Source organism: Streptomyces phyllanthi (assembly GCF_009377205.1).
Taxonomy (GTDB): Bacteria; Actinomycetota; Actinomycetes; order Streptomycetales; family Streptomycetaceae; genus Streptomyces; species Streptomyces phyllanthi.
In genome coordinates this window covers 1-43931 of record NZ_VJZE01000021.1, presented here as the reverse complement: position 1 = coordinate 43931, position 43931 = coordinate 1, and the positions used below count along the sequence as shown (strand labels likewise).

General features: G+C 70.8%; 38 protein-coding genes and 1 pseudogene. 11 read left to right on the top strand and 28 right to left on the bottom strand.

Features of this window, described 5'->3' with window-relative positions; translation table 11 throughout:
* The first annotated feature begins 120 nt into the window (after nt 1-120).
* Complete coding sequence (locus FNH04_RS05760; protein ID WP_152780958.1) at nt 121-1812, top strand: DUF885 domain-containing protein; 1692 nt, start codon at nt 121-123, stop codon at nt 1810-1812.
* A gap of 197 nt (nt 1813-2009) precedes the next feature.
* Here FNH04_RS05760 and FNH04_RS05755 read toward each other — a convergent pair whose 3' ends face one another.
* The 3 genes from FNH04_RS05755 to FNH04_RS05745 form a co-directional block, all read right to left on the bottom strand.
* Nucleotides 2010-2855 carry an SDR family oxidoreductase gene (locus tag FNH04_RS05755; protein WP_152780956.1) on the bottom strand — a complete coding sequence of 282 codons (846 nt, stop codon included), beginning with the start codon at nt 2853-2855 and terminating at the stop codon, nt 2010-2012.
* A 72-nt stretch (nt 2856-2927) separates the two neighbouring features.
* Complete coding sequence (locus tag FNH04_RS05750; RefSeq protein ID WP_152780954.1) at nt 2928-3443, bottom strand: immunity 21 family protein; 516 nt, start codon at nt 3441-3443, stop codon at nt 2928-2930.
* A 91-nt stretch (nt 3444-3534) separates the two neighbouring features.
* Nucleotides 3535-4059 (bottom strand): rhodanese-like domain-containing protein, encoded by a 525-nt coding sequence (locus FNH04_RS05745; RefSeq protein WP_152780952.1) that lies wholly within the window; start codon nt 4057-4059, stop codon nt 3535-3537.
* A gap of 94 nt (nt 4060-4153) precedes the next feature.
* On the opposite strand from FNH04_RS05745, the gene FNH04_RS05740 reads away from it, so the two are divergent.
* Nucleotides 4154-4600, top strand: coding sequence for an Lrp/AsnC family transcriptional regulator (locus FNH04_RS05740; protein WP_152780950.1), 447 nt, complete (start codon nt 4154-4156; stop codon nt 4598-4600).
* A 33-nt stretch (nt 4601-4633) separates the two neighbouring features.
* On the opposite strand, the gene FNH04_RS05735 is transcribed toward FNH04_RS05740, so the two are convergent.
* From FNH04_RS05735 to FNH04_RS05625, 23 genes and pseudogenes are all read right to left on the bottom strand, one after another.
* Nucleotides 4634-7630, bottom strand: a complete 2997-nt coding sequence (locus tag FNH04_RS05735) for an AAA family ATPase (RefSeq protein WP_152780948.1) — start codon at nt 7628-7630, stop codon at nt 4634-4636.
* A 244-nt stretch (nt 7631-7874) separates the two neighbouring features.
* A complete protein-coding gene (locus FNH04_RS05730) occupies nt 7875-9038 on the bottom strand; it encodes an exonuclease SbcCD subunit D (protein WP_152780946.1) in 1164 nt (387 codons plus the stop codon).
* A gap of 809 nt (nt 9039-9847) precedes the next feature.
* A pseudogene (locus tag FNH04_RS05725) lies at nt 9848-10486 on the bottom strand (DUF5655 domain-containing protein); the annotation flags it as partial.
* Nucleotides 10435-11451 (bottom strand): carotenoid oxygenase family protein, encoded by a 1017-nt coding sequence (locus FNH04_RS05720; RefSeq protein ID WP_228031169.1) that lies wholly within the window; start codon nt 11449-11451, stop codon nt 10435-10437. The gene FNH04_RS05720 and the pseudogene FNH04_RS05725, both read right to left, overlap by 52 nt.
* A 7-nt stretch (nt 11452-11458) precedes the next feature.
* Entirely contained in the window at nt 11459-12007 is a 549-nt protein-coding gene (locus tag FNH04_RS05715; RefSeq protein WP_228031168.1) for a hypothetical protein, read from the bottom strand.
* Nucleotides 12008-12106: 99 nt separating this feature from the next.
* Entirely contained in the window at nt 12107-12397 is a 291-nt protein-coding gene (gene catC, locus FNH04_RS05710) for a muconolactone Delta-isomerase (RefSeq protein ID WP_152780942.1), read from the bottom strand.
* Nucleotides 12398-12426: 29 nt separating this feature from the next.
* Nucleotides 12427-13293, bottom strand: coding sequence for a catechol 1,2-dioxygenase (gene catA, locus FNH04_RS05705; protein ID WP_152780940.1), 867 nt, complete (start codon nt 13291-13293; stop codon nt 12427-12429).
* 68 nt (nt 13294-13361) lie between these two features.
* A complete protein-coding gene (locus FNH04_RS05700; protein ID WP_322722633.1) occupies nt 13362-14465 on the bottom strand; it encodes a mandelate racemase/muconate lactonizing enzyme family protein in 1104 nt (367 codons plus the stop codon).
* Complete coding sequence (locus tag FNH04_RS05695) at nt 14462-15661, bottom strand: amidase (RefSeq protein ID WP_152780938.1); 1200 nt, start codon at nt 15659-15661, stop codon at nt 14462-14464. Before FNH04_RS05695 ends, FNH04_RS05700 begins: the two co-directional genes overlap by 4 nt.
* Nucleotides 15658-16173 (bottom strand): flavin reductase, encoded by a 516-nt coding sequence (locus tag FNH04_RS05690; RefSeq protein WP_322722632.1) that lies wholly within the window; start codon nt 16171-16173, stop codon nt 15658-15660. Before FNH04_RS05690 ends, FNH04_RS05695 begins: the two co-directional genes overlap by 4 nt.
* Nucleotides 16174-16211: 38 nt before the next feature.
* The gene (locus tag FNH04_RS05685) at nt 16212-17168 is read right to left on the bottom strand and encodes a PDR/VanB family oxidoreductase (RefSeq protein WP_152780936.1); all 957 of its coding nucleotides are present in this window, start codon (nt 17166-17168) and stop codon (nt 16212-16214) included.
* Nucleotides 17169-17211: 43 nt separating this feature from the next.
* Entirely contained in the window at nt 17212-17943 is a 732-nt protein-coding gene (locus tag FNH04_RS05680) for an SDR family NAD(P)-dependent oxidoreductase (RefSeq protein ID WP_322722631.1), read from the bottom strand.
* Between the two features lie 29 nt (nt 17944-17972).
* Nucleotides 17973-18491 carry an aromatic-ring-hydroxylating dioxygenase subunit beta gene (locus tag FNH04_RS05675; protein ID WP_152780934.1) on the bottom strand — a complete coding sequence of 173 codons (519 nt, stop codon included), beginning with the start codon at nt 18489-18491 and terminating at the stop codon, nt 17973-17975.
* Entirely contained in the window at nt 18481-19746 is a 1266-nt protein-coding gene (locus tag FNH04_RS05670; protein ID WP_152780932.1) for an aromatic ring-hydroxylating oxygenase subunit alpha, read from the bottom strand. Before FNH04_RS05670 ends, FNH04_RS05675 begins: the two co-directional genes overlap by 11 nt.
* Nucleotides 19743-20102, bottom strand: coding sequence for a hypothetical protein (locus tag FNH04_RS05665; protein WP_152780930.1), 360 nt, complete (start codon nt 20100-20102; stop codon nt 19743-19745). The genes FNH04_RS05670 and FNH04_RS05665 overlap by 4 nt, the downstream gene beginning before the upstream one ends.
* A 14-nt stretch (nt 20103-20116) precedes the next feature.
* Nucleotides 20117-21226: an acyl-CoA dehydrogenase family protein gene (locus FNH04_RS05660; protein ID WP_152780928.1), complete on the bottom strand. Its 1110-nt coding sequence runs from the start codon at nt 21224-21226 to the stop codon at nt 20117-20119.
* Nucleotides 21227-21340: 114 nt separating this feature from the next.
* The gene (locus tag FNH04_RS05655) at nt 21341-22195 is read right to left on the bottom strand and encodes an alpha/beta fold hydrolase (protein ID WP_194236567.1); all 855 of its coding nucleotides are present in this window, start codon (nt 22193-22195) and stop codon (nt 21341-21343) included.
* Nucleotides 22196-22226: 31 nt separating this feature from the next.
* Nucleotides 22227-23741 carry a solute symporter family protein gene (locus FNH04_RS05650; RefSeq protein WP_152780923.1) on the bottom strand — a complete coding sequence of 505 codons (1515 nt, stop codon included), beginning with the start codon at nt 23739-23741 and terminating at the stop codon, nt 22227-22229.
* Nucleotides 23742-23747: 6 nt separating this feature from the next.
* On the bottom strand, nt 23748-24071 hold the full coding sequence (locus FNH04_RS05645; protein WP_228031167.1) for a DUF485 domain-containing protein: 324 nt from the start codon (nt 24069-24071) through the stop codon (nt 23748-23750).
* A 127-nt stretch (nt 24072-24198) separates the two neighbouring features.
* Nucleotides 24199-24828: a response regulator transcription factor gene (locus FNH04_RS05640; RefSeq protein WP_152780921.1), complete on the bottom strand. Its 630-nt coding sequence runs from the start codon at nt 24826-24828 to the stop codon at nt 24199-24201.
* Between the two features lie 5 nt (nt 24829-24833).
* Nucleotides 24834-25097, bottom strand: coding sequence for a hypothetical protein (locus FNH04_RS05635; protein ID WP_322722630.1), 264 nt, complete (start codon nt 25095-25097; stop codon nt 24834-24836).
* Complete coding sequence (locus FNH04_RS05630; protein ID WP_152780919.1) at nt 25094-25561, bottom strand: nuclear transport factor 2 family protein; 468 nt, start codon at nt 25559-25561, stop codon at nt 25094-25096. The genes FNH04_RS05635 and FNH04_RS05630 overlap by 4 nt, the downstream gene beginning before the upstream one ends.
* Nucleotides 25562-25692: 131 nt before the next feature.
* On the bottom strand, nt 25693-27144 hold the full coding sequence (locus FNH04_RS05625; protein WP_152780917.1) for a PAS domain S-box protein: 1452 nt from the start codon (nt 27142-27144) through the stop codon (nt 25693-25695).
* 306 nt (nt 27145-27450) lie between these two features.
* On the opposite strand from FNH04_RS05625, the gene FNH04_RS05620 reads away from it, so the two are divergent.
* Nucleotides 27451-29898 carry a SpoIIE family protein phosphatase gene (locus FNH04_RS05620; RefSeq protein ID WP_152780915.1) on the top strand — a complete coding sequence of 816 codons (2448 nt, stop codon included), beginning with the start codon at nt 27451-27453 and terminating at the stop codon, nt 29896-29898.
* Between the two features lie 259 nt (nt 29899-30157).
* On the opposite strand, the gene FNH04_RS05615 is transcribed toward FNH04_RS05620, so the two are convergent.
* Complete coding sequence (locus FNH04_RS05615; RefSeq protein WP_152780913.1) at nt 30158-31117, bottom strand: Lrp/AsnC family transcriptional regulator; 960 nt, start codon at nt 31115-31117, stop codon at nt 30158-30160.
* Nucleotides 31118-31261: 144 nt separating this feature from the next.
* Here FNH04_RS05615 and FNH04_RS05610 point away from each other — a divergent pair, with 144 nt between their 5' ends.
* Together FNH04_RS05610 and FNH04_RS05605 are read left to right on the top strand one after the other, a co-directional pair.
* The gene (locus FNH04_RS05610) at nt 31262-32878 is read left to right on the top strand and encodes an amidohydrolase (RefSeq protein ID WP_152780911.1); all 1617 of its coding nucleotides are present in this window, start codon (nt 31262-31264) and stop codon (nt 32876-32878) included.
* A 149-nt stretch (nt 32879-33027) separates the two neighbouring features.
* Nucleotides 33028-33870 carry a PhzF family phenazine biosynthesis protein gene (locus FNH04_RS05605; protein ID WP_152780909.1) on the top strand — a complete coding sequence of 281 codons (843 nt, stop codon included), beginning with the start codon at nt 33028-33030 and terminating at the stop codon, nt 33868-33870.
* A gap of 20 nt (nt 33871-33890) precedes the next feature.
* On the opposite strand, the gene FNH04_RS05600 is transcribed toward FNH04_RS05605, so the two are convergent.
* A complete protein-coding gene (locus FNH04_RS05600) occupies nt 33891-34343 on the bottom strand; it encodes an Lrp/AsnC family transcriptional regulator (RefSeq protein ID WP_152780907.1) in 453 nt (150 codons plus the stop codon).
* Between the two features lie 152 nt (nt 34344-34495).
* Between FNH04_RS05600 and FNH04_RS05595 the strand changes: the two genes are divergently transcribed.
* The 6 genes from FNH04_RS05595 to FNH04_RS05570 all read left to right on the top strand — a co-directional run bounded on the left by FNH04_RS05595 (nt 34496) and on the right by FNH04_RS05570 (nt 43814).
* Nucleotides 34496-35680 (top strand): trans-sulfuration enzyme family protein, encoded by a 1185-nt coding sequence (locus FNH04_RS05595; protein ID WP_152780905.1) that lies wholly within the window; start codon nt 34496-34498, stop codon nt 35678-35680.
* 244 nt (nt 35681-35924) lie between these two features.
* The gene (locus FNH04_RS05590) at nt 35925-37241 is read left to right on the top strand and encodes an amino acid permease (protein WP_228031170.1); all 1317 of its coding nucleotides are present in this window, start codon (nt 35925-35927) and stop codon (nt 37239-37241) included.
* A 79-nt stretch (nt 37242-37320) separates the two neighbouring features.
* A complete protein-coding gene (locus FNH04_RS05585) occupies nt 37321-38616 on the top strand; it encodes an amidohydrolase family protein (RefSeq protein ID WP_152780901.1) in 1296 nt (431 codons plus the stop codon).
* Nucleotides 38617-39570: 954 nt separating this feature from the next.
* On the top strand, nt 39571-39969 hold the full coding sequence (locus tag FNH04_RS05580) for a hypothetical protein (RefSeq protein WP_152780899.1): 399 nt from the start codon (nt 39571-39573) through the stop codon (nt 39967-39969).
* 64 nt (nt 39970-40033) lie between these two features.
* Complete coding sequence (locus FNH04_RS05575) at nt 40034-42418, top strand: hypothetical protein (protein ID WP_194236566.1); 2385 nt, start codon at nt 40034-40036, stop codon at nt 42416-42418.
* Between the two features lie 70 nt (nt 42419-42488).
* Entirely contained in the window at nt 42489-43814 is a 1326-nt protein-coding gene (locus FNH04_RS05570) for a hypothetical protein (protein ID WP_152780897.1), read from the top strand.
* Nucleotides 43815-43931: the final 117 nt, after the last annotated feature.

Genomic DNA, 43931 nt, shown 5'->3' with positions numbered 1-43931 from the left:
CCCCTCAGCAGCCCACGCCCTCCGAGAGGCCGGGCTGACAGCGGCCCGGAACGCGGAGAACGCGGAAAACGCGGAAAACGCGGCTGACGCGCACCGGGTACCCGTATGAGGATGGTCCGCATGTCATCGACCAAGAGCCCGCTGCCCCGCGAGGTCGCCGACGCCTATGTCGACGAGCTCATCGCCCTCGACCCGATCACCGGTACGTACCTCGGTGACAAGGAGAGTTCGAGCAGGCTGCCCGACTTCTCACCCGCGGGCCAGGAGGCGCTCGCCGAACTGGCACGGGCGACACTGGCCCGGCTCGACGACGCCGAACGGCAGCCCGGCGCGGACCGTGACATCGAGCGCCGCTGTGCCCGGCTGCTGCGGGAGCGGCTGACCGCGGAGCTCGCCGTGCACGAGGCCGACGAGGGCCTGCGGGCCGTCGGCAACCTGAGCTCGCCCGCGCACGCCATGCGCCACGCCTTCACCCTCACCCCTACCGGGACGGACGAGGACTGGGCGGCGATCGCCGAACGGCTGCGCGCGGTGCCGACCACGGTCGAGGGATACCGGCAGTCCCTCGCCCTCGGCCTGGAACGCGAGCTGTACGCCGGCCCGCGGGCCACCGCGACGTTCGTCGGGCAGCTCGGCGAGTGGTCGGACCCGGACGGGAAGGGCCACGGCTGGTTCGAGGACTTCGTGGCACCGGGGCCGGACGCGCTGCGCGCCGAGCTGGACGCGGCGGCCCGCACGGCGACGGAGGCACTGGTCTCCCTGCGCGACTGGATGCGCGACGTGTACGCGCCCGCCATCGAGGGCGCGCCGGACACGGTGGGCCGGGAGCGGTACGCCCGCTGGGCGCGCTACTACAACGGCACGGATCTCGACCTCGACGAGGCGTACGCGTACGGCTGGTCCGAGTTCCACCGGATCCTCGGCGAGATGAGACAGGAGGCCGAGAAGATCCTGCCCGGCGCCGGGTCGCCGTGGGAGGCGTTCGCGCACCTGGACGAGCACGGCACGCACATCGAGGGCGTGGACGAGGTCCGGGCGTGGCTGCAGAACCTGATGGACGAGGCGGTCGAGGCGCTGGACGGCACGCACTTCGAACTGGCCGAGCGGGTGCGGAGGGTGGAGTCCCGTATCGCGCCCCCGGGCAGCGCCGCAGCCCCCTACTACACCTCCCCGTCCGAGGACTTCTCGCGCCCCGGCCGTACCTGGCTGCCCACGCTGGGCAGGACCCGCTTCCCGGTGTACGACCTCGTCTCGACCTGGTACCACGAGGGCGTCCCCGGCCACCACCTCCAGCTGGCGCAGTGGGTGCACGTCGCGCAGGACCTCTCCCGCTACCAGGCCACCGTGGGCTCCGTCAGCGCCAACGTCGAGGGCTGGGCACTGTACGCGGAGCGCCTCATGGACGAGCTGGGCTTCCTCACGGACCCCGAGCGGCGGCTGGGCTATCTGGACGCGCAGATGATGCGCGCGGCCCGTGTCATCGTCGACATCGGCATGCATCTGGAGCTGGAGATCCCGGCGCACTCCCCCTTCCGTCCCGGCGAGCGCTGGACGCCGGAGCTGGCGCAGGAGTTCTTCGCCGCGCACAACAGCCTTCCGGCGGAGTTCCAGGAGAGCGAGCTCACCCGCTACCTCTCCATGCCGGGACAGGCCATCGGCTACAAGCTCGGCGAGCGGGCGTGGCTGCTGGGCCGTGAGAACGCCAGGAAGCGGCTCGGCGACGCCTTCGACGCCAAGGCCTGGCACATGGCGGCGCTGTCGCAGGGGTCGCTGGGCCTGGACGACCTGGTGGACGAGCTGTCCCGGCTCTGACGGCCGGGCGCACGCGTTCGGCCGTTCGCACGCCCGGCTCTGGCCGGTTGTGCCAGGTTGTACGCCCGGCTGCGGCCGGTTGTGCCACGTGTACGGCCGGTCGCGGCCGGTTCGCCGTACGGGCCCGCCCGTCTCCTACGGTTCCTGCCGCGCGCGCCCGCCGGTCCCCTACGGTTCCTCCCGCGTGCCCGCCCGTCTCACCGGCGGAATCCGCCCTCCGAGTCGATGACCTGCCCGGTGATCCACGCGGCCTCGTCCGTGGCGAGCCAGGAGATGAGGCGGGCGGGGTCGTCGGGCACGCCCCAGCGGCCGGCGGGGAACATCGCGGCGACGGCCGCGTGGTCGTCGCCGGTCATGTAGCCGGTGTCCACCGGACCGGGGTTGACGGTGTTCACGGTCACGGCGAGATCGGCGAGCGCGGTCGACAGGGAGCGGGTGACCGAGGCGAGGGCGCCCTTCTGGAGGGCGTACGCGATCTCGCCCGGCATACCGGCGGCGATGTCCTGACCGGAGGTCATCATCACCACGCGCCCACCCGGGGTACGGGGCGGGAGGGCGGCCCTGAGCCGGGCGTACGCCTGGACGAGCAGGAGCACCGAGCGGGTGTCGACCGCCCAGTGGGCGTCGAGCATCCCGGCGTCGATGGCGTCGAGGGTGCCGTCCGAACCGGAGAGGGCGTGGTTGGCGACGAGGATGTCGAGGCGTCCGCCGAGCGCGTCCGCCGCCGCCCGGACGAGTCGGGCCGGGACCGCGGGGTCGGACAGGTCGCCCGGACCGTCGGCCACCCGCGCGTCCGGGTCACCGAGCGCCTCGCGCACACCCGCGGCCACCTCCTCGGGACGGTCGGCGCCCCAGGGCATCGCGGTGTCGTGCGGCACGTGGTGGTGCAGGTACACGCTCGCCCCGTACGCGGCGAGGCGGCGCGCCACGGCGTAGCCGATGCCGCCGCGTCTGCTCGCCCCCGTGACGAGGGCGGTACGGCCGCGCAGCGGCAGTGGTTCGCGGCGCAGTTCCTCGGATGTGGGATGGGGGAGTCTGGGCATGGGCACCCATGGTCCACGGAGGGGGCGTGCGGCGCACCTGGTTTCGGTACGGCCCTCACGGGCGCCCCGGGCTCAGGGCGCGAGCCGCCGCAGTTGGACGAGGCCCAGCCAGGTCTCCGGCCCGGCCGACACGTACGCGGCGCGCACCCCGTACCGTCCGGGCTCCAGTTCGACGCGCAGGCGGTCCGTGCGCCCCGAGCCGTCCCCGGGCCAGGCGGCGTCGAACAGGACGACCGCGCCCGGCACACGCCACTCGACCTCCGTCCCCCACAGCGCGCTCTCGAGCGCCCCGGGCATCTCGGCGAGGAGTTCGTCCTCGGAGTTCGCGGCGCACCATCGAACGAAGGTGCCGTACTCGGGGAGGTACGCGGTCGAGGCCGGCTCGTCCCCGAGGACCAGGGCTCTGGTGTCGCCCACGGGCAGCAGCCCGATGGAGCCGTCGATGTCACAGGCCCGGTCGTAGTCGGACGACACCTCGTCGCCGTCCGCCCCCGTCCAGAACGGCAACACCGCCTCCGGTACCGCGATGAGCGGTCCTCCGCCCGACTCCACCCACTCCGTCACACCTGGATCCGCGTATCGAGCCATGCCGGAGAAGCTACACGGGGCGTGCCGGACGGAGACCGGTGCCTGACACATCGAACACATCCAGCACACCGAGCATTGGGGAGGAGTGCGCTCAGCAGCCGCAGTTCCCCGCGTCCACGGGCGCCGTCAAGGGATCGGGGCCTCGTTGCTCACGGCCCTCCCAGGTCTCGTACGCGAAGCCCTCCCGCACCCAGTACTCGAAGCCGCCGAGCATCTCCTTGACCTGGAAGCCGAGTTCGGCGAGGGCGAGTGCGGCCCGGGTGGCGCCGTCGCAGCCCGGGCCCCAGCAGTACGTGACGACGGGCACCGACCTGTCGAGGAGTTGCCCGGCCTGTTCGGGGACGAGAGCGGTGGGCAGGTGGACCGCGCCCGGGATGTGGCCCTGGTCCCAGGCCTGTGCGGAGCGGGAGTCGAGCAGGACGAAGCCGGGGTCACCGTCGGTGGCCAGGGCGGCGGCGACATCGGACACGTCGGTGTGGAAGGTGAGGCTCGCCCGGAAGTACGCGGCCGCGGTGGCGGGGGACGCGGGCGCGACGCGCAGGACGGGGTTCGCGGGAGCGGTCACGGGACGTGGGGAGGCGGTGGTCGCGGGACGTGGGGAGGCAGTGGTCGTCATGGCCGGAAATCTACGGCGGTCGGACCGGCTCGCTGAAGGGATCATCCATGGCGAAGGGCTTGATCGACCGGGGATTCCCCTGTTGTCTGTCGTCATGACCGCGTATTCCCCGGACGCCACCGACTGGCGCATCCTCGACGTCCTCCAACGAGAGGGACGGGCCGGCTTCGCCGAGCTGGCGCGTGCCGTCTCGATGTCCGCGAGCGCGGTCACGGAACGGGTGCGGAGGATGGAGGAGGCGGGCGTCATCCAGGGATACACAGCCGTCGTGGACCCGGAGCGGCTGGGGCTGCCGATCCTCGCGTTCGTACGGCTGCGGTACCCGACCGGCAACTACAAGCCGTTCCACGATCTCATCGCCGCGACGCCCGAGATCCTGGAGGCGCACCATGTCACGGGCGACGACTGCTTCGTCATCAAGGTCGCGGCCCGCTCGATGCGCCACCTGGAGGAGGTGTCGGGCAGGATCGGCGCGCTGGGCTCGGTGACCACGAGCGTCGTCTACTCGTCGCCGCTGCCGCGCCGGCCTCTCGGCCGCTGATCTCTCGGCCGCTGACAAGGACTTCCCTGTGCGTCAGCGCGCTCCCCGCTGCCGTACGACCGACCCCGACCGGTCCTTCACTATCTCCAGTTGTGCGTGGATACGGCGGCGGAGGTCCGCCACGTGGCTGACGATGCCGACGCTGCGGTCGCGCTCCCGGAGGGAGTCGAGGACGTCCAGGACCTCGTCGAGGGTCTGGTCGTCGAGGCTGCCGAACCCCTCGTCGATGAAGAGGGTGTCGAGGCGCACGCCGCCCGCCTCGTCCGTGACGACGTCCGCGAGGCCGAGGGCCAGCGCGAGGGAGGCGAAGAACGTCTCGCCGCCGGAGAGCGTGGCCGTGTCCCGTTCGCGCCCGGTCCAGGCGTCGACGACATGGAGTCCCAGTCCGCTGCGGCCGCGTCCGGCGCGGTCGTCGGAGTGGACGAGGGTGTAGCGCCCTGCCGACATGCGCCGCAGCCGCACGGTCGCCGCTGCGGCCACCTGCTCCAGCCGGGCGGCGAGCACGTACGCCTCCAGGCGCATCTTGCGCTCGTTGTCCGCGGAGGTGCCCGCGGCGAGGCCGGCCATACGGGCCACGCGGTCGTATTCCTCGCGCAGCGGGGCGAGCCCGCGTATGGAGGCCGCGGCCCGGGCGGACAGACGGTCCAGTTCCCTGCAGCGGCCCGCGGCCGCGTCCCATGCGGAGACGGCGTCCTGGAGTCGCCGTCCGGCGGCCTCGGCGGCCCGCTCGGCGGCGGGCAGGTCGGCGGCCGGCTGGCGGCCGGCCGCCGCGGTGTCGGACTCCGCGAGGACGGCACGTACGGCCGCCTCCTCGGACTGCCAGGCGTCGAGCCGCCGTTGGAGCTCGCGGTGGGCCGCGTCGTCGAGGAGTGCGGCGGCCGCCGCGCGCGGGGTGTCGAACCCGGCGCGGAAGGCCGCGTCGGCGAGCCGCGCGTCGGCGTCCTTGAGCCGCTGTGCGGAGTCCTCGGCCGCGCGGGCCGCGTCGGCGGCGTCGGTGAGCCGCGAGGCCAGGCGCTCCAGATGGGCGGCCCGTGCGGCCACGGAGTCGGCGGTGCCGCGCGCCTGGGCCAGTTCCTCCTCCAGTGAGGCCTTCTCGCGGTCCAGTGTGTCCCGGCGGGTGGTCCGGGACGCGGCCCTGACCGCCGCCTCCTGCTGTGCGGCGAGCCGGAGCTCCCGCTCGTGCTCGGCTCTGCGCAGCTCTTCCTGTGCGGCGTGCAGTCCGGAGGCTCCTCGGCGGGTTTCCGCGCAGGACTCCTCCAACTCGGCCAGCTGTCGTTCGAGTTGGTCGGTCGGTGTGTCACCGGCCTCGGCGGTGGCGGCGGCCAGAGCCTCGCGCACGACACCGAGGCGCCGCTCGGCCTCGGCTCGTTCCTCGTCGGCGAGCTGGTAGGCGGCGAGGGCCCGCTCCTCCGCGTCCCGGTCGACATGACCGTCGATCTTCCGGGCGGGCGCGGGGTGTTCGGTGGCCCCGCAGACCGCGCAGGGTTCACCGTCGGTCAGCTTCGCGGCCAGTTCGGCGGCGATGCCCTGCAGGCGCTGCTCCTTGAGGTCGAGCCAGTGAGCGCGCGACGTCAACGCGCGCTCCCCCAGGGCCAGTACGCGCGCTTGGGCGTCATCCGTGTCACCGGCGAGCTGGTCGCGCAGCCGGGCGGCGTCGAGCCGTTTCCGCGCGGGGTCGCGCCGCTCGGCGAGCTGTTCGGCCCGGGTGGCGGCCTCCTGTGCGGAGTCGATACGGCCCTGGAGGCCGGCGCGGGCCGTGTTCCACCCGGCGAGCCAGCTCTCGGCCTCCTGGAGCACGTCGTCGTCGGCCCGCTCCTGGCGGTCCAGGTCGGCGCGCTCGGCGACGAGGCCCGTAAGCCGGCGCTCGGCGCGCCGGGCCGACTCCAGTCCGCCCAGTTCCTCGGCGGCCCTGCGCGCGGCGGCGGCGAGTCCGCCCGCACCGGCGTCGGCGTACTCCTGCGGGAGCAGCGCACGTGTGCGGGTCTCGGCCTCGGCGGCGCGACGGTGCTCGGTCTCGGCCTCGTCCCGGAGGTCCAGGGCCGGGGCGACGGCCTCGGCCTTGCGAGCGCGCTCCATCCGCGCCTGCGCCTCCCGGTGGGCGTCGGCACGCTCCTCCAGACGGGCGGCCCGCTCCCGCGCCTCCGTCGACCTCCTTTGCAGTCGCGCCAGTTCGCGTACGTCGTCGAGGGCGCGCTCGGCGGCGGACCGTGCCGACTCGGCGGCGGACCGCGCGCAGTGCGCGATGGTGAGCCGCTCGCGGGCCGTACTGCGGGCCACGGCCGCCCAGGCCAGAACCTCCTCGGCGAGTCCCGGGTCGCCCGGTGCGAGGTCGGGCAGGGCCGTGCCGTCCCCGGCTGCCTGGTGCATCCGGTGCGCGTCGGCGAGCAACTCGGTGTCACCCGCGCGCACTTCGGCCTCGGTCGTACGCCTCCGCTCGGCGAGCCGCTTCTCGACGTCGGCGAAGCGGTGCGTGTCGAAGAGCCGTCCGAGCAGCCGTCCGCGGGCCTCGGCGTCGGCGCGCAGGAATCGTGCGAAGTCCCCCTGGGGCAGCAGCACCACCTGGCAGAACTGCTCACGGCTCATCCCGAGGAGCTGGGTGATCTCCTCGCCGATCTCCTGGTGGGAGCGGCTGAGGTCCTTCCAGGAGCCCGCCACCGGGTCGTACTCGCGCAGCCAGGTCTGTGCCTTGTCGACGGTCGTGCCCGGCCTGTTGCCCTTCTTGGGGCGCTCCCAGGGCGGCTGCCGGGTGATCTCCAGCCGGCGCCCGGCGACGGTGAGGTCGAGCCGGACCTCGGTGCGGGTGGCGGGAGCCGCGTGGTGGCTGCGCAGGGTCAGGCCCTGGCTGTTCTGCCGGGCGCCCGGTACCGCGCCGTACAGCGCGTAGCAGACGGCGTCGAGGACGGAGGTCTTGCCCGCGCCGGTCGGGCCGTGCAGCAGGAACAGACCGGCGGCCGACAGCTCGTCGAAGTCGACCTTCTGGGAGCCGCCGAAGGGCCCGAAGGCCGTGATGTCGAGCCGGTGCAGCCTCATCGGTCCCCTCCCGTGCCGAGTCGGCGCGTCCTCACCGAGTCCCCACCCGTGCCGAGCCGGCGCGTCCTCACCGGGTTCCCTCCGTGACGGGCCGGCGCGTCCTCACGGGGTTCCCTCCCGTGGCGGGCCGGCGCGTCCTCATCGAGTCCCCGCCATGGCGAGTCGGCGCGTCCACGCCCGTCCCCCTCCCGTGACGAGCCGGAGCGTCCGCGCCGGGACCCCTCCCCTGTCCGGTCGTCCGCGGTCACCGGGCGACCTCCCGTACCGCCTCGTCGGCCCGCACCGCGTCGAACGCGTCGCGCAGCACGGCCTGTTCGTGCTCGTCGGGTCCGGTGCCGCGTACATGGGCCACGAAGTCCTCCGCGATCTGCTGGTCGCTCCGCCCCGCGAGGCGCCTGGCGTAGGAGACGTCCGGGTCCCCGGAGGACCGCTCGGGTGCGAAGACGAGGTTCAGCGTGTGCGGGAAGCGCTCCTCGATCCGGGCCATGGGGTCGGCGGGGCGCACCGGGTCGGTGAGTGTCGCCTCCACCCACGCGTCCTCGTACCGCGCCAGCTCCGGGTCGGCCAGCAGGTCCTCCAGCTGCCCCCGGACGCGGGCGAGCGGGCGCGGCACCGGGCAGTCGATCCGCTCGGCCCCGACCGAGCCGTCGCCTCCCAGGTCGACGAGCCACATGCTCTTGCGGTGTCCTGCCTCCGAGAACGAGTACGCCAGCGGGGAGCCCGAGTAGCGCACGCGCTCGGTGATGGTCTGGCTGCCGTGCAGATGGCCCAGCGCGACGTAGTCGACACCGTCGAAGATCCCGGCGGGCACCGAGGCCACTCCTCCCACGGAGATGTCCCGCTCGCTGTCGCTGGGCTCGCCGCCGGTGACGAAGGCGTGGGCGAGGACGACGGACCGCGTGCCGGGCGCGCGCGTGGCGAGATCGGCGCGGACCCGGTCCATGGCGGCGGCGAGCACGGTCTCGTGGCCGGCCTTGTCGACCCCGAACTGGTCCCTGACCAGGGCGGGTTCGAGATACGGCAGCCCGTAGAAGGCCACGTCGCCGTGGGCGTCGGCGAGGACGACGGGCGTGCCGCACGCCGTGGCGTCGGTCCGCAGGTGGATGCCCGCGCGGCCGATGAGCCCGGCGCCGACGCCGAGCCTGCGCGCCGAGTCGTGGTTCCCGGAGATCATCACCGTGGGCACGCCCAGCTCCGCCAGCCGGTGCAGGGCGTCGTCGAACAGCTGGACCGCGGCCAGCGGGGGCACCGCCCGGTCGTACACGTCCCCCGACACGACCAGCGCGTCCACGTCGCGCTCGCGCACGGTGGTGACGAGATGCCCGATGAACGCGGTCTGGGCATCGAGCATGTTCACCCGGTGGAACGCCCTGCCGAGATGCCAGTCGGACGTGTGCAGCAGTCTCATGCAATCACTCTGACCTGCACGTTTGCCCCCACTGCGCCTCTGTAACCAGCACGAACCAGCACGGGGCTCGCCGTCAACACCTGCCACGCTAACGCATGCCGCCGTCCGGTCCGGTATCGCGAGCTGGACGGCGGGAGGGAAAGGCGCCAGAAATGGACTCTCATTTATTGCTGCCGCCCCGAAAGTACTCGCCTCGCGAGACCGCTCGCGAGTTCCTGCTTGGTTGGACGTCCTGGTCCGTAGAGCAGGCGGGGTCAGACGCCCGCCGCGTCGTCCACGCCGATCGCGCATCCACCCGGGGAATCGAAGGGCCGCACCAGACCTGGTGCGCCGAGTCCTCGAATCTGGCGTGCCCGCATGGGGGCTTTCCCAGGGAAAGGCCCGTCCGGCCAGCTCGCTAGTTGCGTCATGGCACGCGAGGCCGTCGTCATGACCCCATCATGAGGCGCTCACCATGAAGCCACCAGGACTTGAGGAAGCCGTAACCATGCAGTAGCACCGCAATCCGCATTGCGGATGCCGATAGCTACAGGGGAGCCGACTGGGCCGGCGTGGTGCGCCGTCGGTGCCGGTGCTGCCGTAGACGGCCTGGTGCTGGCTGGAGCGGTGCCGTACCGACCCAATCCGGCAGCCCGTCAGTACGCCCAGCACGCGGCTCCGGTGCATGCCGACGCCACCCGGCGGCAGTGGCTCGCAGGGTGGTGAGCTATGAGGTTGATCGTCGGTGTCTACCCGTCGCTGTCGATCGCGGCGATACCGCCATCGCAGGTTGGCTTGAGTCGGGCCGTTACAGACGTACCAGACGGCCACGCCGCCGCGTAGCTGGCCCGGAAGAGGTCCACAGCCCGCTCGGACCGCCAGGTCGCCCGTGCCGTGGTGGCCGAGCCCCATCACGTCCCGGGTGAAACTGGGGACGAGGTCGTCGACCTCCTTCGGGTCGGCCCTGAGGTAGACGAGGAGCTTGGTCTTCTGGGGCGGGCAGACGCAGGCAAAGTTCCACAGGCGCTGATACGCCCGGTACTGCTTGCGCTGCACCCGGCTCACGCCGTCTCCAAGGCCAAGCAGAACCTCATCGACCGCCTCCGCCAGCTCCGCCAGAGCACCGCCCTGCCCGCGGACATGCGGCAGCCCGGCCGCGCCCCGGCGCACGGGCCTCGCAGCCGACGCCCGCCGGGTGGCCGAAGCCACGGTCTCAAGTCCAAGAAAGTCCGTGCCGAAGAATCGGTAGCGGACCAGGTCGATGCTGCGCCGGTGCTCGCGTACCACGTGAGCGTCGTAGCGGGTGAAGTCACCGGCGACGCAGATCAGCCGGGGGGGGCGCTCCACAGGACCTGGGACGCGACCGAAACCCCGAGCCGGTCACGGACCAGGTGCCGGAAGGCGTCCTTGTGGGACGTCAGCCATGCCATGTAGGAGAGGCCCTGGGGCCGGTGGCCGGGTCCAGTACCCAGCGGTGCAGTACGGAAAGGGCCGGGTAACGGTCCCGTTCCCTCGCCGGAGCCGGACCGCTCGGCCCCACAGTGCCGCCGATGTCCGACCAGCTCCGCAGGAAGCCGACGCGGTCGTAGCGCACCACGTCCGGCAGGATGCCTCCCCCTGGGTCCTCGTAGGCGTTGCCAACGTGGAAGACATAGCAGGGGTCGATCTCGTACCACCGGACATCGCTGCTGCCCTCCGCGCGTGACATCACCCCGAGCCGTGCTCCGTACGCCTCGTCCCACCGGTAGGGCATGCCGCCGCGCCCGGCCAGGGCGGGATCGAGGACGACCGGCAGGTCCATCCAGACGATGTGGTGCTCGGTGATGGCGAAGTCGTGCATCATCGTCGGGCCAGGCACCTCGATCGGCCGGCTGTCGAGGAGGCCCCCGTCGGCAGTGACCCGGTGATAGGTGAGGTACGGCGGGGTGAACCCGGTGCCGAACAGGTGGAGTTCGCCGGTGACCGGGTCCTCTTTGGGATGGGCGGTCATCGCGCTGCGGAGCCGGCCGCCGAAGTCGTACGGTCCGACGGTCTCCAGGTCGAGGGTGACCCAGTAGGGGGGACCGGCCTCGCACAGGGCCAGCACGGTGCCGGCGTGCCGGATCACATGGGTGTTCGCGGGCGTCGCGGCGAGGTCGAGGGTGAGGTCGTCACGCATGAACGAATGTCCCGCCAACTCCCGTATGCGCACCCACCGGTTGCGGTACCACTCGGCGCGTCCGCCGCGCAGCCGGACGCCGTGGAGCATGCCGGGGCCGGTGAACCAGTGCCCGGTGTCCTCGCCGGGCAGCGGGTTGGGGCCGTTGCGCAGATAGCGGCCGTCCAACTCAGGCGGCAGCGAGCCCCGCACGGTGAGACCGGCCGCGTCACACTCCTCGGGGACCGGGGCGAAGCGGCCCCGCAGATACCGGGGAAGAGCCGTCTCGCCGGTCATGCGGACCTCACCGGCGGCTGCGCCTGCATGCGGCCTGGACACGGGCGGGGTAGAACTTCGTGAAGACGATGGGGCCGACGAGTCCGGCGACGTGGGCGGTGATGCCCACCCAGGCCGGGGCGTCCACCCCGCCGCAGACGAGCAGGCTGACGCCGATAAAGGTGAAGCCGAGGCCCCATGCGCTGGTGATGTGGTTGTTGACCTGGACGAACTCCGGCATGTCCCAGTACTCGCGCGGTGTCTGCCGCTTGGCGATGCCCAGGGTGAACGGGCGACGCAGCGCCAGGCTCCCCCAGGCGGTGGCGGCCAGCCAGCCGAAGGAGACGACGTCGGAGTGGTCCGCCAGGGCCGAGCCTTCGTCGACGACGGCCACGCCACCGACCACGACGAAGTACGCGACGGTGGCGATGTCCAGGACCAGGGCGTCGAGGGCCACGCCCCGCCGGCGGTCCTGCAGAAGCAGCAGAAGGCCCGAGACGAGACCCCCGATCGCACCCCAGCGCCAGTCGAAGGACGACACTACGCCCGAGACGATCCAGGGGATGAAGCCGCGCAAGTATCCCAGGTGTTTGTTCCTCGGTGATGGTTCAGAGGTTCTGACATGGACTGGATGCGCGGCAGGCCCGGAAGTTCGAAACGGTGAGAGTGATGCCGGTCATACTCGCTGTTGTCGGATGTCCGACGGGTGCCGGGCCAGCGGTGTGACCGTGACATCCATGTACGGGAAGAGCGGCAGGCCCCACAGGATGTCGTTGAGGCGGTCGTTGTCGGTGACGTCGAAGATGCTGAGGTTCGCGTACCGACCCGCGCAGCGCCACAGGTGCAGCCACTCGCCGGAACGCTGGAGCTTCTGCGCGTACTCCTTCTCCGCAGCGAGGGTCGCCGTCCGGACGTCGGTGTCCATGTCGGGTGGCAGGTGCACGGTCATCCGGACGGCGAAGAGCATGGTGACTCCCGGTGGTCGGGGGGCGGGGTTCAGAGGGCTTCGGGGGCGAGGGTGAAGTCGTAGGTGACCTCGTTGCCGCCCGCGGGGTTCGGCCGTGGGGCGAGGACGAGTTCGGGCTTCACGGCGGACGCCACGTCGGCGTCGAGGTACGCGCCGTCCTTGAAGTAGAGCTGGGTGGTGAGGATCTGGTGTCCGAGGGCCGACACCTTCAGGTGTAGATGGGCCGGGCGCCAGGCGTGCCAGCCCGCGGCGGCTATCAGCCGGCCGCAGGAGCCGTCGGTGGGGATCTGGTACGGGGCGGGCTGGACGGTGGTCACCGCGAACCGGCCCTCCTCGTCGGTGACGATCCGGCCCCGCAGGTTCCACTCCGGGATGCCGGGCGCGAACTGCGCGTACAGCCCGTCGTCGTCGGCCTGCCACATCTCCAGTACGGCGCCGGGAAGCGGGTCGCCCGCCGGGCCTGTGACCTGGCCCTGGAAGAGGAACGGGGTGCCGGCCTCGTCGTCGCGCATCGGCAGGGTGGCGACGGAGTCCAGGGTCGGGGCGCCGGGTACGTAGTACGGGCCCTCGATGGTGCCCTTGCTGCCCTCGCGGGACGCGGTGGCGACCTCCTCGACGACGTGCTCGATCCAGACGTCGAGGAAGAGCGGCCACTCGCCGTCCTGGCCGACGGAGATCAGCCAGGACTTCAGGGCGTTGTACTCGTCATACGTCACCTGGTGGCGGCGGACGACGTCGTGGGCGGCGGTGATCACGGCGGTGGCGAGGGTGTCGACGCGGGCGGTGTCGACGTCCTTGGCGGGCGCGCCGCTTCCGCCGGTCTTGTCGGTCAGGAAGCGTTCCGTGGCGGAGGCTCCGGAGGCGGCGGCGGTGGCTTTGAGGGTGGTTTCGGACATGGCGGTGCGGCTCCTTCGTGAGTGGGTGCAGGAGGTGCGAGGGGTCCAAGGTGTGCAGGTGGTGTGTTTCAGCGGTCCTGGCGGTAGCGGTCGAGTTTCTCCGGGTCGATCGCCACGCCCAGGCCGGGGCCGTCGGGCACGGTGAGCGTGCCGTCGGTGAGGGTGATCGGGTCGGTGAGCAGGTCGTCGCTCATGTCCAGGAAGTTGGAGAGTTCGCCGGCGCGGCGGGAGGAGGAGGCGTGGGCGGCGCCGAAGGCGACGGTGCAGACGGTGCCGAGCTGTCCGTCGATCTGGTTGCCCATCACCACCTCGGCGCCCATCCCCTCGCACTGGAAGAGGACGCGCTGGGAGCCGGTGAATCCGGTGCGAGCGGTCTTGACGCTGATCGCGGTGGCGGCGCCGTCGAGCAGAGAACGGGTCACTTCGGCCGGGGTGGTGGCTGACTCGTCGGCGACGAACGGGACGGGGCTGTTCCGGACCAGCCACCGGCGGCCGAGCACGTCGTCGGCGGGGCACAGCTCCTCGGCCAGGGTGATGCCGATTCCGTCGAGTTCGCGAAGTGCAGCGGCTGACTCGGAGGCGGTCCAGCCGCGGTTGCCGTCCACGTACAGCTCGGCTCCGTCGCCCAGCACTTCACGCAGTCTCCGGCAGACGTCGAGGTCGAGGCGGGCGGGGCGGCGGCCTACCTTCACCTTGAAGACGGTGACGCCGTGCATGTCCCGCATCCGTTCGGCCTCGGCCGCCATCCGATCCGGGGTGGCGAAGCCGAGCATGTGCGCCACCCGCATCCGGTCGGTCCAGCCGCCGAGCAGGCGGGACACGTTCAGGTCGAGTGCCTGCCCCGCGAGGTCCCAGAGCGCCATGTCGATCGCGGACTTGGCGGCCGGGTTGCCGACCGTGCGGTGCAGCAGGGCGTGGATCTGTTCGCGGGCGAAGACGTCCATGCCGGTGAGCTGGGGGCCGAAGATCGTCCCGATCACACCGATCACGGATGCCTGGGTCTCGCCGTAGGTGAAGGGCCGCGGCGGCGCGTCGGCGACTCCGGTCAGCCCCTCGTCGGTGTGCACGCGCACCAGGACGTGTTCGGCGGAGTGCACCTTGCCGCTCGCGAAGCGCAGGGGCTTGGTGTACGGGATGGCGTACGGGACGGTCTCGATCGCGGTGATCTTCACCGTGCGGCCTCCTCTACGATCCGGGCTGCGCCGAGAAGCCGTCCTACCCGGTCGGGGTGCCCGATGAGCTGGAGACCGAGCGGCATGCCGTCCGGGTCGCGGTGCCCCGGGACGGTGACGACGGACAGGCCGAGCAGTTGCCAGGGGCGGCTGAGGACGGGGCTGCCGGTGGAGTCCAGGCCGCGCGGGGCGGGGCCGGGCGCGGCGGGGCCCAGGATCGCGTCGACCCTGGTGAGCAGTGCCAGGGCGGCGGTGCGTGCGGTGCCGGCGGTGGCGAGCGCCGTACGGTACTCGTCGTCAGTGGTTCCGCGTCCGCGTTCCAGGAGTTCGTTGAGGTGGGTGCTCAGCGACTCTGGGTGACGGGCTTCGTCGGCGAGGGCGCGGGCGGCCTCGTAGGCCATGACGACGGCGTGGGCGTCGGACAGTTCCCTTGTGTCGAAAGGGAGTTCAGCGGCTTCGGCGTGCAGCGCACGGCCGGTGCCGCGGACCGCGTCCAGCATCGCCGGGTCGACGTCCGAGAGTTCGGTGCCGTGCCACTCCACCAGCCGTACGGAATCCGGGGCTTCGACCTTCGTACCGTCGACCGCCTCCACCACCGTGGCCAGTTCGGCGACCTGAGCGGTGAGAAGTCCCGGCGCGTCCAAGCTCGGACTGAGTCCGGTGAAGCCCTGGGTGGACCAGCCGCCCACGGGGGCGACATACCCGGCGATACCGCAGTAGGAGGCGGGCCGCGTCAGGGAGCCGGCGGTCTGCGAGCCCAGGGCGAGGGGCACCACGCCCGCGGCGACGGCGGCGGCCGAGCCGCTGGACGAACCGCCCGGTGTGTGGGCGGAGTTGTGCGGGTTGCGCGTCGGGCCGGGCTGGAAGTAGGCGAATTCGGTGGTGACCGTCTTGCCGAGGGGCACGGCACCGGCCCGGCGCAGCCGGTCCACCACCCAGGCGTCGTCCGTGGCGATCCGGCCGCGCCGCAGGGACGAGCCGCACTCCGTGGGCAGCCCGGCGACGTCGATGATGTCCTTCACCCCGAACGTCACGCCGTGCAGGGGCCCGTCCGGGGCCCGCGACGCGGCAGCGCGGGCACCCTCGGCGTCCACTCGCACCCATGCGCGGAGGTCCGACTCGGTCCGCTCCAGCCGCCGCAGGGCGTCCTCGACGCCAGCCGTACGACCAACGGTCACGGGTCGGCCGACGGTCATGACCGGGCTCCTTCCGGTACGAGGGGTGTGGCGTCGAGCCGGTGGAAGGCGCGGTTGAAGTAGACGAGGCTCTGTCCGCCGGTGAGGGTGCGGATCTGTTCGATGTCGACGAAGAGCACGCTGTGGGAGCCCATGGGGACCGTGTGCTTGATGGTGCCGACCGCCGTGACCAGGGCGTCCTTCAGCACGGGTACGTCGTGGGTGCGGTCCCAGACGTCCCAGGCGAAGCGCTCGGCCATGGGCACTTTGGTGGCGCCCGAGAAGTGCAGGGCGAGTTCCTGCTGTTCGCCGCCGAGGACGTTGAGGCCGACGCGGCCGTTGGCCTTGAAGACGTCGTGCATGGCGCTGGACCGGTTGACGCACACCAGGACGGTCGGCGGGTCGTCGGTCACCGAGCAGACGGCGCTGAGCGTGATGCCGCAGCGGCCGTTGGGCCCGTCGGTGGTGAGGATGTTCACGGCCGCCGGGAGGTGGGCCATCGCCTCCCGGAACTCGCTCTGGTCAGGGGACACTGCGGTACCCCTCCTCTCTTGGTTCGGTTCGGACCGGCTCACCACAGCTCGACCACCAGCCGTGACGACTTCGCCCGCGACACACAGGCGGCGATCTGGTCCCCGGCCGCCTTCTCCTTGGCGGTGAGGCAGTGGTCCCGGTGGTCGGGTTCGCCCTCGATCACCCTGAGGACGCAGGTCCCGCAGATGCCCTCGCGGCAGGAGGTGTCCAGCGGGACGCCGTTCTCCTCCAGCACCTCGGCGATGCTCCTGCCGGGCGGTACGGGGTAGACCTCGCCGGTGTCGAGTTCGATCTCGAAGGGGGTGTCGACGGTCGTGTCCTCGGGGGTGCCGGCCTGGAACAGCTCCGAGTGGATCCGTTCCTCGGGCAGGCCACGGGCGGCGACCTCGCGGACGTACGCCATGAAGTCGTGCGGCCCGCAGGTGTAAACGTGGGATTCCTCCTCGAGCCCTTGGAGCGCGTTGGCCAGCGCGGTCCGGGACTCCTCCCGGCCGAGCCCGAAGTGAGGGACCACCCGCCCGGCGAACGGCGACCGCTCCAACAGCCCGGCGAAGGCCGCCTCCGACCGGCTCCGGGCCACGTAGTGCAGCGTGAACTCCGCGTTCCTGACGTGCAGTTCGTACGCCATCGCCAACAGCGGCGTGATGCCGATGCCCGCCGCGATCAGGTGGTGGCGGGCTGCGGTGTCGGGTGCGAGGCCGAAGAGCCGGCGGGGCGCGCCGACGGTCAGTTCCGTGCCCGGTGCGGCCTTGTCGTGCAGGGCCTGGGAGCCGCCGCGCGAGTCGGTCTCCCGTTTGACGGCGATGGTGTAGGCACCGGTGTCGTGCGGCGGACCGCACAGCGAGTACGGGCGGGTGATCCCGGTGGGTCCGGTGACGTCGACGTGCGCGCCGGCCGGGTAGGGGGCGAGGGCGCCGCCGTCGGAGCGGACGAGCCGGAGGACCTTCACGGTGTCGGTCTCGTCGTGGGTGTCGGTGACGGTGACGGTGAACATCCGTCCCCCTCCCTTGGGGTCGTTGGGGTGCTGAACAACGCCGTCAGCGCATGTACAGGCCGCCGTTGGCGTCCCAGCAGGCGCCGGTGACCGTGTCCGCGTGTTCGGAGGCGAGGAGGACGGCCATGTCGGCGATGAACCGGGGGCGGCCCAACCTCCGTACGGGAATGGACTCCTCGATGGCGGCGAGGCGGTCCGGCGGGACCGTCTCACGGACGATCGGCAGGTCCTGCGGGCCCGGCGAGATGGCGTTGACCGTCACTCCGGACGGGCCGAGTTCACTGGCGAACACCTTGGTGAGGGTGGCCACTCCGCCCTTGGCGGCCGCATAGTGCGCGCCGGTCGCCGTACCACCGTTCTGGCCGGCGAGCGAGGCGATGTTGACGATGCGGCCGTAGCCGCGTTCGGCGAAGTAGGCGCCGAAGACCTGGCAGCCGAAGAAGGCGCCGTTGAGGTTGCTCGACACGACCGCGTCGAAGCTCTCGGGGCTGATCTCCATCAGCCGCTCGGCCTTGGAGTGCCCGGCGTTGTTCACCAGGACGTGCACCGCGCCCCAGCGTGCGACGAGTTGGTCGCGGACTCTGGCGAAGGCGTCCTTGTCGCGGACGTCCAGGGCTAGCCCGACCGCGTACCGGCCCTCGGGGTCCAGTTCCGCTGCCGCCTTCGTCGCGGCTTCCTCGTCCAGGTCGGTCAGGGCCACGCAGTAACCCCTGTCGTACAGCCGCGCGGCGATGCAGGCGCCGAGGCCCCGGGCCGCGCCGGTCACCAGTGCCACGCGCCGGACGCTGTCGTCCTCGTGCGGGCTCACAGCAGGAACCCCGACGCGGTGACCGCGTCCTCGGAGTTGACCAGTCGCACAATCTTGCGGGCGATACGCGGGCCGTCCTCGGTGAACACGATCCGGTGGGTGACGTCGGCGGCGAGGACGAGGGTCTCCTCGCGCTTGTAGCCGACGAGGATCTGCGCCGAGCACACCTCGATCGCGTCGTCTTCCCGGCCGGTCACCACGAAACGGGACACCGAGCGGACCGTACGGGCGGCGGCCGCGGCCGAGATGGAGAACCCCCCGGTGAGCCGTTCGACGCGCATCCGGCGCATCCGGTCGTCGTCGTAGACGAGGTTGAGGCGGGAGGCGAAGTCGGTGGCCTCGCGGTCGATGGGGACGACGTACTCGCCACCTGAAGCCCACAGGCCGTCCCACTCCTCGTAGCGGCGGGAGTCAAGGAGGTGGGCCTCGCGCCAGATCAGCGAGACGGCGGCGAGGGCGCGGGGGTCGTCCAGGGGAAGTTCGGCAACTGCCGTATCCAGGGCCTCAGTTGTCATCGGTCATCATCCTGTTCCACATGTCGTACGCCTCCCGCATCCCGGTCTCGTCGGTCGCGTGGGAGGTGGGCTGCCCGAGGTCGTTCGGCTTCTCGCGTCCCAGGCCGCGGTTGACGAGGATCGGCATGTCGACCCCGCCGGCCACGCCGCGCTGGACGCGGTTCCACGCCTCGGCGTCGTCGGGGCTGCCGAAGCCGAAGGGGCCCTGGAAGTGCTCGTGGATGCGCAGCCGTTCGCGGTTGACGATCTCCGGGCCGCCGTCCAGGCCGAGGGCCACATGCCGGATCTCCGTCTCGGTGACCGAAACCGGGCGAAGGACGCGGAAGAAGGACATCGACATCGCCACGTTCGGGAACAGGTTGAGGTTGAACCCGGCCCCGTGCAGCGAGCGGACGATGCGGCGCACCTGCTCCGGGGGCATGTCCTTGGAGAGTTCCTCGACGATGTGGCTGAAGCGGTCCTGGAGCTTCTCGGTGCCGTCGTCGACGTCGAGGTCGGCGTGTTCGGCGACCGAGATGGAGACGCTGTGGCCGTTGCCGAGGGCGTGGGTGACCGCGCTCTCGTCGGTCATGATCGACAGCATGCTCGCGGTCTCCGCGTCGACCGAGGACATCCAGGACCGGTGCACGATCGGGAAGTGGTACCAGTCGGTGGTGTTCTCCAGCTGGATCTTCCAGTTGCCGTTGAACCGGAACCGGTGCTCGCCCTGCACCTTGATCGGATAGCCCGCTCCCTGCTTCATGAACCGGTCGATCCAGAGACGGGCCCCGCCGAGGAAGTCCTCCAGCGGCTCGATGTCCTCGCTGAAGCTGGCGAAGACCATCCCCGCGTAACTGGCCACCTTCAGCCGCTGCAGAGGCAGGTCCTTCTTCTCCACGACGTCCTCGTAGCCCTCGGGGTACGGGATGCCGCGCAGGCTGCCGTCCAGGCCGTACGACCAGGCGTGGTAGGGGCAGGTGAAGCCGTTGCCGTTGCCCTTGGGGGTCTCGCAGACGCTGGCGCCGCGGTGCCGGCAGCGGTTGAGCAGGACATTGATGCCGCCGCGCCGGTCCCGGCTGACGATGACGGGACGACGGCCGACCCAGGCCATCTTGAAGTCGCCCGCTTTGGCGATCTCGCTCTCGTGGGCGACCCACACCCAGGTAGTGTGGAAGATGCGGTCCATCTCCCGTTCGAAGAGGGCCGGGTCGGTGTAGAGGGTGCCGGCGACACGGTCGGACTCGACCAGCGGCGCGTGCGGGTGCGGGTGCGTCATCGGGTCGCCTCCGGCTCGGGCAGCGGCCGGCCGACGCGCGCCTCGATCTTCATGTAGCGCCACAGGCCGTGCTCGCCGACCTGGACGGTGCGGAAGAGGTTGCAGGCGGCGGCCACGGCCGGCTGGTCGACGACGTCGGCGAGGACGTAACAGGTCCACGGCCAGGAGCCGGACGGGCCGACCATGTGCTGGTCGTCGTCGATGGTGCCGAGGACGGTGACACCGGGCAGCTCGTACAGCTGGGTGAGCATGGTGGTGAAGCCGTCCCAGACGGACTTGCCCTCGCCCGTGGGCAGGTCGAAGAAGTTCTGGTTGACGCCGATGCAGAAGAGCACCCGCAGAGGGGGTTCGGACATGGAGTGCCTGCCTTTCACAGGTAGCCGGGGAAGGACTGGACGCCCATGAGGACCGCGCCGGCGGCGTCGTACATGCCCTCCTGGAGGAAGGCGTGCTGCGGTACGACCGACGCGTCCCGCAGATAACGCTGCAGGGGGCTGCCGTCGGTGATCGCGCCGATGCCGCCGAGCTGGTAGGCGGCCCGTACGACTTCGAAGGAGGTCTTGGCGAGGTGTGCGGAAGCCAGGCGCAGTGCGCTCGCCTGTTCGGCGCTCACCGGGTCGCCCTCCTGGACCGTCGACCACGCCTCCTCCGTGGCCTCGTAGAAGAAGGCGCGTGCGGAACGGAGTTGGGCTTCCGCCTGGCCGACGGCGATGCGGTAGGTGGCACGGTCCGCGGGCTTGGGCGCGCCGGTGTAGCCGGACCGGCCGCCCTGCGCGATGACGTGGTCGAGGGCGGCGCGGGCCGTTCCGAGGCCGACGACGGCCAGGACCTGTGCGGCGTAGGGCACGGTGGGATAGCGGTAGAGGGGTTCGTCGACGGTGGGGTCGCCGCCGCGGACGAACGTCCACTCCTCCGGTACGACGGCCCCGTCGACCACCAGGTCGTGGCTGCCGGTGCCGCGCAGACCGACGACGTCCCAGTTCTCGGCGATCTCCACCTGATCGGCCCGCAGTACGGCGGTCAGTGGCCGGCCCGTCTTGTCCTGGCCGGCCTTGATGCCGACGCCGATGACGTCCGCTCCCTTGCAGCCGCTGGAGAACTTCCAGCGGCCCGAGACCCGGTAGCCGCCCTCGAGGCGTTCGGCGGGCTGTACGGGGAACAGGCCGCCCGCGAAGGCGACATCGGGTCCGTCGGCGTACAAGTCGGCCTGGGTGTCGAGCGGCAGGGCGGCGAGGTAGACGCCGGAGCAGGCGAAGCTCGCGACCCAGCCGGCCGAGGCGTCGACGGCCGATATCCGTTCGATGAGGCCGAGGAATTCCGCGGGCGGCAGAGCGTCACCGCCGAATCGCTTCGGAGTGCTCGCCCGGTAGATTCCCGCGTCCTTGAACACGGAGATCACATCCCGCGGAACGTGCCGCTTCTCCTCGAATTCGGCCCGCCTTTCGGCTGTCAGGGCCAGTACCTGATCGAACTTCGTCATGAGGGAATCTCCTCGCATTGCCGGGCGGTTCACCTGCCCGCCGTGTCTTCACGCTAGGCGTGTCAACCGGTCGCCCACCATTGGGATTTGAACCACGCCGAGTAAGGGAATTCCCTAGGCGCCGGAGACGGAACGCCCGACGAAAGCGGTCAACTGGTGGTTGAACCGTTCGGGTTCCTCCAGGAAGGGCGAATGCCCGGTCCCTTCCCACAGCTGCGCCTGCGCGGTCGGCCGGACGGCTGCGATGTGGTCCAGCGCGGCCGGTGTGACGACCCGGTCCCGGTCGCCCTGGACGGCCAGCCAGGGCACGGTGACGCCGGCCGCCGTCCCGCTGCGGTCCAGGGGACGCTGCAGCAGTGCGGCGCAGACGCGGGGTGGCGTGCGCAGGCTCGCGTCGAGCAGGGTCCGTGCCGTGTCGGCGGCGAGGGGGCGCTCCACCGACACGTCGAGCAGCTTGCGGCGGGCCTCGGCGGTCGTCCCCTCGTCGTCGTCTGTCAGCTCAGGGAGCAGGGCCACGAAGTCCGCGCCGAACATCCGTTCCGCGCCGGGTACGCCCGCCAGCAGGCTCGCGTCCACGGTGAGCAGTCCTGACAGTGCCGAGTCGCCGTGCACGGCGATGTAGTCAAGGGCCACCAGGCCGCCGTAGGACCAGCCGCCCAGGACGGGCCGGTCGAGCCGCAGTTCCTCGATCACGGCCGCCACGTCGTCGGCCCACACCCGTTCGTCCAGATAGGCGGAGTCGGGTTTTCCGGAGTGTCCGTGGCCGCGCAGATCGGGTGCGACCACGCGGATCGGGCCGGGTGCGGCGAGCTGGTGGAGCCAGCTGCGGGCGGACTGGGCGAAGCCGTGCAGCAGCACGACGGCCGGGGCGTCCTCGGGTCCGGCGTCGAGCACGTGCAGTGGCACTCCGCCCGCTCCCGTGACCGTGACCGATCTGATGCCGTCCTCTGCGAGCGAGTCCGTCGCCATACTGATGTCCCTTCTGTCCTGTGTCGTCATGTCAGCTGACTCCGGTCAGGGCCTTGAGCCGCAGGGCCCGGAAGGTGGACTGCCCGGTGTCGGCCGCCTTGCCGCGGTCGGGGAGGAGCAGGGCGACCAGTACCGAGACGAGCAGGCTGAGCGGCAGCGAGACCAGGGCGGGGTTGGAGAAGCCGAGCACCGCGTCGGGGCCGTTCACGGCGGGGCCGAGCAGGATGATGGTGAGGGAGGTGACGAGTCCGACCGCCATCCCGCTGATCACCGCTCGCGCGGTCATCCGGCGCCAGTAGATCGTCAGCAGCAGGGCCGGGAGGTTGGCACTGGCCGCCACGGCGAAGGCGAGCGAGGCGAGGAAGGCGATGTTCTGGCGTTCGGCGGCGAGCGCGATCACCACCCCGACGGCGCAGGTGACGAGGGTCGCGAGTCGGGCCGCGGTCAACTCGCCCCGGGCGGTCGCGGCACCGCGCTTGAGGACCTGGCCGTAGAGGTCGTGCGCGATGGCGCCGGAGACGGCCATCACCAGGCCGGACAGTACGGCGAGGATGGTGACGAAGGCGACCGCCGCGACCACCGCGAGCAGCAGATTGCCGCCGAGCGTCTCCGCGAGCTGGACGACCGCAAGGTTGCCGGCCGGGTGCTTCGCGGCGATCCCGTCCCGGCCGACGAGCTGGGCGGCGCCGTAGCCGATCACGGGGATCATCAGGTAGAACGCGGCGAAGACCCAGATGGCGGTGACCGCCGACGAGCGCGCCGCCCGGGCGTCCGGGACGGTGAGGAACCGGATCATGACGTGCGGCAGGCCGAGCACGCCGAGGACCAGGCCGACGACCATGGACAGCTGGTCGAAGCCGGCGAGCGCGGTGGTCCGGGTCGGCGCCACGGCCTGCTGCCCCACCGTGTGCAGGGCGTCGTTGAAAGCGCCGAGGGGGTTGAAGTCGTACTTGTTGAGGATCAGCACGAACAGGGTGACGGTGCAGGCCAGCATGAGGCCGGTCTTGACGATCTGGATCCAGCTCGTCGCGAGCATGCCGCCGAGCAGGGTGTACACGGTGGTGAGTCCGCCGATGACGAGGACGGCGGCGGTGTAGTCGATGTCGAAGAGGGCGGTCACCAGCAGGGCCGCGCCCACGAACTGGGCGATCAGGTAGACCGTGCTGACGACGACGGTGGTGACGGCCATCGAGCTGCGGACGGCCCGCCCCGAGAACCGGGCGGCCAGCACATCGGCCAGGGTGAAGCGGCCGAGGTTGCGCAGTGGTTCGGCGACCAGGAGCAGCGTCAGCAGATAGGCGACGGGGACGAACACGGCCAGGTAGAAGCCGTTGAATCCGCCCAGTGCGATGGCGCCCGTGACGCCGAGGAACGACGCGGCGGAAATGTAGTCGCCGGCGATGGCGAGACCGTTCTGCCGTCCGGAGAGCTGGCCTCCGGCGACGAAGTGGTCTGCTGCGGACTTGCTGCGTCTGGCAGCCACGTAGGTGATTCCGAGGGTGATCAGAACCAGGACGGTGAAAATCACCGCTGAGACAGCGTCCATCGGGTGTCAGCCTTTCTTCGGTGATTGCCGCAGAGCTTCGGTGATCTTCGCGTCCAGTCGCGCGGCGCTCGCCGTGTACCGGGTGGCCAGCAGGAGAGCGACGGCGAACTGTGCGAACGCGTAGATCCAGGCCCAGGTCAGACCGCCGACGACGACGCCGTCGAGCGCCGAGGTGAACAGGCCGAGGAGGGGCAGAGGGAAGAAGAAGAGGCACATCACCGCTGAAAAGCGGAGAGCGATACCGATCCGTTGTGCCGCTATGGTGTCGAGGGACGTCATCGCCCCGGCAGATATCACGTCCGGCTTTTCTTGCTGGACTTCCTGAGTCATATCCGACTCCCGTCTCCGTTGAGGATTGGGCGGGAGCGTATACAGGCCGGATAACGAGCGGCAATGAGGGTTTTGAGAGTTTGTTCCCAGTGTTTTCCCTACCGGGGTAAGGATTTCTTTACGAGCCTCAGGCCGACGGCAGCGCGACCCCGTGCTGGAGCACGTCGCGGACGAGGGTGGCCATGCTCTCGGCGTCGGCCTTCTCCCGGATCCGGGTGCGGTGCACATCGACGGTCTTGACACTGATCCCCAGCCGGGTCGCGATGTTCTTGCTGGGCACGCCGTCGATCACCATGCGCAGTATCTCCAGCTCACGCGGACTGAGCTGGCTCAGACGCGCCAGCAGCACCCGTTTCCGCGATGCCTGCGTAAACCGTTCCTGCGCGGTGCGCAGCGCCTGCTGGACGACCTCCACCATGTGCTGCGGGTCGTAGGGCTTCTCCAGGAAGTCGACCGCGCCGTTCTGCAGGGCGCGGACCGACATCCGGATGTCGCCGTGCGCGGAGACGAAGACGACCGGGATGGCCGAGCCGGCCCGGTTGAGGATCTCCTGCAGTTGGAAGCCGCCGACCTCCGGCATGCGGACGTCCAGGACCATGCAGGCGGGCCGGTCCGGGTCATAGGACTCCAGGAAGGAGCCGACGTCGGTGAAACACACCGACTGGATCCGGACCGACTCCAGCAGCCAGGCCAGAGACGTACACAGCTCACGGTCGTCGTCGATGATGTAGACGATGCTCTGGGTCTGGGTGTTCATCCCGGTCACCCCCAAGCGGCCTGGGCGGTCCAGTACTCGCTGCCGTCGGCGCTGATCCCGCGCCGCCATTCGCTCGTCCGCCGCAGGGCCGGCTCGACCCGGGCGGTGGCCTCGTCGGCGCCGGCCGGGCCGTCCTCGTCGACCTGCCAGTGCACCCAGTTGACCTCGCGGCCCGTGTGGTCGTGGGTGAACAGGTCCACGTGGTGCCAGCCGTAGCCATGGGTGTCGGCGTAGCAGGTCAGGAGCATGCTCCTGCGGTCGGCGCTCACGCGGCCTCCTTCGACGGTGGGGCGCTCGCCAGCGGGGCGCTGAAGAGCCGCTCGGTGCGGAACAGCGAGATCCGGGCCGGCCTGTCCGGTTCGAGGCGGAAGGTCACCTCCAGCCGCGCCACCCCGACCTCGGCATCGCCCGACGCGTAGCGCGACAACTGCTGCATCAGCCAGGTGCCTCGAGCGGTGGTGGCGTGCAGGTCGATGGTGCCGGGGAAGAGGAGATGGACGTTCTCCCGGAAGTGCGGGTTGGGTGGCAGGTATCCGGCGAGCATCTCCAGGATGGCGGTTCTGCCCTCCCGGCGGCCGAATTCACCGGAGTACTCCGGGCCCACTCCTTCCCAGACGGCGTCGTCGGTGAACAGCTCACCGAGTTCGTCCGTGATGTCGGCACGGACGGGAACGTCACACAGTCGCAGGTACCGGTCGAGGGTGTTCATCACGTGTTCTCGCTGGTTCCCCATGGGCGATACCTCGAATGTCTCGAATGCCGCGGGAGTCTTTCGCCGAAGGCTAGGTGTTCCGCACGGACCCGGACAAGACCGGTTTCCGAGCGGATGGACCGGTATTTCCTTTCCTCGTGTAAAGGATTCCCCTATTGCGGGCGGGTCACCGGGAGCGCGAAGGAGAACACGGCTCCCTCGGGTTGTCCCTCCACGGCGGAGATACGCCCGCCGTGTCGGGTGACGATCCGGTGGCTGAGCGCCAGACCGATCCCGCTGCCGTTCACCTTGCCGGTGAACACCCCGTCGAAGAGCCGGTCGCCGGAGCGTCCCCCGAGGCCCTGTCCGTGATCGCGTACGACGAGTTCGGCCCACTCCCCGTCCGGTGACAGCCGGGTGGCCAGCTCCACCCTGCGCCGCTCGGGGGGCCAGTTGGCCATCTCCTCGATGCCGTTGAAGGCCAGATTCATGACGACCTGGCCGATGAGGACGTGCTCGCAGCGCACCGGCAGGGGGTCGGAGGTCAGGTCGTAGTCGAGGTGTACGGAGTCGCCCTGGGCACGCAGTTCGATGAAGTACCGGCAGTCCTCGACGATCGACCCCAGATCGGTCAGCCGCTCGGCATGCTCCAGTCTGCCGACGTACTGCCGCAGGCTGTCGAGAATCCTGCTGGCCCGTTCGATCTGTCGTTTGGCGTTGTCCAGTCCCCAGATGACGGATTCGGCCTCGGTGCCGGCCCCGGCGCCCTGGGCCAGAAGCCGTCCGCGGGTACCTTCCACGAAGTTGTAGGCGGCGGCGATCGGCTGGCTGACCTCGTGCGCGATGGCCATCGCCATGTCCCCCATGGCGTTGTAACGGGCCAGATGGTTCAGCCGCTGGGTGTCCCGGCGGTGCTCCTCCTCTTCCAGCACCCGGTCGGTGATGTCGTAGAAGAGCAGCAGATGACCCCGGAGGTCGCTCTCGATGTCGATGTACTGACGGGTGACCGCGTACCAGCGGGGCTCACCGCCGCCCGGTTCGGCGAAGCGATAGCGCCCCGCCTCGGCCGGTACGGCGCCGTCCCGGCAGTACCGCGCGAAGTCGGCCCCGTGCAGATCCGGGCCGAGCTGCTTGGTGGCCGACTCGCTGGCGAACATGACCCGCCCGTCGTCGTCGAGCACGACGATGCCCTCGGCCAGGCTCGCCAGGAAGGCCCGGAGCCGGCCCTCGGTGCGGAAGAGGTCGCGCCGGACGGCCTTCTCCTCCTCGATGTCCCGGAACTGGACCATGATGACCGGCCGGGACGGGAGGTCGACAAGGATGGCGATGGCCTCGGTGAGGACCTCTTCGCCGCGCTTGGAGCGATAACACCACTCGGTGGCGCTGACTCCCTGCTCGACGGCCCCGCGCAGCCAGCGATGTCCCAGCTCACGGCTGTACTGCTGGGCGTTCTTGCTCATGTCCGGTGCCTTGAGCGGCTTCAGCTCGTCGACGGTCCAGCCGAGCAGCGCGCAGGCCGCCTGGTTGGCCCACAGGATCTCGTACGTGGCGGCGTCGTGGATCAGCACGCAGTACTTCAGGGACTGGACGAGGTCCCGGTAGTCGGCCAGTTCAAGATCATTCATTGGCTCTCCCGGCACAGCGGACACCACCGCAGACGAGGCACGACGCGGCGGCTGCGGATCGAGGATTGGTGGGCTCATGCTGCCTCGCTGATCGGCCGCTGTCACACCCCACGCCATCGTCAAGGGCACTCGCAGCCGCCGGCTTCGGATCCGGAACCGACAGCAGAGTCCAGGGCGGTACGCTGATAAAAGCCTAGATCATCATGTTTTTCTGGTCTTCGGCGGATTATCCGCAAGCTTCGATGCCTTTCTCATAGCCCGTGGGACAGCTGATGCAAGGGCCGTGCGGAGGTGAGGGGCGCCTCGATGAACGAGTCAGACGCTGCGAAGGACGGCCGCGACCGGCCTGCGTCCTCCGCCGACAGCCCTGCCGTGATCACGGTGGACGGTGACGGCATCGTCACGGCGTGGAGTACGGGTGCTGTGCGACTCCTGGGGTACGCCGCCGACGAAGTCGTGGGACGGCCAGTGGGAGACCTCCTTGCGGACCGCGACGCGGCGCCCGGTGACGGGGCTCTGCACCGGGCCCGGGACGGGTGGGTAGGAGAACTGATCCTTCGGCACGCGGACCGTCGGCGGGTCACCCTCTCGGCGCGAAGGTACGCACTGTCCCGCCCGGGAGACGACGGCTCGTGCCTGCTGATGCTTGCCTGGACGGACGAGGCCGCGGCGTCGTCGCCAGCGCTCCATGACGAGGTGGCGATCCTGGACTGGCTGCTCAAGGCTTCGCCGGTCGCCCTGACCGTCTATGACACCGATCTGCAGTGCGTGGGCCAGAACGTCGCGATGAGCCGCATGGTCGGCATGCCACAACAGGAGCGGCTCGGACGGCAGATCACGGACGTTCTGGCCGGCCCGGATGCCGAACGGTGGGAGCGCCGTATGCAGCAGGTGCTGCGGACCGGCATTCCGGCGGAAAGCTTCATCGTCCGGGGACGCACCCCGGCCGACCCGGACCACGACCACGTCTTCTCGGCCGATGCCTCCCTGCTGCGCGACCGAGACGGTCGGCTGCTAGGAGTGTGCGCCACGGTCCACGACGTCACCGCACAGCATCTGTACCGCGAGCGGCTCGCCATCCTCAACGAAGCCAGTACGCGCATCGGCAGCACACTGGACGTGGGGACGACCGCACAGGAACTCGCCGGTGTCGCCGTCCCGCGTCTGGCCGACTTCGTCAGTGTCGACCTCCTTGAGCCCTTGCTCCGGGGCGAGGAGCCCGGCCCGGTCACCGGCGGAGCCGTACTGCGCCGGATGGCCCACAAGTCGATCCATGACGGAGCTCCGGAAGCCGTGGTCAGGCAGGGCGAGATCGACATCTACCCCTGGCATTCGCCTCCGGCCCGCTGTCTCCTGGCCGGAGTACCCGTGCTCCTGCGGGCCATGGACCCTCACATCGAGTCGTGGTTCGCCGATGATCCGGTGCGCGCCGCGAGAGCGAAGACGTACGCATTCCACTCCTGGCTTCTGGTACCGGTGCGGGCGCGCGGCACGACCCTCGGGGTGACGGTCTTCTGCCGGTCCCGGAACGAGCCGTTCGAGCAGGAGGATCTCGTCCTCGCCGAGGAGATCGTGACCAGAGCGGCGATCAGCCTGGACAACGCCCGCCGCTTCACCCGGGAACGGACCGCTTCCCTCGTTCTGCAGCGCAGTCTGCTTCCGCAGCAGCTGCCACGCCAGTCCGCAGTGGAAGCCGCCTGCCGATACCTGCCGACAAGCTCCCAGTCCGGTGTCGGAGGCGACTGGTTCGACGTGATCCCCCTGTCCGGAGCGCGGGTGGCCCTGGTCGTCGGAGATGTGGCCGGGCACGGCCTGCACGCCTCCGCTTCCATGAGCCGGCTGCGCACCGCGGTACGCACACTCGCCGATGTCGACCTTCCTCCGGACGAGCTGCTCACCCAACTCGATGACCTGCTCAGCCATCTTGCCGCCACGGAAGGCACCGACCCGGCCGAGACACCCGTGCAGGACACCTGGGCCACTTGCACGTACATGGTCTACGACCCCGTCTCCAGAAGATGCTCCATCGCCAGTGCCGGCCATCCTCCCCCCGTCCTCTTGGCCCCGGACGGCGTGGCCACCCTCCTCGACGTGATGGTCGGCCCACCCCTCGGTCTGGGCGGGCTGCCTTTCGAAACCACCGAACTGCGCGTGCCGGAGGGCAGCGAGATCGCCCTTTACACCGACGGACTGATCGAGTCCCCTACCGCGGACATCGACGATGGACTCCGAAGGCTCAAAGACGCCTTCGCCCGGCCGGCGCCCTCACCGGACGCGCGGTGCGACGCCGTCCTCGAAGCACTGCTGCCCGGTCCTCCCGCCGACGACGTGGCTCTGTTGATCGCCCGCACCCGTGCCCTCCACGAGGACAAGGTCGCCGCTGTCGAGGTGCCCGGGGATCCCGCCGCCGTGTCGGGCACCCGCTCCTGGGTCATGGACCGGCTTGAGGCGTGGGGACTGACGGACATGGGCTTCGTCACCGAACTGGTCGTCAGTGAACTCGTCACCAACGCGATCCGGTACGGAGCCGCACCCGTCCACCTGCGACTGATCAAGGACACCGCGCTGATCTGCGAGGTCTCGGACGCCAGCAGCACGGCCCCCCATCTGCGCCGGGCACGCGTCTTCGACGAGGGCGGCCGCGGCCTGCTGCTGGTCGCGCAGCTCACCCAGCGCTGGGGCACCCGGCACAGCCGCAGAGGTAAGACCATCTGGTGCGAGCAGCCCTTGAACGTTGCCACCGAGCCGCCATGAGAGCGTCAGCCAAAGCCGTGTGAGGCGCGTTTGCTGAGGCTCAGCGTGTGACGTCGATGTCCGTCAGCAGGCCGTCGATCAACGGTGTGAGCGTCTCCCAGTTCTCCCGGACCGCGGCAGCCGCCCCTTCCACGTCACCGGCCTCGCACCGTTCGATGATCTGCTGGTGCTGGGCGACCGAGGAGCGGCCGGTCAGCGAGCAAACCGGGTGTTCGCCTCCCGCGTGACGTCGAGTTCGGCGGGAGCACTGTCCCGCGCATCAGCGGCGGATCAAGCCCGTCCGTTTGACGGTCGCCAGCAACGGGGTGGTGTCGATGGCGGTGACTCCGTCTAGGGGGCCGACGGTGTCGGTGAGGAAGGTGTAGAGGGCGTCGAGGTTCGCGGCGGCGACAGCGACGACCAGATTGGCGGGACCGGTGGTGGCGGCGCAGAACCGGACGTGCGGGTGGGTGCTCAGCGTCTGCGCGGCCTCCTGCAGTACACCTGGCTGTACGACGATCCACAGCAACGCCTCGGTCTGCGCGCCGAGCAGTGCGAGATCGAGTTCGGTGGCCAGGCGCAGCACCTGGCCGTCCACGAGAGCTTCGAGGCGTCGGCGGGCAGTGAGCGCGGTGGTGCCTGCGCGGCGGGCCAGGTCCGTGTAGGTCGCCCGGCCGTCCTCGGTCAGCCCTGCGATCAACGCGCTGTCGATGTCGAGACATGTGTACGACGGTGCCGGCGACGCGGGCTCGGGGACGAGGTCGGCCAGTTCTCGGGGTGTGAGGAGACCGGCGGTCCAGCGGAACGCTGTGGGGAAGACGCGCAGCAGGGTGTGGGCGGTCCAGGTGCCGACGGCGTCGGTGGCGGCCAGGTCGCGCAGCAGCAGGTTGTTGCGGGCTTCCTGTCCCTCCAGGAAGAAGATCGTGGAGATCTCGTCGCCGCCCCCGAGGATGTCGACCCAGACGGTGTCGCTGCGGCGGGCCAGCGCCTGGGCGACCTGACGGATCTTGTTGGGACGGCAGCGGATGCGCAGGGCGACGGGGATCAGGTGCGGGAAGCGTGCCGGGTTGCGTACGACGGTCGCACGCAGGGTGCCGTCGGCGTAGAGGAGGGCCACACGGCGTACGACGGTCCGCTCTGACAGACCCAGACAGCGGGCCACCTCACGCCAGGAGGCGCGCGGCGAGGCGACCAGCGCTGCCGCGATTCGCCGATCGGTCTCGTCGAGCACCTGTCTCATGATCTGCATCATAGGCCGAAGTTGTGGCGTGCTTTCTTTGTATGGGCCTTTCGATTGGCGTTGATTCCCCGTGCCCCGCCTACAACAGTCTCGTCACCGAACAACCCGTTCGGATCCGGCACCCACGAGATGAGGGAGAAGACGATGACTGATCACGGAGCCGACCTGTTGATCCGCGCCGAGGCGGTGCACACCCTGGTGCCCGGTCAGGCTGTGCAGCGGGCCCTGGCCGTGCGCGGCGACCGTATCGCCGCCGTCTCAGCCGACCCCCACGGCCTCGACCACCTCGTGAGCGAGGGAACGACGGTGCACGACCTGCCCGGCGCCACCGTGCTGCCCGCCTTCGACGACACCCACACCCACCTGATCTTCGCGGCGCTCGGTGCCCACGACGTCCCCGTGCACCGGGCCCGGAACATCCCCGAGTTCCTCGACCTGATCCGGCAGCGGGCCGCTGTCACCCCCGAGGGCGAATGGATCCGCACCACTACCAACTGGCAGGAACTCAACTTGGCCGAGCGCCGCATGCCCACGGCGGCCGAACTCGACATGGCCACCGACCGGCACCCGGTCCTGGTCAAGCGCGGCGGCCACAACGACATCGTCAACACCTACGCGCTCCGTCTGGCGGGCATCACCGAGGACACCCCCGTACCGCTTGGGGGCACCATTGGCCGCGGCAGCGACGGCAAGCTGGACGGCCGGCTGATCGACAACGCCCTGCACCTGGTGGAGCACCTGGTCCCGGCCCCTGACCGGGCCGAACGCATTGACGGACTGCGCCTGGCCAGCCGCGACTACGCCGCCACGGGCATCGCGACCATACGCGACTGCGCGGTCACCCCCGAGGACTACGCGGTGCTCCTGGCGGCCCGTGCGGCGGGGGCGCTCAGCATCCGCGTGCGGGCGCTGATCTCTGCGCTCGGATTCACCAGCGCGGCCCAGGTGGAGGACCTGCTCGACGTCATGGAGGAGTGGCGTGACACCTCCGACCCGTGGCTGTCGGTGTGGGGTGTGAAGTTCGGGCTCGACGGCGGTCTGGAGGCCGGGGCCACCGAGGAGCCGTACGCATGTGACCACGCCTTCTCCGGGATGCTGATCTGGGAGCCCGACGCGTTGGTCGAGGCGGTCGAGGCGGTCGTCCGGCGCGGCTGGCGGGTCGGCACGCACGCCTACGGCGACCGCGCGGTACGCACTCTCCTGGATGTCTACGAGCGCGTCCTTGAGCGCAACCCCGGTCTGCCCGCCGGCACGCTGGTGATGGAGCACGGGGGCCTGGCCGGCCCCGAACAGCAGGCCCGTGCCGTCGCGTTGGGCATCCCCGTCACCATCCAGCAGCCGCTGCTGCACGACACCGCCGAGGTGGAGGAGGGTTTCTGGGGTCCGGAACGCGTGGCCCGCCTCTTTCCCGCCCGCGGCTGGATCGACCTGGGAGCCCAGGTCAGCGCCGGATCCGACTTCCCCGTCGGCCAGTTCGGCGCCATGCGCTCGATGTGGGGCATGACCACCCGGCAGACCGTCATCGGCGTCAAGGGCCCCGAACATGCCATCACCTACGACGAGGCCCTCACCCTGCACACCGCGGGCGCCGCCCGGCTGACCGGTGAGGAGCATCTGCGTGGCACTCTCACCCCCGGCCGCCTCGCCGACTTCACCGTCTGGGACCGGGACCCGGCCCACTGCTCCGGCGACACCCTGCGGGACCTGAACCCCACCCACACCTTCGTCGGCGGCCTCCAGGTCACACCCACCACCCGGTGAACACGGCCCCTCCTCACGGCAGGGCCAGTCAATCCACTTTGTGGCGACTGGCCCTGTCGCCACTGGGCCGGCGCCGCTGGGATGGTCCTGCTTCCGCCGAGGGCAGGATGCGCAGAGCCCGCCGCAGCTACCGAGAGGTGTCGATGGCCATGTCGCGTACCCGTTCTTTCGTGCAGGTCGATGTGTTCTCCACGAGCCCCTACTCCGGTAATCCGGTCGCGGTGGTTCTGGACGGGACGGACCTGACCGGGGAGGAGATGCAGCGGCTGGCGCGTTGGACGAATCTGTCCGAGACCACGTTCGTCCTGCCGCCTACCGTCCCGGAGGCGGACTACCGGCTGCGGATCTTCACCCCGGGAGGCGAGCTGCCGTTCGCCGGGCACCCCACCCTCGGCTCCGCGCGCGCCTGGCTGGACGGCGGCGGCACGCCGCGGCACGCCGACCGCATCGTCCAGGAGTGCGCGGCGGGCCTGGTCACCGTGCGCCGCGGCGAGGACACGTTGTCCTTCGCCGCCCCGCCTCGGGTTCGGGACGGTGCGCTCGACGACGGGTATCTGGATCGGATCGTGGCTGCGTTCGGGATCGCGCGGGAGCGGGTCGTGGCTCATCAGTGGGTGGACAACGGTCCCGGCTGGGCCGTGGTCCAGCTGGCCACGGCCGAGGAGGTCCTCGCCCTCGAACCCGACCTCTCCCTCATCCCGGACGCGATGGTCGGCGCGATCGGCGCCTACCCCGAGGGGGCCGAGTGCGCCTTCGAGTTGCGTACCTTCGCCCCGGGCGCGGGTGTGCCGGAGGATCCCGCGTGCGGCAGCATGAACGCCGGCGTCGGGCAGTGGCTCACCTCCACCGGCGCCGCGCCCTCCACCTACCGGGTCTCACAGGGCGCGAGGCTGGGACGGGCCGCGCGCATCGAGGTCACCGCCGATCCCGACGGCACTGTCTGGGTCAGCGGCGCCGCCGTCATCCGCGTCCGCGGCACCATCACCCTCTGACCCCCTACCGCCATGGGGTGTCAGGGGCGAGACGGAATGTCGGGGGAGAGCGTCTTCATGGTGACGTAGCTGGTCACCGTGGCGACCCCGGGCAGGGCCGCCAGTTGGTTGGCGTGGAAGTCCTCGTAGGCGGGCAGGTCGGCCACCTCGACCTGGAGCAGGTAGTCGAAGTTGCCGGTGATGTGGTGGCAGGCGACCACCTCGGACAACTGGGTGATCCCGCGCTCGAACGCGGTCACGTCCGCGCGGGTGTGCCGCATCAGCCGTACCCCGGCGAACACCCGCAGGCTGCGGCCGACCGCGGCGGGATCGACCAGCGCCCGGTAGCCGCGGATGACCCCGGCCTCCTCCAGCTGCCGCACACGCCGCAGGCACGGCGACGGCGACAGCCCGACCCGGGCGGCGAGCTCGTTGTTGCTGATCCGGCCGTTCTTTTCGAGTACGGCCAGAATCGACCGGTCCACTTCGTCCATGGCGGCAGATTATTGCGCGTTGAGTTTCAGTACCACAATCGCGCGTCCTTACCAGGCGCAATTTGCTGCCAAAGTTGCCGTGGTCCGTCCCGCTCCGAGCGTCGGTCGGCCAGGCTTCCTGACGTCATACCGATGTCCACGGAAGGCCAGCCATGCCGGGCAACAGCACCCTCACCGTCCACGCCGACCGCGAGATCCACCCCAGCCGCGCCGTGGCCCCGCCCATCTACCAGACCGCGGCGTTCTCGGCCGAGGACGGCGAGACGTTCGCACGCGGCGCCGTCGAACCGCGCGGCAAGGACTTCTACACCCGCTTCGGCAACCCCAACCACGCCCAGGTCGCGGCCGTCGTCGCCGCACTCGAAGGCGCCGAGGCCGCGATGGTCACCGCGTCCGGGATGGCCGCGCTCACCACCGCCGTGCTGGCCCTGGTGTCCGCCGGTGACCACGTCATCGGGCAGAGGTCCACGTACGGCGGCACGGGCTCAGTGCTGCTGAACCTGCTGCCCCGCCTCGGCGTGTCCACCACCCAGGTCGACCAGACCGACCCGGAGGCGTTCGCGAAGGCGCTCACCCCCAAGACCCGGCTCATCCTGGTCGAGTCCCCGAGCAATCCGCTGCTGCAGATCACCGACCTGTGCGCCGTCGCGGACCTCGCCCGCGCACACGACGTACTCACCCTGGCGGACAACACCTTCGCCACCCCGCTGAACTCGCGTCCGGCGGACCTCGGCATCGACCTGGTCTGGCACAGCGCGACCAAGTACCTCAACGGCCACTCCGACGTCTCCGCCGGAGTGATCGCCGGACCGGCCGAACTCCTGGACCGGATCTGGGACGTCGGGCTGCTCACCGGTGCCACCCTCGGCCCCATCGACGCCTGGCTGCTGCTGCGCGGCATGCGCACCCTGCCTCTGCGGGTGCCCCGGCACAACGCCAACGGCCTTGCCCTCGCCCAGGCGCTCAGCGAGCACCCGGCCGTGGCGAAGGTGCACTATCCGGGCCTCGCGTCGCACCCGCAGCACAAGCTGGCGGCCCGTCAGATGAGCGGCTTCGGCGGGGCGCTCGGCATCGAGTTCACCGGCGGCTTCGAGACCGCCGACGCCTTCCTCGGCAAACTGCGCTACTCCCTCCGGTCGGCCAGTCTCGGCGGCGTCGAGTCCCTGGCCGTGCACCCGGCGTCCATGTGGCGCGGGATGCTCAGCGAGGACCAGATAGCCGAGTCGGTGCCGCTGGGCCTGGTCCGGCTGGCCGCCGGCACGGAGGACACCGCCGACCTGGTCGCCGACGCCCTGGCCGCCGCCGACGCCGTACACACCCCGTCGGCGAGCGCCTGAACCACCGCGAGAGCCCCGGTCACGCGCTACGGCAACGGCTCCACCCGCATGCAGGCACGTGACCGGCGCTGGTCTCACCCCACCCGGCCCCTGAGGGTCGAGCAGCTCGACGAAGAGGTGCATCGCCATGTCCCACCCGCAAGACCATCGTCTCGCCGACCACAGAACCGCCCACGACACCGACGGGGAAGGCCGCCGCAGAGACACCCCACTTACTCGCGGGCTCAAGCAGCGCCACCTGTCGATGATCGCCCTCGGCGGTGTCATCGGCGCCGGACTCTTCGTCGGCTCCGGCGCCGGTATCGCGGCGGCAGGTCCCTCGATCGTCATCGCCTACGCCCTGTCCGGCGTGCTCGTCATGCTCGTGATGCGCATGCTCGGTGAGATGTCGGCTGCCAACCCGGCCTCCGGGTCGTTCTCGGTGCACGCCGAGCGAGCCATCGGGCCCTGGGCCGGTTTCACCGCCGGCTGGATGTTCTGGACACTGCTGTGCGTGGGCGTCGCCGCCGAGGCGATCGGGGCCGCGTCCATCATGACCGGCTGGTTCCCGCAGACCTCGTCCTGGATGTGGGTCCTGCTGTTCATGGCCGCCTTCTGCGGCACGAACCTCGCGGCGGTGGGCAACTTCGGTGAGTTCGAGTTCTGGTTCGCCACCCTGAAGGTCGCCGCGATCACCCTCTTCCTCGCCCTCGGCGCCCTCGCGATCCTCGGCATGCTGCCGGGCACGGACACCCCGGGCGCGGCCAACCTCACCGGCGACGGCGGCTTCCTGCCCCACGGCACGAACGGCCTGGTCATCGGCCTGCTCACCTCGGTCTTCGCCTACGGCGGCCTGGAGACGGTTACCATCGCCGCCGCCGAGTCCGAACACCCGGTCCGGGGCGTCGCCACAGCCGTACGCACCGCGATGTGGCGCATCGCCGTCTTCTACGTCGGCTCGATGCTGGTCATCGTCACACTGATTCCCTGGAACGACCCCGCCATCCCCGCCGACGGACCCTACGTGGCGGTCCTGGACCACCTCGACATCCCCGCCGCCGGACAGCTCATGAACGTGATCGTGCTGATCGCCCTGCTGTCCGCGATGAACGCCAACATCTACGGCTCCTCCCGCATGGCGTACTCCCTGACCGCCCGCGGCCAGGGCCCCCGAGCCCTCGGCAAGGTCTCCGGCGGAGTGCCGCGCCGCGCGGTGATCGCCTCGTCCGGCTTCGGCTTCATCGCGGTACTGCTCAGCTACTGGTGGCCCGAGACCGTCTTCACCTGGCTGCTCAACACGGTCGGCGCGGCCGTCCTCGTGGTGTGGGGCTTCATCGCCGCCGCCCAGCTGCGGATGCGCCGCCGGCTGGAACGGGAGGCGCCCGAGAAGCTGGTCGTGAAGATGTGGGCCTTCCCGGCCCTGACCTGGGTGGCGCTCGCCGGGGTGCTGGCCATCCTGGCCCTCATGGCCCGCCAGCCGGACACCCGCGTGCAGCTGTACTTCACCGGCGGCCTCGCGTTTGCCCTCTCCCTCATCGGCCACCTGCGCCAGAAGACCCGTACCTCCCGCGCCCCGATCTGAGCCCTCACGAGCAGAACCACGGCAGCGGCCACAACACGATCTCGCACTATCCGAAAACGTCCGTGAAGGAGTTCACCCCATGAAAACCCTGCTCACCGGCGGCACCGTGCTCACCATGGACCCGGCGGCCGGCGACCTCGCCCGCGGTGACGTGCTCATCGAGGACGGTGTGATCGTCGAGGTGGCCGAACGCATCGACGCGCCGGACGCCGCCGAGGTGATCGACGCGACCGATCGGATCGTCATGCCCGGCTTCGTCGACAACCATCGCCACACCTGGCAGACCGCGTTCCGAGGCGCCGGCGCCGACTGGACGTTCACCGAGTGGGCGGTCGCGATGCACGGCACGGTCAAGCCCCACTACCGGCCCGAGGACGTCTACGTAGGCACCCTGCTCGGCCGACTGGAGGCCCTGCACTCCGGCGTGACCACGATGCTGGACTGGTACCACGTCGCGCAGACCCCCGAGCACGAGGACGCCGCCGTCGCCGCGCTGCGGGACGCGCCGGGACGGTCGATCTTCTGCCTCGGCGCCGGCTGGGGCACCTCCGACCCCGTCGACGCCGCCGTCCGCCGGGTCCGCGCCGACCTGCCCGGGGACGGCCCGGTCACCATGGCATGGGGGCTTCGTGGACCCGAGGCCACCGACATGGACACCGTCGCCCGGGAACTGGAGCTGGCAGCCGAACTCAGCCTGCGCACCAGCCTGCACGTCGACGTCACAGGCGGGGCTGTCGCCGACCTGCGCGAGCACGGCCTACTGCGGGACACCACCACGTTCGTGCACGGCAATGGGCTCAGCGACGAGGAACTGCAGATGCTTGCCGACGCGGGCAGCTCGCTGTCGATCAGCCCGGACGTGGAGCTGAAGATGGGCTTCGGCTGGCCGGTGACCGGCCGGGCGCTGGCCGCCGGTCTCCGTCCGACCCTGTCCGTCGACGACGTCCCCTCAGTCGGCGGCGACATGTTCTCCACCATGCGCACCGCCTTCGCCGTGCAACGCGGCCTCGACGGCGGCCTGCGCTCACGCGACCTGCTGTCCTTCACCACCATCGACGCCGCCGCCTCCTGCGGACTCGACACCCGAACCGGCAGCCTCGCCCCCGGCAAGGACGCCGACATCATCCTCCTGCGCGCCGACGACATCACCGTCTTCCCGGTCACCGACCCGACCGCCACCATCGTCAGCCACGGCCACCCCGGCCTGGTCGACACCGTCCTCGTCGCCGGCCGCACGGTCAAACGCGACGGCGTGCTGGTCGACGTAGACCTGCCGGCGCTGAAGACGCGCCTGACCGCCTCCCGTGACCGGGTCGCAGCGGCTGCCGACGTCCAACTCGACCTCACCTGGCACCCGCAGCCCGCGTCGAAGTAGCCGCACCGAGCACACCCTGCACGTGAAGGGGCATTGGCTGATGGAAATCGTGACGTTCACCAATTCGAGCCGGGCGGCGCGCGGCCACGTCGACGAAGAGTAGATGCGTGGCCCTTTTCCGCAGAAGAGCCACCCATTTCCCCGCCACTGCAGGCCGCCTGACCAGCACCCCAACACACCTGACATCCCATCAGAACGAGCGTCAAATGAGCGTCACGAGCGTCATTTCAGCGTCAAGATATCGCCCGTAACGCCCACACCGCACATAATGCGCACGCACGAAACCGCTGGTCAGGCACCCTTTACGGCCGGATCAAGGATCGCCACGCACTCCACATGATGAGTCATCGGGAAACAGTGGGACCGACGAACGTCCCAGACTTCACCCACCCTGCAAGGGTGACCCGACCGGCGCTCCTGCCGCAATTTCCAAGGGCCCACAGGAATCAGCACCGAGCCAGCACGGGAGAGGTGGCGAGAGATGATGAGCACAGGCCACAGGTCAGCACTGAACCAGCACCGAGGCCGCCTACCTACATCAGCAGCATCAACCCATCCCGCCCTGACCTGCACATTTGCTATTTCGATACCTTCGCGGTAATGCGGGGGCTGAGAAATTTGTGCAGCAGCCTCATGATCCCCGAGACTAACGGCCGGGTCGGACATCACAGGCGGTTACTCCCGCAATAGGCCCGTCATCTGGTAATAGGCCCGTCGTCCGGTTACGCCCGCAACGACCCGTCTCCCACCGCACCCGCCCGCACGTCTCACGTCCTCCCCCTTCAGGACACGCACTCTTTGAGCCACGCTCGCGGTCGGTCGACCGCGCCACTCCCCGGTGATCTCCATGATTGGTTCAGCTACTTTCGGCCAACGTGAAGGGAAGCTCCCCCAAGGCTCGGAGGTCTCTCCTAAATTGACTCCCCTGTTTGTGCGGAAAATCGGGGGATACGCATGGATCCGGTGACGGCTGTCGCGGCGGCAGGGGTCGCGCTCGTGGTCAAGGGAGCACTGGAAGCGGCAGGTCAGGAGGCCGGACGGTCCGGTTGGAGCGGTGGCGCACGCCTCGTCGAACGGATCCGTGCCCGGTTCCGGGGGAACACGGAAGCCGAGGACGCGCTGGACCGCGTCACCGCCGCCCCGGACGACGAGGAAGCCCACCAGAACCTGGAGCGGCTGCTGGCCGCCCACATGCTGCTGGACTCGGGCTTCGAGACGGAGATCCGACGGCTCGTCGACGAGGCCGTCGCCGCCCAGGGTCACGGCGGTGCGCAGATCAGCGCCGCGCTGATCAAGAACGCCCAGGTGTTCAACGGCAAGGTCGAAGTGCAGGGTGACTGGACGACGTCGTAGGGCTGCCGTCTCTCCTGAAGGCACGACCTCCCGTCCAGAGATCCCGAAGGCCGAAGACCGAAACATGAGCGAGGAAAGCTCGTCCGGCAGCCCCCGCGGCAAGGCCGGCTTCACCGAGCGAGCGGACGAACCGCCATCCGGCCGGAAAGAGCCGAAGAAGGACCCCGCAACAGACAAGGCGGGCAAGGCGGGCACGGCGGATAAAGCAGACAAGACGCCGGAGGAGTCCGGCGAGGGCGAGTCCACGACCGCCGAACCGCGCGGCCCCGTCGAGGAACGGGACGGGCCGGTCAGCGAGTCGGACGCACTGCGCTCGCTGACGGACGGCGCCGGACACCTCGACGCCGAGCGGTCCGAGGCACTGCACGCGGGGGCCATCGCCGACGCCATCGCCCGGCGGCTCAACGCCGACGCCGTCGGGACCCGTATCGGCACCCTGGCGCTGTTCAACGACACCGTCAGCTTCGGCGGCGGATTCCACAGCGGCGGCGGCACCCGCGCGCGGGACGCACGGCCGGGCGGGGTGTCGGTCCTCGCCGTCGACACGACGGAACTGGCCGAGCACACCGAGCTCTTCGTCCATCCCGAGGGGTACGACGACATCGTGGAGGCGCTGCGCGAGCGACGGCTGCTCGTGCTCACGGGTCCACCCGGCAGCGGCCGGGAGGCCACGGCGCTGAACCTGCTCGCCGAGTCGATGGCCCTGGACGGCGGCGAGGAGGGCGGCTACCACCGGCTTCTCACGCCCTCGGAAGCGCTGCGACCGGGCTGGGAACCACCGGTGAAGCATGCCGGGTATCTGGCGGCGCTCGAGGACGGCCCGGCCGGGGTGCGGGAACTGACGGCCGCTTTCGGCGTGCACGGAACGGGCGGCAGCGGCGGGGCCTCGCGATGGGCCGCCGTGGTCGCCGCACTGAGCGACTCGGGCTGCCGGCTGGTGCTGACCGGCGGGCACGATCTCGCGGTGCTCGCTGCCGGGCCCGGCAGCGAGCACGTCGCCCGCCACACGCTCGAGCCGGTCGATCCCCTGGCGGTCGTGGAACGGCGTGTCCTCGGCCACGGCGGCAGCCGGGACGCGTACGAGGAGCTGCACGCGCTGCTGGCACGCACCGGAGCGGTGGAGGTGCTGCGGGAGCAACCCGCGGCGGGAACCGCCGCCCGGCTGGCCTCCGTGATCAGCGCGGACGGCGATGTCGCCGCGGCCGTGGCCCGGTTGCGGGATCCCAGTGACCAGGTGCGCGCCTGGTTCGACCGGCACCGGGCCCCCGAGGCCGTGGCCTTCGCGCTCGCCGCCGCCGTCCTGGAAGGCAGTGGCTATCTGACCGTCGCGGACGCCGCCGTGGACCTGTCCGCGGCCCTCAGCCCGCCCGAACCGGCCCCGCCCGACCTCCGGTTCGGGGACCGGCTCGGCCACGAACAGCAGTGGATCCGGCTCGTCGTGCCCGAGGACGGGAGCCTCATGGCGGGCCCGCCACAGGTGCGGTTCCGCGGGGCGCTGCTCGGACAGGTCGTCCTCGCCTACGCGTGGAACGTCCTCGACGGCCGTCGCGACGCCGTACTCGACTGGCTGCGCCGGCTGCTGAGCCACCGGGACCTGGAGGTGCGGGCCCGGGCCGCGGTCGCGGCGGGGGTTCTGGCCCTGGCCGACCCGCACTACGCCGTTCACCGGTTCCTCACCACCTGGGCGGGCAGCACCTCCTGGCCGCTGCGGCAGGCCGCGGCCACCGCCCTCGGCGTGGCCGGCAGCCGTCCCGAGACGGCCGAGGCCGTGTGGGAACTGCTGCACAGGTGGGCCCAGGGCGGCGCCTCCGCCTACCAGCGACGTCTGGCCGGGACGGCCGCGAACGCCGTCGGCGGTTTCCTCGGCCGTACGTCACCGGAACGGGCGGTGGCCGTGCTGCGCGGCGCCCTGGACCGGGGCGACGACTGGGGCACGCTGCCGTCGGTGGCCTGGGGCGGTGTGCACCTCGTCCACCAGGGCCAGGCGGGCCCGCTGCTGGACGCCTACCTGGAGTGGTCCGAGCCCCAGGACCTGTCACCGATGGTCGTCAAGACGCTGTCCGCCTTCGTGTTCGTGGTGTCCCGGCCCTACGAGCAGCCCGTCATCGAGGCCGACGAGGACGGTCCCGTCGGTGTCCCCGGAGTGCCCGTACTGCTCAGCAGCCTGCCGGAGCACCAGGGGCGACTGGCGGAGCTGTGGGCCCGGGCGCTGGCCCGCAAGCCGGTGCAGGACACGGCCCTGGAGGCACTGCGCGAGTGGATCGACGTCCATGCCGACCGCAGCCCCGGCGCCCTCGACGCGCTCGCCCGGCTGCTCGTCTCCGTGGCCCGCCGGCCCGGGCGGCACCGTGAGCGGTTGCTGTGGTGGCTGCAGAAGTGGGCCGTGAACCGCGAGCGTCCGTCGGCGAACGCCGAGCGGCTGTACCGCGTGGTGGAGCGGGGCTCGTGACCGGGCCGCGCGCGCTCGGCGGGCAGGCGGACGTGAACACGCGAGAAGGACGAGAAGACGAGGGGGAGACGTGGAGGAACAGACCTACGACCCGGTGCTCGACAGTGAGGACCTGCCCCGCTGGCGTCTGACCAACCCGCTGCGGCCACCGGCTCCCGGACGCGCCCTGGTCCTCGTCCGGGACAGCGGTCCTTCGCTGACCGTCCGCAGCGACGAGGAGATCCCGTCGTCGCGCTTCGGGGCGTACCGCAGCGTGTTCACGGTGGACATGACGGAGCACCGGCTGATCCTGGACATACCCCTGCTCAGCCGCGACCCCACCTTCTCGTTCCGCAGCCGGATCGACCTGGTGTGCCGGGTCGCCGATCCGGCCGAGGTGGTCGCCCGCGGGATCCGGGACATGAGCGGCGCGCTCTACGGCCATCTGCGCAAGACGCTGCGCTCGGTCGCCCGGGACTACGACATCTCGGAGTTCCACGAGGCCGAGATGGCGCTGAACTCCGCGCTCGCGGGGTTCAGCGGCGACGACGCGGTGCGGCTGCGCAACATCCAGATCGAGCTGCTCGTCGACGAGGACGAGATCACCGCCAGCGGGCGGGAGTACCGCGACGTCGCGCGCGAGACCCGGCTGGACGGCATGCGCCGCAGGCGGCACCTCGACATGATCCGCGAGGAGGGCGTCGACGGCCTCATCGCCGAGATCATGGAGAAGGAGGGGCCGCGCGCCGCTCTCGCCTGGATCGAGAAGGGCGAGGCGGAGAAGCGGGAGGTCCGGCGCGAGGTCATGCGCATGGTCCTGGAGCGGGGTGACGCCGACCGCGAACCCTTCGAACAGGCGGAGCTGGAACGGGCCGTCCTCGACGAGGTCCTGCGGGACGGCGACGGACTGTTCGAGACCGCCACCCGGCACAGCCGTCTGCGCGGCAGCCTGAGGCGCGAACTGGAGCCGGGGACGGACGCCACGGCCCGCCCCGACGACGGCACCGACGGGCGCGCCCCGCTCAGGGGCGAGGTGCTGCGCGACCGGCACGACGGGACCGGCACGGGTGGCTCCCGCTCTCCTTCCCGGGGCACCCCGGACACCGGCCGCGCCTCCCGCGTCCGGGAGGGCCGCCCGGACACGCCACGCTCCCGGGTCTCCGGCGGCGGAGCCGGCCGGCCTGCCGTGGCCTCCCGCACCGCGGGACCGCCCGAGGACGAACCCCTGCCGGCCGCGGACGACAGCGGTGCCGCACCCCGGCGCCCGGAGAGCCGTCCGACGGGACGCACCGAGGCAACGCCACCGGCGCACGACCGCACCGACCGGGAAGGCGATGCGCCCGCCCCTCGGGTCAGCCGCGTCCGCGGCACCGCCAAGCGCCCCCGCGGGGGCGGCTCCGGCCACGACGGAAGGTGACGATGACCGACCACGACCGCGCGGCCGGGCCTCCGGCCGGAGCCACGTCCGCCCCGGCCGCGCACCGGGGGTATCCGCCGGGTCCCCCACAGGCCCGGCCCGCGCACTCCCCACAGC

Bases quoted from the DNA above. Each gene is read 5' to 3' on its own strand.
- catA (WP_152780940.1), bottom strand. From the start codon at position 13,293: ATGTCCGAAACCACCCTCAAAGCCACCGCCGCCGCCTCCGGAGCCTCC.
- FNH04_RS05650 (WP_152780923.1), bottom strand. From the start codon at position 23,741: ATGGACGCTGTCTCAGCGGTGATTTTCACCGTCCTGGTTCTGATCACC.
- FNH04_RS05695 (WP_152780938.1), bottom strand. From the start codon at position 15,661: ATGACCGTCGGCCGACCCGTGACCGTTGGTCGTACGGCTGGCGTCGAG.
- FNH04_RS05645 (WP_228031167.1), bottom strand. From the start codon at position 24,071: ATGACTCAGGAAGTCCAGCAAGAAAAGCCGGACGTGATATCTGCCGGG.
- FNH04_RS05595 (WP_152780905.1), top strand. From the start codon at position 34,496: ATGCCGGGCAACAGCACCCTCACCGTCCACGCCGACCGCGAGATCCAC.
- FNH04_RS05670 (WP_152780932.1), bottom strand. From the start codon at position 19,746: ATGACGCACCCGCACCCGCACGCGCCGCTGGTCGAGTCCGACCGTGTC.
- FNH04_RS05655 (WP_194236567.1), bottom strand. From the start codon at position 22,195: ATGGCGACGGACTCGCTCGCAGAGGACGGCATCAGATCGGTCACGGTC.
- catC (WP_152780942.1), bottom strand. From the start codon at position 12,397: ATGCTCTTCGCCGTCCGGATGACCGTGCACCTGCCACCCGACATGGAC.
- FNH04_RS05665 (WP_152780930.1), bottom strand. From the start codon at position 20,102: ATGTCCGAACCCCCTCTGCGGGTGCTCTTCTGCATCGGCGTCAACCAG.
- FNH04_RS05580 (WP_152780899.1), top strand. From the start codon at position 39,571: ATGGATCCGGTGACGGCTGTCGCGGCGGCAGGGGTCGCGCTCGTGGTC.
- FNH04_RS05575 (WP_194236566.1), top strand. From the start codon at position 40,034: ATGAGCGAGGAAAGCTCGTCCGGCAGCCCCCGCGGCAAGGCCGGCTTC.
- FNH04_RS05750 (WP_152780954.1), bottom strand. From the start codon at position 3,443: ATGGCTCGATACGCGGATCCAGGTGTGACGGAGTGGGTGGAGTCGGGC.
- FNH04_RS05755 (WP_152780956.1), bottom strand. From the start codon at position 2,855: ATGCCCAGACTCCCCCATCCCACATCCGAGGAACTGCGCCGCGAACCA.
- FNH04_RS05615 (WP_152780913.1), bottom strand. From the start codon at position 31,117: ATGAGACAGGTGCTCGACGAGACCGATCGGCGAATCGCGGCAGCGCTG.
- FNH04_RS05760 (WP_152780958.1), top strand. From the start codon at position 121: ATGTCATCGACCAAGAGCCCGCTGCCCCGCGAGGTCGCCGACGCCTAT.
- FNH04_RS05590 (WP_228031170.1), top strand. From the start codon at position 35,925: ATGATCGCCCTCGGCGGTGTCATCGGCGCCGGACTCTTCGTCGGCTCC.
- FNH04_RS05740 (WP_152780950.1), top strand. From the start codon at position 4,154: ATGACCGCGTATTCCCCGGACGCCACCGACTGGCGCATCCTCGACGTC.
- FNH04_RS05660 (WP_152780928.1), bottom strand. From the start codon at position 21,226: ATGACGAAGTTCGATCAGGTACTGGCCCTGACAGCCGAAAGGCGGGCC.
- FNH04_RS05735 (WP_152780948.1), bottom strand. From the start codon at position 7,630: ATGAGGCTGCACCGGCTCGACATCACGGCCTTCGGGCCCTTCGGCGGC.
- FNH04_RS05585 (WP_152780901.1), top strand. From the start codon at position 37,321: ATGAAAACCCTGCTCACCGGCGGCACCGTGCTCACCATGGACCCGGCG.
- FNH04_RS05610 (WP_152780911.1), top strand. From the start codon at position 31,262: ATGACTGATCACGGAGCCGACCTGTTGATCCGCGCCGAGGCGGTGCAC.
- FNH04_RS05745 (WP_152780952.1), bottom strand. From the start codon at position 4,059: ATGACGACCACTGCCTCCCCACGTCCCGCGACCACCGCCTCCCCACGT.
- FNH04_RS05620 (WP_152780915.1), top strand. From the start codon at position 27,451: ATGAACGAGTCAGACGCTGCGAAGGACGGCCGCGACCGGCCTGCGTCC.
- FNH04_RS05605 (WP_152780909.1), top strand. From the start codon at position 33,028: ATGTCGCGTACCCGTTCTTTCGTGCAGGTCGATGTGTTCTCCACGAGC.
- FNH04_RS05625 (WP_152780917.1), bottom strand. From the start codon at position 27,144: ATGAATGATCTTGAACTGGCCGACTACCGGGACCTCGTCCAGTCCCTG.
- FNH04_RS05730 (WP_152780946.1), bottom strand. From the start codon at position 9,038: ATGAGACTGCTGCACACGTCCGACTGGCATCTCGGCAGGGCGTTCCAC.
- FNH04_RS05640 (WP_152780921.1), bottom strand. From the start codon at position 24,828: ATGAACACCCAGACCCAGAGCATCGTCTACATCATCGACGACGACCGT.
- FNH04_RS05600 (WP_152780907.1), bottom strand. From the start codon at position 34,343: ATGGACGAAGTGGACCGGTCGATTCTGGCCGTACTCGAAAAGAACGGC.
- FNH04_RS05630 (WP_152780919.1), bottom strand. From the start codon at position 25,561: ATGGGGAACCAGCGAGAACACGTGATGAACACCCTCGACCGGTACCTG.
- FNH04_RS05675 (WP_152780934.1), bottom strand. From the start codon at position 18,491: ATGACAACTGAGGCCCTGGATACGGCAGTTGCCGAACTTCCCCTGGAC.
- FNH04_RS05720 (WP_228031169.1), bottom strand. From the start codon at position 11,451: ATGACCGGCGAGACGGCTCTTCCCCGGTATCTGCGGGGCCGCTTCGCC.
- FNH04_RS05685 (WP_152780936.1), bottom strand. From the start codon at position 17,168: ATGTTCACCGTCACCGTCACCGACACCCACGACGAGACCGACACCGTG.